The organism is Bacteroidales bacterium, assembly GCA_017521245.1.
GTDB lineage: Bacteria > Bacteroidota > Bacteroidia > Bacteroidales > G3-4614 > Caccoplasma_A.
The window spans coordinates 57,672-103,395 of the sequence record JAFXDI010000051.1 but is presented as its reverse complement, the minus strand read 5'-3'; the positions used below and the strand labels follow the sequence as shown (position 1 = coordinate 103,395).

The 45,724-nt window shown below is 39.1% G+C and carries 55 protein-coding genes and 2 tRNA genes (1 of these 57 running past the window's edge); 42 read left to right on the top strand and 15 right to left on the bottom strand.

The window, feature by feature from the left end; translation table 11 throughout:
• Positions 1-177: 177 nt before the first annotated feature.
• Positions 178-1,161 carry a virulence RhuM family protein gene (locus IKK64_08420; protein ID MBR4120081.1) on the top strand — a complete coding sequence of 328 codons (984 nt, stop codon included), beginning with the start codon at positions 178-180 and terminating at the stop codon, positions 1,159-1,161.
• 136 nt (positions 1,162-1,297) lie between these two features.
• Here the strand turns inward: IKK64_08420 and IKK64_08415 are convergent.
• Both IKK64_08415 and IKK64_08410 read right to left on the bottom strand, forming a co-directional pair.
• Positions 1,298-1,384: transfer RNA gene (locus tag IKK64_08415), tRNA-Leu, on the bottom strand.
• Between the two features lie 8 nt (positions 1,385-1,392).
• A tRNA-Gly gene (locus tag IKK64_08410) sits at positions 1,393-1,468 on the bottom strand.
• Between the two features lie 215 nt (positions 1,469-1,683).
• On the opposite strand from IKK64_08410, the gene IKK64_08405 reads away from it, so the two are divergent.
• Both IKK64_08405 and IKK64_08400 read left to right on the top strand, forming a co-directional pair.
• A complete protein-coding gene (locus IKK64_08405) occupies positions 1,684-3,951 on the top strand; it encodes a GH92 family glycosyl hydrolase (GenBank protein MBR4120080.1) in 2,268 nt (755 codons plus the stop codon).
• An 8-nt stretch (positions 3,952-3,959) separates the two neighbouring features.
• Entirely contained in the window at positions 3,960-4,676 is a 717-nt protein-coding gene (locus tag IKK64_08400; GenBank protein MBR4120079.1) for a glycoside hydrolase family 97 N-terminal domain-containing protein, read from the top strand.
• 61 nt (positions 4,677-4,737) lie between these two features.
• Here IKK64_08400 and IKK64_08395 read toward each other — a convergent pair whose 3' ends face one another.
• Together IKK64_08395 and IKK64_08390 are read right to left on the bottom strand one after the other, a co-directional pair.
• Positions 4,738-7,209 (bottom strand): bifunctional UDP-N-acetylmuramoyl-tripeptide:D-alanyl-D-alanine ligase/alanine racemase, encoded by a 2,472-nt coding sequence (locus IKK64_08395; GenBank protein ID MBR4120078.1) that lies wholly within the window; start codon positions 7,207-7,209, stop codon positions 4,738-4,740.
• Positions 7,210-7,214: 5 nt separating this feature from the next.
• The gene (locus IKK64_08390) at positions 7,215-8,207 is read right to left on the bottom strand and encodes a GSCFA domain-containing protein (protein MBR4120077.1); all 993 of its coding nucleotides are present in this window, start codon (positions 8,205-8,207) and stop codon (positions 7,215-7,217) included.
• Between the two features lie 85 nt (positions 8,208-8,292).
• Here IKK64_08390 and IKK64_08385 point away from each other — a divergent pair, with 85 nt between their 5' ends.
• From IKK64_08385 to rplQ, 35 genes are all read left to right on the top strand, one after another.
• The gene (locus IKK64_08385; GenBank protein MBR4120076.1) at positions 8,293-8,871 is read left to right on the top strand and encodes a hypothetical protein; all 579 of its coding nucleotides are present in this window, start codon (positions 8,293-8,295) and stop codon (positions 8,869-8,871) included.
• Positions 8,872-9,155: 284 nt separating this feature from the next.
• Positions 9,156-10,277 (top strand): LamG domain-containing protein, encoded by a 1,122-nt coding sequence (locus tag IKK64_08380; GenBank protein ID MBR4120075.1) that lies wholly within the window; start codon positions 9,156-9,158, stop codon positions 10,275-10,277.
• A gap of 334 nt (positions 10,278-10,611) precedes the next feature.
• Positions 10,612-10,995 (top strand): 30S ribosomal protein S12, encoded by a 384-nt coding sequence (gene rpsL / locus IKK64_08375; protein MBR4120074.1) that lies wholly within the window; start codon positions 10,612-10,614, stop codon positions 10,993-10,995.
• 168 nt (positions 10,996-11,163) lie between these two features.
• Complete coding sequence (gene rpsG / locus IKK64_08370) at positions 11,164-11,637, top strand: 30S ribosomal protein S7 (protein ID MBR4120073.1); 474 nt, start codon at positions 11,164-11,166, stop codon at positions 11,635-11,637.
• A 7-nt stretch (positions 11,638-11,644) separates the two neighbouring features.
• Positions 11,645-13,768 carry an elongation factor G gene (gene fusA / locus IKK64_08365; GenBank protein MBR4120072.1) on the top strand — a complete coding sequence of 708 codons (2,124 nt, stop codon included), beginning with the start codon at positions 11,645-11,647 and terminating at the stop codon, positions 13,766-13,768.
• 23 nt (positions 13,769-13,791) lie between these two features.
• Positions 13,792-14,103 (top strand): 30S ribosomal protein S10, encoded by a 312-nt coding sequence (gene rpsJ, locus IKK64_08360; protein MBR4120071.1) that lies wholly within the window; start codon positions 13,792-13,794, stop codon positions 14,101-14,103.
• 24 nt (positions 14,104-14,127) lie between these two features.
• Positions 14,128-14,745 (top strand): 50S ribosomal protein L3, encoded by a 618-nt coding sequence (gene rplC / locus IKK64_08355; protein ID MBR4120070.1) that lies wholly within the window; start codon positions 14,128-14,130, stop codon positions 14,743-14,745.
• 2 nt (positions 14,746-14,747) lie between these two features.
• Positions 14,748-15,368 carry a 50S ribosomal protein L4 gene (rplD, locus tag IKK64_08350; GenBank protein ID MBR4120069.1) on the top strand — a complete coding sequence of 207 codons (621 nt, stop codon included), beginning with the start codon at positions 14,748-14,750 and terminating at the stop codon, positions 15,366-15,368.
• 17 nt (positions 15,369-15,385) lie between these two features.
• A complete protein-coding gene (gene rplW, locus IKK64_08345; GenBank protein ID MBR4120068.1) occupies positions 15,386-15,676 on the top strand; it encodes a 50S ribosomal protein L23 in 291 nt (96 codons plus the stop codon).
• Between the two features lie 8 nt (positions 15,677-15,684).
• Complete coding sequence (gene rplB, locus IKK64_08340; protein ID MBR4120067.1) at positions 15,685-16,509, top strand: 50S ribosomal protein L2; 825 nt, start codon at positions 15,685-15,687, stop codon at positions 16,507-16,509.
• Between the two features lie 23 nt (positions 16,510-16,532).
• Positions 16,533-16,799, top strand: coding sequence for a 30S ribosomal protein S19 (gene rpsS / locus IKK64_08335; GenBank protein ID MBR4120066.1), 267 nt, complete (start codon positions 16,533-16,535; stop codon positions 16,797-16,799).
• A 52-nt stretch (positions 16,800-16,851) separates the two neighbouring features.
• Positions 16,852-17,262, top strand: a complete 411-nt coding sequence (gene rplV, locus IKK64_08330) for a 50S ribosomal protein L22 (protein MBR4120065.1) — start codon at positions 16,852-16,854, stop codon at positions 17,260-17,262.
• Between the two features lie 6 nt (positions 17,263-17,268).
• The gene (rpsC, locus tag IKK64_08325) at positions 17,269-18,003 is read left to right on the top strand and encodes a 30S ribosomal protein S3 (GenBank protein MBR4120064.1); all 735 of its coding nucleotides are present in this window, start codon (positions 17,269-17,271) and stop codon (positions 18,001-18,003) included.
• A 23-nt stretch (positions 18,004-18,026) separates the two neighbouring features.
• Positions 18,027-18,458, top strand: coding sequence for a 50S ribosomal protein L16 (gene rplP, locus IKK64_08320; protein MBR4120063.1), 432 nt, complete (start codon positions 18,027-18,029; stop codon positions 18,456-18,458).
• 12 nt (positions 18,459-18,470) lie between these two features.
• The gene (gene rpmC, locus IKK64_08315; GenBank protein MBR4120062.1) at positions 18,471-18,665 is read left to right on the top strand and encodes a 50S ribosomal protein L29; all 195 of its coding nucleotides are present in this window, start codon (positions 18,471-18,473) and stop codon (positions 18,663-18,665) included.
• Positions 18,666-18,678: 13 nt separating this feature from the next.
• The gene (gene rpsQ / locus IKK64_08310; protein ID MBR4120061.1) at positions 18,679-18,936 is read left to right on the top strand and encodes a 30S ribosomal protein S17; all 258 of its coding nucleotides are present in this window, start codon (positions 18,679-18,681) and stop codon (positions 18,934-18,936) included.
• Positions 18,937-18,940: 4 nt separating this feature from the next.
• Complete coding sequence (gene rplN / locus IKK64_08305; GenBank protein MBR4120060.1) at positions 18,941-19,306, top strand: 50S ribosomal protein L14; 366 nt, start codon at positions 18,941-18,943, stop codon at positions 19,304-19,306.
• A gap of 19 nt (positions 19,307-19,325) precedes the next feature.
• Complete coding sequence (gene rplX, locus IKK64_08300; GenBank protein MBR4120059.1) at positions 19,326-19,646, top strand: 50S ribosomal protein L24; 321 nt, start codon at positions 19,326-19,328, stop codon at positions 19,644-19,646.
• A 1-nt stretch (position 19,647) separates the two neighbouring features.
• The gene (rplE, locus tag IKK64_08295) at positions 19,648-20,199 is read left to right on the top strand and encodes a 50S ribosomal protein L5 (protein MBR4120058.1); all 552 of its coding nucleotides are present in this window, start codon (positions 19,648-19,650) and stop codon (positions 20,197-20,199) included.
• Between the two features lie 3 nt (positions 20,200-20,202).
• Positions 20,203-20,472: a 30S ribosomal protein S14 gene (gene rpsN / locus IKK64_08290; GenBank protein ID MBR4120057.1), complete on the top strand. Its 270-nt coding sequence runs from the start codon at positions 20,203-20,205 to the stop codon at positions 20,470-20,472.
• A gap of 75 nt (positions 20,473-20,547) precedes the next feature.
• A complete protein-coding gene (gene rpsH, locus IKK64_08285) occupies positions 20,548-20,943 on the top strand; it encodes a 30S ribosomal protein S8 (GenBank protein ID MBR4120056.1) in 396 nt (131 codons plus the stop codon).
• Positions 20,944-20,960: 17 nt separating this feature from the next.
• A complete protein-coding gene (gene rplF / locus IKK64_08280; protein ID MBR4120055.1) occupies positions 20,961-21,515 on the top strand; it encodes a 50S ribosomal protein L6 in 555 nt (184 codons plus the stop codon).
• Positions 21,516-21,537: 22 nt separating this feature from the next.
• The gene (locus IKK64_08275; GenBank protein MBR4120054.1) at positions 21,538-21,876 is read left to right on the top strand and encodes a 50S ribosomal protein L18; all 339 of its coding nucleotides are present in this window, start codon (positions 21,538-21,540) and stop codon (positions 21,874-21,876) included.
• Positions 21,877-21,882: 6 nt separating this feature from the next.
• Positions 21,883-22,401, top strand: a complete 519-nt coding sequence (gene rpsE / locus IKK64_08270) for a 30S ribosomal protein S5 (protein ID MBR4120053.1) — start codon at positions 21,883-21,885, stop codon at positions 22,399-22,401.
• A gap of 15 nt (positions 22,402-22,416) precedes the next feature.
• Positions 22,417-22,590: a 50S ribosomal protein L30 gene (rpmD, locus tag IKK64_08265; GenBank protein MBR4120052.1), complete on the top strand. Its 174-nt coding sequence runs from the start codon at positions 22,417-22,419 to the stop codon at positions 22,588-22,590.
• 31 nt (positions 22,591-22,621) lie between these two features.
• On the top strand, positions 22,622-23,068 hold the full coding sequence (gene rplO, locus IKK64_08260; protein ID MBR4120051.1) for a 50S ribosomal protein L15: 447 nt from the start codon (positions 22,622-22,624) through the stop codon (positions 23,066-23,068).
• Positions 23,069-23,073: 5 nt separating this feature from the next.
• The gene (gene secY, locus IKK64_08255) at positions 23,074-24,405 is read left to right on the top strand and encodes a preprotein translocase subunit SecY (GenBank protein ID MBR4120050.1); all 1,332 of its coding nucleotides are present in this window, start codon (positions 23,074-23,076) and stop codon (positions 24,403-24,405) included.
• A 16-nt stretch (positions 24,406-24,421) separates the two neighbouring features.
• Positions 24,422-25,204 carry a type I methionyl aminopeptidase gene (gene map / locus IKK64_08250; protein ID MBR4120049.1) on the top strand — a complete coding sequence of 261 codons (783 nt, stop codon included), beginning with the start codon at positions 24,422-24,424 and terminating at the stop codon, positions 25,202-25,204.
• Between the two features lie 15 nt (positions 25,205-25,219).
• Positions 25,220-25,438 (top strand): translation initiation factor IF-1, encoded by a 219-nt coding sequence (infA, locus tag IKK64_08245; protein ID MBR4120048.1) that lies wholly within the window; start codon positions 25,220-25,222, stop codon positions 25,436-25,438.
• A gap of 15 nt (positions 25,439-25,453) precedes the next feature.
• The gene (ykgO, locus tag IKK64_08240) at positions 25,454-25,570 is read left to right on the top strand and encodes a type B 50S ribosomal protein L36 (GenBank protein ID MBR4120047.1); all 117 of its coding nucleotides are present in this window, start codon (positions 25,454-25,456) and stop codon (positions 25,568-25,570) included.
• A 39-nt stretch (positions 25,571-25,609) separates the two neighbouring features.
• Positions 25,610-25,990: a 30S ribosomal protein S13 gene (gene rpsM / locus IKK64_08235; GenBank protein ID MBR4120046.1), complete on the top strand. Its 381-nt coding sequence runs from the start codon at positions 25,610-25,612 to the stop codon at positions 25,988-25,990.
• A 9-nt stretch (positions 25,991-25,999) separates the two neighbouring features.
• Positions 26,000-26,389: a 30S ribosomal protein S11 gene (gene rpsK / locus IKK64_08230; GenBank protein MBR4120045.1), complete on the top strand. Its 390-nt coding sequence runs from the start codon at positions 26,000-26,002 to the stop codon at positions 26,387-26,389.
• 136 nt (positions 26,390-26,525) lie between these two features.
• Positions 26,526-27,134 carry a 30S ribosomal protein S4 gene (rpsD, locus tag IKK64_08225; GenBank protein MBR4120044.1) on the top strand — a complete coding sequence of 203 codons (609 nt, stop codon included), beginning with the start codon at positions 26,526-26,528 and terminating at the stop codon, positions 27,132-27,134.
• Between the two features lie 8 nt (positions 27,135-27,142).
• Positions 27,143-28,132, top strand: a complete 990-nt coding sequence (locus IKK64_08220) for a DNA-directed RNA polymerase subunit alpha (protein ID MBR4120043.1) — start codon at positions 27,143-27,145, stop codon at positions 28,130-28,132.
• A gap of 5 nt (positions 28,133-28,137) precedes the next feature.
• Positions 28,138-28,623, top strand: coding sequence for a 50S ribosomal protein L17 (rplQ, locus tag IKK64_08215; protein MBR4120042.1), 486 nt, complete (start codon positions 28,138-28,140; stop codon positions 28,621-28,623).
• A 194-nt stretch (positions 28,624-28,817) separates the two neighbouring features.
• Here rplQ and IKK64_08210 read toward each other — a convergent pair whose 3' ends face one another.
• The 6 genes from IKK64_08210 to IKK64_08185 all read right to left on the bottom strand — a co-directional run bounded on the left by IKK64_08210 (position 28,818) and on the right by IKK64_08185 (position 35,859).
• A complete protein-coding gene (locus IKK64_08210) occupies positions 28,818-29,660 on the bottom strand; it encodes a DUF1460 domain-containing protein (GenBank protein MBR4120041.1) in 843 nt (280 codons plus the stop codon).
• 127 nt (positions 29,661-29,787) lie between these two features.
• Positions 29,788-31,554 (bottom strand): (E)-4-hydroxy-3-methylbut-2-enyl-diphosphate synthase, encoded by a 1,767-nt coding sequence (gene ispG / locus IKK64_08205; GenBank protein MBR4120040.1) that lies wholly within the window; start codon positions 31,552-31,554, stop codon positions 29,788-29,790.
• A gap of 9 nt (positions 31,555-31,563) precedes the next feature.
• Positions 31,564-32,070 carry a 5-(carboxyamino)imidazole ribonucleotide mutase gene (gene purE / locus IKK64_08200; protein MBR4120039.1) on the bottom strand — a complete coding sequence of 169 codons (507 nt, stop codon included), beginning with the start codon at positions 32,068-32,070 and terminating at the stop codon, positions 31,564-31,566.
• A gap of 15 nt (positions 32,071-32,085) precedes the next feature.
• Complete coding sequence (locus tag IKK64_08195) at positions 32,086-32,685, bottom strand: hypothetical protein (GenBank protein MBR4120038.1); 600 nt, start codon at positions 32,683-32,685, stop codon at positions 32,086-32,088.
• A 6-nt stretch (positions 32,686-32,691) separates the two neighbouring features.
• The gene (gene rpoN, locus IKK64_08190; protein ID MBR4120037.1) at positions 32,692-34,161 is read right to left on the bottom strand and encodes an RNA polymerase factor sigma-54; all 1,470 of its coding nucleotides are present in this window, start codon (positions 34,159-34,161) and stop codon (positions 32,692-32,694) included.
• Between the two features lie 30 nt (positions 34,162-34,191).
• The gene (locus tag IKK64_08185; protein MBR4120036.1) at positions 34,192-35,859 is read right to left on the bottom strand and encodes a nucleoside kinase; all 1,668 of its coding nucleotides are present in this window, start codon (positions 35,857-35,859) and stop codon (positions 34,192-34,194) included.
• Positions 35,860-36,001: 142 nt separating this feature from the next.
• Here IKK64_08185 and IKK64_08180 point away from each other — a divergent pair, with 142 nt between their 5' ends.
• Positions 36,002-37,792, top strand: a complete 1,791-nt coding sequence (locus IKK64_08180; GenBank protein ID MBR4120035.1) for a Na/Pi cotransporter family protein — start codon at positions 36,002-36,004, stop codon at positions 37,790-37,792.
• A gap of 131 nt (positions 37,793-37,923) precedes the next feature.
• Here IKK64_08180 and purT read toward each other — a convergent pair whose 3' ends face one another.
• The 5 genes from purT to IKK64_08155 form a co-directional block, all read right to left on the bottom strand.
• Positions 37,924-39,108 (bottom strand): formate-dependent phosphoribosylglycinamide formyltransferase, encoded by a 1,185-nt coding sequence (gene purT / locus IKK64_08175; protein ID MBR4120034.1) that lies wholly within the window; start codon positions 39,106-39,108, stop codon positions 37,924-37,926.
• Between the two features lie 42 nt (positions 39,109-39,150).
• Positions 39,151-40,590 carry a LysM peptidoglycan-binding domain-containing protein gene (locus IKK64_08170; GenBank protein MBR4120033.1) on the bottom strand — a complete coding sequence of 480 codons (1,440 nt, stop codon included), beginning with the start codon at positions 40,588-40,590 and terminating at the stop codon, positions 39,151-39,153.
• Between the two features lie 9 nt (positions 40,591-40,599).
• Positions 40,600-41,214 (bottom strand): hypothetical protein, encoded by a 615-nt coding sequence (locus IKK64_08165; GenBank protein MBR4120032.1) that lies wholly within the window; start codon positions 41,212-41,214, stop codon positions 40,600-40,602.
• Positions 41,215-41,342: 128 nt separating this feature from the next.
• Positions 41,343-42,221 (bottom strand): ParB/RepB/Spo0J family partition protein, encoded by an 879-nt coding sequence (locus IKK64_08160; protein MBR4120031.1) that lies wholly within the window; start codon positions 42,219-42,221, stop codon positions 41,343-41,345.
• A gap of 6 nt (positions 42,222-42,227) precedes the next feature.
• Positions 42,228-42,989, bottom strand: coding sequence for a ParA family protein (locus IKK64_08155; protein ID MBR4120030.1), 762 nt, complete (start codon positions 42,987-42,989; stop codon positions 42,228-42,230).
• A gap of 438 nt (positions 42,990-43,427) precedes the next feature.
• Here IKK64_08155 and IKK64_08150 point away from each other — a divergent pair, with 438 nt between their 5' ends.
• From IKK64_08150 to IKK64_08140, 3 genes are all read left to right on the top strand, one after another.
• The gene (locus IKK64_08150; protein MBR4120029.1) at positions 43,428-44,492 is read left to right on the top strand and encodes a DUF21 domain-containing protein; all 1,065 of its coding nucleotides are present in this window, start codon (positions 43,428-43,430) and stop codon (positions 44,490-44,492) included.
• A 52-nt stretch (positions 44,493-44,544) separates the two neighbouring features.
• On the top strand, positions 44,545-45,132 hold the full coding sequence (locus tag IKK64_08145) for a GNAT family N-acetyltransferase (protein ID MBR4120028.1): 588 nt from the start codon (positions 44,545-44,547) through the stop codon (positions 45,130-45,132).
• Between the two features lie 556 nt (positions 45,133-45,688).
• Positions 45,689-45,724, top strand: partial view of a hypothetical protein gene (locus IKK64_08140; GenBank protein ID MBR4120027.1) — the 5' portion only. It continues 135 nt past the right edge of the window; 36 of the gene's 171 nt are visible here — the first part of the coding sequence; it begins with the start codon at positions 45,689-45,691; its stop codon lies off the right edge, out of view.

Genomic DNA, 45,724 nt, shown 5'->3' with positions numbered 1-45,724 from the left:
CGGACTATGTGGCACGCTCTTTGTATTATAACAATATATGGGATAGAAGAAATGGATAAAGTTTTTTGTGGATTAACTTGACAAAATGAATGACCTTTATTATTTTTGAAACAGATTGAGATAAATACTACATGCTATTAAATTTCTATTGATCAAGCACTAATAAATATTAATGTAATGACTAAAGAGGAAAATAAAATAATCCTTTATCAAGACGATAACGAGATTACTCGTATATCGGTGCGTTTCGCTGATGAAGATTTGTGGTTAACGCAGAGTCAATTAGCGGAGATATATGATACTACCAAGCAGAATATTAGTCAGCATATAGAAAATATTCTAAACTATGGTGAGTTAGATATAAATCGAACTGTAAAGGAATTCTTGACAGTTCGACAAGAAGGAAATCGCCAAGTGCAGCGTAATATTGTTCATTATAATCTTGATATGATTATTGCTTTAGGTTATCGTGTGCAGTCACAAGTGGCTACACGCTTCCGCCGTTGGGCAACTCAGCGACTTCATGAGTATATCCAGAAGGGCTTTGCAATTGACGATGAACGCTTGAAACAAGGAGGTAATCGTTATTTTAGAGAGTTGCTACAACGCATCAGGGATATTCGTAGTAGTGAACGTAACTTTTATCAGCAGGTAACTGATATTTATGCGACAGCGACTGATTATGATCCTCGCAGTGAAATGACAAAGATGTTTTTTGCAACAGTGCAGAATAAACTTCATTATGCTGTTCATGAGAATACCGCTGCCGAGGTTATATACAATCGTGTGGATAATGAGAAACCATTTGTTGGCATGACAAACTTCAAAGGCAACTATGTTACCAAAGATGATGTGAAGATTGCAAAAAACTACCTTTCGGAGATTGAGTTGCAACGCTTAAATTTACTAGTTTCGGGTTTCTTGGATTTTGCTGAGTTTCAAGCATTGGAAATGAATCCAATGACAATGAAAGATTGGATAGATGCTCTTGACAACCAAATTATATCTCACAAGCGAAAAGTTTTGATTGGCAAAGGAAATGTTTCGCACCAACAAGCAATTGAGAAAGCAGAAAAGGAGTTTGAGATATATCGTAAACGAGAAATGGATTTGCTCGAAAGTGATTTTGATAAGGAAATAAAGAAACTTAAGAAGGAATAATTTTCTCTCAATATGAAGTATAGAATGTATAAATATGGAAATTTTATACTAATTGCAATAAATCCGATAAAAATCTAAATGTGAAGATAAGAAAAGAAAAAGAGTGGTAATCTTTCGATTATCACTCTTTTCTCGGTACCCGGAGCGGGACTTGAACCCGCACAGCCGTGTTATAGCCAAAGGATTTTAAGTCCTTCGTGTCTACCGATTCCACCATCCGGGCGAAACCATTGGAGCGAAAAACGGGACTCGAACCCGCGACCCTAACCTTGGCAAGGTTATGCTCTACCAACTGAGCTATTTTCGCATTTGCATTTGCGACTGCAAAGATACTCTTGTTTTTTGGATTTGCAAATAAAATGAGCAAGAATTTAATTAAAAAAATTTAATAGTCTTTTGGTTATTTATGTGCAATTGTCAGTAAATTAGTGTGTTAGTATGCTTTTGTTGTGTTCCTGTTTTTACTGCTTATTGCCGATAAAACTCTAATTTTATATATTTGCACGTGATAAATCATATATTATGAGAAGAGTCGTTGCCATAATTATACTATTGTTTGCACTAAACTTTTCGCCTAAAGCAGAGAGTTTGGTTGATTATGTTAACCCTCTTATGGGTACTGAATCTACTTTTAGTTTCTCGCATGGAAATACCTATCCTGCTGTTGCTCTGCCTTGGGGTGTTAACTTTTGGTCGCCACAAACGGGTGAAAATCGCAATGGTTGGATGTATGCTTATACTGATACCGTTATTAGAGGTTTTAAGCAGACGCATCAACCAAGCCCATGGATTAACGACTACGCTGTACTCTCTGTTATGCCTTTGAGCGGAGAACTGAAGATTAATCATAAGGAGAGGGGAGTGGGCTTCTCGCACCAAAATGAGGAGGCTCATCCATACCTCTACTCTGTAACGATGGATAATGGCGTTAAGGTTTCGCTTACTCCAACTCGCACCTCTTCTGTTATGGAGGTTGAGTATCCCTCTCTTGAAGGTCAATATTTTGTAATTGATGCTCAGCATGGTGGCTCAAAGGTTGAGATTGACCAGATGCGGCGCCGTGTTACTGGGTATGTAAAAAACCACAATGGCGGAGTGCCTGCAAACTTTACAAATTACTATGTAATGGAGTTCAGTCACCCGATAGCCGAAAAGGGGGTGATGATAAACGACTCTCTTTTTGCCGGTCGTAGCGTTGGTGAGCATGACAGGGTGTGTGGTTATCTTCGTTTTATAGTTCCCGAAGGCGAAAAACTTACCGTTAAAATATCATCATCGTTTATATCGGCAGAGCAGGCTCAACTCAACTTTAACAGAGAGGTAAGGGGTAAAACCTTTGAGGAGGTAAAGAGTGCTGCCATATCTGAATGGAACGCTATGCTTGGCAGAGCGGTGGTTGAGGATGATGACAGGGTGGCAAAAGAGACCTTTTATTCGTGCTTATATAGGGTGTTGCTATTCCCCAGAGAGTTTTATGAGTATGACAGCGAGGGTAATCCCTGCTATTATAGCCCCTACGATGGGGAGATTCACGATGGGTATATGTACACCGATAACGGTTTTTGGGATACTTTCAGGGCGGTTCATCCTCTCTTTACATTGCTATACCCCGAAGTGTCGGAGCGTGTTATGCAGTCGCTTGTAAACGTATATAATGAGAGTGGTTTCTTGCCCGAATGGGCATCGCCCGGTCATCGTGGTTGTATGATAGGTAATAACTCATTGTCGCTGATTGCTGATGCCTATATTAAGGGTATTAGGGGTTTTGATACAAAAAAGGCTCTTGAGGCAATGGTGCATCAAACCGAAGCACAAGGCGAGCCTTTGTCGGTTGGACGTAACGGATATAAGGAGTACTTTGAGCTGGGATATGTGCCTTACCCCAACTACTACGAGGCAACTGCCAAGACTCTTGAATATGCATACGCCGATTGGTGTCTTTCTATCTTTGCCTCTGCATTGGGAGAGGTAGATATTGCTTCGGACTACAAGGCTATGGCATATAACTATGAGAATGTCTTTGATAAATCTAACGGTTTTATGCGTGGCAGAACTAAAAGTGGCGACTGGGTATTTCCCTTTGCTCCCGAAGAGTGGGGAGGGGCTTTTACCGAAGGCTCTTCGTGGCACTACACATGGAGCGTTATGCACGATGTTGAGGGATTGTCGCAACTGATGGGAGGCCATGAGAATATGACCTTTATGCTCGACTCTATGTTTTCTGCCCCTCCTGTATATAACTACGGAACATATGGTTTTGTGATACACGAGATAGCCGAAATGGTTGCCCTGAATATGGGGCAATATGCTCACGGAAACCAGCCTGTGCAACACGCTGCCTATCTATATGACTATACCCTTTCGCCATGGAAAACTCAATACCATGTGCGTCAAATAATGGATAGGTTATATAAACCCACACCTGACGGATATTGTGGCGATGAGGATAACGGACAAACTTCGGCGTGGTATGTGTTCAGTGCTATGGGATTTTATCCCGTATGTCCGGGACGTGCCGAGTATGCTGTTGGCTCTCCTCTCTTTGATAAGGTAACACTAAATCTTCCTATGGGTAAAACATTTGTTATAGAGGCAACAAATAATGCCTCAGCAAACTGTTATATAAAGAGTGCATCGCTTAACGGAAAGAGATACTCAAAAAACTATATATCGCATTTTGATATTACCGGTGGTGGCGAACTGCTATTTAATATGGCAGATAAACCAAATGTAAAAAGAGGTGTCGAAACAGGTGATGCTCCTTCATCAATGACGCAAATAAAAAAATAGAAAAAGATATGAAAAGATTAACATTTTTGGCAATGCTACTATTGGCAGTGGCAATACAATCGGTAACAGCACAACGATTAAAAACAATTGCATCACCCAACGGAAGGGTTGAAGTGACAGTATTCTCATCTACTTGGGGTGTTCCCGGTTACTATATTAAGGTTGATGGCGATACACTTATATATGATTCGCAACTGGGATTGCGTTATAGTGGATCGGAGATAACCGGACACTCAATTGAGAGGGTAAACTATAAATGGGAACGCACCGACTCGCTTACTCAAACCAAGTATAACGAGATGACTGTATCTTTTAATCAACCCTATAAAGGTGTGGTTAAAGCGTGTGTCAGAGCCTATGATAATGGATTTGCTCTTAATCAGACATATAGTTTGGAGGGTGCCGAAAAGACTTTCTTGCAAGATGACAACTCAACTATCTATTTTGCTCCAAAAGCAGAGTTGATTAACGGGGAGTGTGTTATGCCGATTGACTCTGTAAAGTCGCAATCTTTACCTATTGACGTAAAACTTGAAGACGGAAGAGTGGTGACTGTCTCGGCAGATAGTTTAAAGGGGTATCCTCAAATTGAGGTTAGTGCCTACCCTGATGTGGCTAATATGTTACAAGTTGACCTTAAACCTATGTATGAGGGTAACGATGTAATAAAGGCTGTTCTGCCTGCAACTTTTTCTACGCCTTTTATTAGATTTGAAGTGAAATAAGATTTTTAGTTAACAAACAACAACCCGCAGGGCAACGAAGTTGACAACAAACAACTAAAATCTACTCTTTAAAATATACTCTCTTAACTCTTGCTGATACTGAGGTGAGGACTTCATAGGGGATAGTGCCTAATTTTTGGGCAATATCCTCAACTTTTATATTTTCGCCAAATACCTCAACAATATCGCCTTCGGCACACTCAATGTCGGTAACGTCAATCATAGTGACATCCATACATACGTTGCCGACAATGGGGGCAAGTTTGCCATTAACCCACATTGCTCCGGCTCCGTTGCCAAGGTGGCGGTTAAGTCCGTCGGCATATCCAATGGGAACTGCCGCTATTCGCGACTTCTTGTTCAGCACTCCACGCCTTCCGTAGCCTACTGTCTCTGCCGAAGTGAGTTCTTTAATTTGCAGTATTGTGGTTTTTAGTGCCGATACACTCCTTAGCCCTTTAACTGAGGGGTGAGGTGCTACTCCATACAATCCTATACCAAGTCTTACGCCTTCAAACTGGTATTGTGTATATCTTGATATTCCTGCTGTGTTAAGTATATGGCGGAATATGGGTTTGCCTATTCCCATCTGAAGCGACTCTGCACAACGGCTGAATGTCTCAATCTGCATTTCGGTATAGTAGTCAAGACTATCATCATCGCTACCTGCAAGATGTGAGAATACTGAGCGTGGGGTTAACTCCTTATTTATTGTAAGATTCTTAATAAGTTTAGGCATATCCTGAATGGTGAATCCTAAACGGTGCATACCGCTGTCAATCTTTATATGTATAGGAAAATCGGTTATGCCTTGCGAACTCGCTGCCTTTGTTAACGCCTCTAAAAGTCTGAAATTATATACTTCCGGTTCAAGGTTATATTTAAAGAGGGTGTCAAATGTCCCCATTTCGGGATTCATAACCATTATGGGCATTGTAATTCCGGCCTTGCGAAGTTCTGCTCCCTCATCGGCAACGGCAACTGCCACATAACTGCATCCTGCATCTTGTAGTGTTTTTGTCAGCTCGTACGAGCCTGCTCCATAGCCAAACGCCTTTACCATACATATAACTTTTGTGTTAGGTAGTAACTTTTGCTTATAGTAGTTGTAGTTGTGTCGTATGGCATCGAGGTTTACCTCCAATATGGTTTCGTGTTGTTTAAGCGAGAGGTCGTCGGTTATCTCATCAAAATTAAATCTTCTTGCTCCCTTAACCAGTATCAGCTCGTTGTTGAAGTGGTCTGTTACGCCCGATGATAGAAACTCGGCTGTTGTTCTGAAAAAACTGCTGCCTTCGGGAAACAACTCTCTGTTCTCTGTTAATCGCTCTCCAATACCAACAAATTTATCAACACCTTTCTCGGTTAGAAGTTTTGCAATTTTTGTGTATAACTCAACTTCGTTTGATGATGATTGTAGAATGTCTGAGAGTATTAGCCGTCTTGCACCTCCTTCTAATATTGAACGGCGTGAAAGAAAGTCGAGTGCAATCTCCAGTGAGTTTATATCGGAGTTGTATGTATCGTTTATTATTGTACAGTTGTTCTTGCCCTCTTTAACCTCTAATCGCATAGCAACCGGCTCAATGCTTATGAGTCGTTTTGCAGCCTCTTGTGGTGTGATATTGAAACAGAAGAGCATAGTGCAAAGAGTGTGAATAGCATTCTCTATTGAACCATCTTCAACAAACGGTATCTTAAAGTTCTCCTCTTTGCCTCTGTATATATATGTAACCGATGCTACATTGTCAGTCTTGGATATCTCTTTTATGAACAAGGGTGCAGAGGTGTCGCTGTTTGACCATCCAATTAACTCTCTGTCTGCATATAGGCTCTCAATAGCCTCTTTGATATTGTTTTGTGAGGCATTGTATATTATGGTTTTTGACTCTTTAAAGAGTTTTAGTTTCTCGTTTAACTTCTCGCTGACCGAGTTAAATCCCTCTTGGTGAGCATCGCCTATGCAGGTGAATATGCCTATGGATGGGGCAATAACCTCGCTTAGAGCCTCCATCTCGTGGGGTTGCGATATTCCTGCCTCAAAGATGGCAAGTGTTGTGCGTTGCTCTAACTCCCATACCGAGAGGGGTACTCCAATTTGTGAGTTGTAACTGCGTGGTGAGCGAGTTATAAAATAGTCGGGTTGCAGCAGTTGATTTAGCCACTCTTTGACAATGGTCTTGCCGTTGCTGCCGGTAATGCCTATCACTGGCACCTTAAATCTCTTTCGGTGAGCCGATGCTATCTTTTGCAGAGCCTTTATACTGTTTTTTACCCTGATGATATTTACTCCCTTGAATGTTGTGAATATTGGTAACTCTTGTTCGGTAACAAAGTTGCGAACACCCTTTTTATATAACTCTTCAATAAACTTGTGTCCGTCGTTAGTCTTGCTCTTTATGGCAAAAAAGAGCGTCTCCGAAGGTGTCTTTATTGAACGACTATCGGTTAGGAGTAACGATATGTTGAGTTCTTCAAAAGGTGCATTGTTGCAACCCAATAGGGCGGTAATATCTTTTATGGAGTATTCCATTGCTATTATACGTTGTTTATTTTATTCTTAATATCTTCAATCTCTTGCTCAATATTAATATGTTTATATTTGAGAGCAAAAGATGTGGCATTTCTCAAAAGAGTGTTTAAAAAGGTTTTATATCCTTCGGTGTCGGCACTCATAAGTCGGTGGCTGATACCTTGACGTATCTTGCTCCACTCCTTAATAATATTAACAGAGTTGGGGGTAATAACTTCATCCTCAATTTTTTCCCATATATATTCAACCGCCTTTTTAGAGGGGTGTGCCATGTCATCGGCATAGAAACGATAATCACGAAGTTCATCAAGGAGAACCTCGTAGGTTGGTAAATATGATACCCTTGTGTTGAATATCTTTTGCAACTCCTCACACGCAAGAAGTAGAGTGCTTTTGCTTAATGAGTTTTCGTGAATACCATCATTAAGGTGCCTGATGGGACTTACCGTTAGAACTATCTTTATGTTGGGATTGGTAGTAAAAAGAGTCTCAAGAGTTGCTGAGAGGCTCTCTACAATCTCCTTGACCGAAACTCTTCTCCTTGAGAAGTTGTTTGCAGGAAGTTTGTGACAATTGGCAACAACTTTGCCACTCTCAACCGCCTCATATACCCATGCGGTGCCAAAAGTGATGAAGAGGTAGTTTGCACTCTTTAGACGTTGAGAGCTCTCTGCCAAACTGCTATTTATGGTTTGTAACATATACTCCTTATTGGTATGAGAGAATGTTGAGTGGTGTGAGAAACTGTGATAAAGATTTCCGCTCTTAAACAACTCTCCCTCAACAAAAGGGGTGTTGGCTATTGCTCTGTTTATCGCCTCTGCTATTGATAGTGGATTGTAAAGAACTCCAAAAGGGTTTAAGAGTGTATCAAATTTACTCGCCTTAAATATGCCACCAATCTCATCGGCAAAACATGAGCCGATGAAAATTAGCGAATCGGAGTGGTCTATCCTCTCTCCCCTCCAGTCAAGAGAAACTATTGTTCTAAAATCCATATTGCAAAATTATAAAAATAATTTATTAAAAATTACACCAAAATAACTTTTTAAAGTAACTTTGCCGGCGTAAACGAATATATATATGAAAAATATAATTCTCATATCGTTGTTGGTCATATCTTTGGCTATATCGGTATCGTGCCAAAGGAGAAGTGACTATCAACCTCAGCCCGTTGAGCAACGCGACAGTACGCTTCTGTTTGATTTGGATAGTATGCTTATGATTGACGATTTTGAGAAAGGTTATATCTCGATATCTGATATGCCTCCCTTTTCAACATACTCTGTTGTGGGAAGTATGGCGTATGCTAATGATTATAATATAGATATCTTTATGATACCCGAGAGCGACTCGGCATACCTTGTGCTGTCTGAAATGTTTAACAAAGATGAAGATGGTAATCTGTTGTGGAGGTTGACAGACTCGGTTAAGATATATTACCCCATTGGTGCTTCAATTGGTTGGCCCGGCTCGGTTGTGAAAGATGGCGTTATTGATTACAACCTGATGGCTCTGATGCCCGATGACAAGGATTGGATTGATACCGAAGTTTACGATGCTCTTTTAGGTGTGTGGAGTTTAGATGTTCAGAAGAAAATCATTACCCCTCTGCCTGTTGAGAACATCTCGTGCATTAATGAGTCGTATGGGGTTTATTAGTTAACAAACATTCGTTTGTTGAACTTGCTCTCGCTCAACAATACACAAATAAATTTTGTATTGTGTTCGCTTACCCGCAGATTTGTTAGTTTTTAGCAAACTAAGATAACTAAGATAACTAAGATGACTAAGGTAACTAAGTAAAAATCTTAGCCACCCTATTCCCCCCCCCAGTTCCAACAACTAAAAAATCTTTAGCAAATTTCTTCTTGTTTTTTGCTTTTTCTTAAAAAATATGTATCTTGCAAACGAAATTATACTAACCTATAAAAAATGAGGCTGTTATGAAAAAGATTTTTACTCTATTAGTAATGCTAATATCTCTAATGCTTTCAATGTCATTGGTAAACGCCAACGAGGTTGAACCTCGAGGAATAGACTTAGGAGAATATGCCTTTGGAATCCCTGCCGAGCAATTAAACTTTAATAATCAAACTCCATTCACTTTTTCTTTTTGGGTAAATATAAAAGAGTTTAATCATAATACACAGGGAACGCAATTTCTTAATATAAGAAACCCCAACATTAATGATAATATGGATAAAGGAGGGGGTTACCCGCTATGTGATTGGGGGTATCTTTTTTCGACTATTCAAGAATATGGAGTAGATGATTATGGTGGGATTTGGAAAGATAATGAACTATTAGTTTCTGTGAGAGAGCAAACCGCATCTTCTTCATCGCCCTTTGTAAGAGAGAAAACTTTTAAATTTAGTTCAGGTAAGTGGTTTTTTGTTACATTTCAGCAGTACTATACCGATAAACCACAAATGAAACTTTATGTAAACGGAGATGAAATTTTGAAATTTACCTCGAAATCTATTCTGATGGATTGGTATAAAGAGTATATAATAATGATAGGAGGTCATGCAAAATATCGTTCTCCATTAAATGCATATATTGATAAAGTACAGTTTTATAATAGGGCGTTAACACAATCAGAGATAGGAGAGAGTATGTATGATCCTTTGTTAAGCGATGACTCATTACTTGGCTATTGGGATTTTGAAAATGGTTGTACAACCGATTCTGAGGGGTATATGATGGCAGATAATGGTACGATAAAAGCATCAATGTATAAAATTTTACAACAAAATAATATATCAATAGGTATAGAAATACAATCATTTACATTTGGAGAGGGAGTAACCCCCGAATCAGTTTTGCAGGGAGTAGAAGAGAGTACCACAGATGAGAGCAACACCAAAGCATACGTATCTGATGGGGTATTGTATATTGAGAGTGCCGAAGATATAAACTCGGTTACGGTTTATGATGCAATGGGAAGAATAATAACTTCAGGAACATACAGTAACGCTTCACTTCAAATTCCATTACCCACAACCCTTAAAGGAGTGGTAATGGTTAAGGTTGACAACTGTGTTGTGAAGGTTATTTGCAATTAGTCATCAATCCACCATATAAAAAATGAGGTAAGGCTTAAAAGGCTTTACCTCTTTTTTGTAAACTGAATCTTGATACATCTAAAAATAAGTTTTTTTATTTTTCATCTTGATTTTACACTTACTCTTTGAAATTGCCTCACTAAAAAACTTCCCGAAAAATTTGTGTAATTGCCAAAAAAATAGTACTTTTGCGAAGTTTTTAGCGCCAAAAAGTATGCGTATCTCATTATATGGTATTGAGTTACAAATAATTAGAACGTATATTTCGAGTAATGAAAACGAGAAGAATTAATTAATATAAGTATAAACAAAACTATTAAAAAAGTTCTAAAAAATGCCTACAATTCAACAATTAGTAAGAAAAGGAAGGGTAGTTTTGGAGGATAAAAGTAAATCTCCCGCATTGGATTCATGTCCTCAAAGACGTGGTGTATGTGTGAGAGTTTATACAACAACTCCTAAAAAACCTAACTCTGCTATGCGTAAAGTGGCTAGGGTTCGTTTAACTAACGGAAAAGAGGTTAACTCTTACATTCCAGGAGAAGGACACAACTTGCAAGAGCACTCTATCGTAATGGTACGTGGTGGTCGTGTTAAAGACCTTCCCGGTGTACGTTATCACATTGTTCGCGGTACATTAGATACTGCCGGTGTAGCAAACCGTACCCAACGTCGCTCGAAATACGGAGCAAAACGTCCTAAAGCAGGTAAAAAGTAATTAGTTGCACACCTGTAAAAATATTGATGCAACGCCAGAGAAATTAAAACTTAGTTGTAAAACTATTTTCTAGTTTCTTGGATAGGCTGATTCGGTTGAGTAAACGGTATTAGAGAATACTGTTGAAGATGTGAAAAGCAACCAAGAACAAGAACAAAAAGAATTAAGATGAGAAAAGCAAAACCAAAGAAAAGGATTGTATTACCCGATCCTATCTTCAGTGATGTAAAGGTTTCAAAATTTGTAAACCACTTGATGTATGACGGAAAGAAGAATACCGCATACACTATTTTCTATTCCGCTCTTGATATGGTTAAATCTAAAATGACCACAGAAGAGACAGCCCTCGAAATATGGAAGAAGGCTTTGGAGAACATTACACCTCAAGTAGAGGTTAAGTCACGTCGCGTGGGAGGAGCAACATTCCAAGTACCTACGGAGATCCGCCCAGACCGCAAAGAGTCAATCTCGATGAAAAATTTAATATTGTACGCACGTAAACGTGGTGGCAAAACTATGGCAGACAAATTGGCTGCTGAGATAATGGATGCTTATAATAACCAAGGTGGTGCGTTTAAACGTAAAGAGGATATGCACAAAATGGCTGAGGCTAACCGTGCGTTTGCTCACTTTAGATTTTAATTGAAAGATGGCAAAAGGAGACGAATTATTAAAATATACCAGAAACTTAGGTATTATGGCGCACATCGATGCTGGAAAAACAACCACATCGGAGCGTATTCTATTTTACACCGGTTTAACACACAAAATTGGTGAGGTACACGATGGTGCAGCCACAATGGACTGGATGGAGCAAGAGCAAGAGCGTGGTATCACTATCACATCTGCAGCTACTACAACTTGGTGGAACTACAATAACGAGAAGTATAAAATCAATTTGATTGACACTCCGGGACACGTGGATTTCACAGCAGAGGTAGAGCGTTCACTTCGTATTTTGGACGGTGCAGTTGCAACATTCTGTGCAGTAGGAGGAGTAGAACCTCAATCTGAGACAGTATGGCGTCAAGCAGACAAATATAACGTTCCTCGCGTAGGTTACGTTAATAAAATGGACCGTTCAGGTGCTAACTTCTTTGAGGTTGTACGTCAACTTAAAGAGGTATTAGGTGCAAATCCTTGTCCAATCCAAATTCCTATCGGTGCAGAGGAGAACTTCAAAGGAGTTATCGACTTGGTGCGTATGAAAGCCCTATACTGGCCAAACGAGGCTATGGGTGCTGATTACACAGCAGAGGAGATACCTGCAGAGTTACAAGCAGAGGCTGAGGAGTGGAGAGAGAAACTATTAGAGTGCGTTGCAGACTTTGATGACGCTCTAATGGAGAAATTCTTCGATGATCCCTCAACAATCACTGAGGAGGAGATTAAAGTAGCAGTAAGAAAAGGAACTCTTGCAATGAAGATGGTTCCTATGACTTGCGGTTCATCATTCAAAAACAAAGGAGTACAAACATTACTTGATGCAGTATGTGCTTACTTGCCAAGTCCAATAGATACTCCATCAGTAGTTGGACACGAGGTAGATAACAAAGAGGTGGAGATTTCACGTAAGCCTTCTTCAGGCGAGCCACTATCTGCATTGATATTCAAAATTGCAGTTGACCCATATGTAGGTCGTTTGTGTTTCTTCCGCGTTTATTCAGGTGACCTTGTAGCAGGTTCATACGTATTGAATACACGTTCAGGTAAAAAAGAGCGTATATCACGTCTATTCCAAATGCACTCAAGCAAACAAAACCCAAAAGAGGTTATCGGTTGTGGTGATATAGGTGCAGCAGTAGGTTTGAAAGATGTTCGTACAGGAGATACAATCTGTGCAGAGAACGCTCCAATCGTATTGGAGTCAATGGACTTCCCAGAACCAGTTATCGGAATTGCAGTTGAGCCAAAAACTCAAAAAGACTTGGATAAACTTGGTCTTGGACTACAAAAACTTGCTGAGGAGGATCCAACATTTACAGTTAAATCAGATGAGGATACAGGTCAAACAATCATCAGCGGAATGGGTGAGCTTCACCTTGAGATTATTATCGACCGTCTTCGCCGTGAGTTCAACGTAGAGTGTAACCAAGGACGTCCTCAAGTATCATACAAAGAGGCAATCACACAATCAGTTGAGTTGCGTGAGACTTACAAGAAACAAACAGGAGGTCGCGGTAAATATGCTGACATGATTGTTCGCGTTGAGCCGGTTGACGCTGATTTTGAAGGAAGTTTGCAATTTGTTGATGAGGTTAAAGGTGGTAACATTCCAAAAGAGTATATCCCTTCAATTCAAAAAGGTTTCACAACCGCTATGAAGAACGGTGTACTTGCAGGATACCAAGTTGACCAATTAAAAGTAACAGTAATAGACGGATCATATCACCCCGTAGACTCGGATCAATTATCATTCGAGGTTTGTGCAATCCAAGCATTCAAAAAAGCTTGTGAGAAAGCAGGACCAACACTTCTTGAGCCAATCATGAAGATCGAGGTGGTAACACCCGAGGAGAGCATGGGAGATGTAATCTCAGACCTTAACAAACGTCGTGGACAAGTAGAGGGAATGGAGTCAAGCCGTAGCGGTGCTCGCATCGTAAAAGCAAAAGCACCCCTTGCAGAGATGTTCGGATATGTAACATCATTGCGTACTATCACTTCAGGACGTGCAACATCAACCATGACATTCTCACACTATGCCGAGGTTAGTTCATCAATTGCCAAGAATGTACTAACAGAGGTTAAGGGAAGAGTAGATTTATTGTAGTATTCAAAAATCATAAACGCGATATGAGTTCAAAAATAAGAATTAAATTAAAATCTTACGATCACACTTTAGTTGATAAATCAGCTGAGAAGATTGTAAAAACAGTAAAAGCAACAGGTGCAGTTGTAAAAGGTCCTATACCTCTACCAACACGCAAACGTATCTTTACTGTAAACCGTTCAACATTCGTAAATAAAAAATCGCGCGAGCAATTCGAACTTTCATTCTACCGTCGTTTGATAGAGATCGAAATTTTGGATGGTTCGTCAAAAGCAGTAGAGGCACTAATGAAATTAGAGTTGCCTAGCGGAGTTGACGTAGAAATAAAATTGTAATAAACCAATTAATAACAAAAAGAAATGCCAGGATTATTAGGAAAAAAAATCGGAATGACATCCGTATTCAGTGCTGAGGGCGTAAATATGCCATGCACTGTTATCGAAGTAGGTCCTTGCGTAGTTACACAAATCAAAACCGTTGAAAAAGACGGTTATGCTGCAGTGCAAGTAGGTTTCGAAGACAAAAAAGAGAAACACACTACAAAAGCAGAGATGGGACACTTTAACAAAAGTGGTGTAACACCCAAGAGACACTTGGCCGAGTTCAAAGGTTTTGAAACAGAGTACAACTTAGGAGATGTAATCTCTGTAGACTTCTTCGCAGAGGACGATTATGTTGACGTAATCGGAACATCAAAAGGTAAAGGTTACCAAGGTGTAGTAAAACGCCACGGATTTGGTGGAGTTGGACAAACAACACACGGTCAACACAACCGCCTACGTGCTCCCGGATCAATAGGTGCATGTTCATACCCTGCACGTGTATTCAAAGGAACTCGCATGGCCGGACAAACAGGTAACGCAAGAGTAACTGTACAAAACTTGCAAGTGATTAAAGTTATACCCGAGCATAACCTTTTATTAGTAAAAGGATCTATCCCCGGAAGTAAAGGTTCAATCGTAATAATAGAGAAGTAATCATGGAACTTAGTGTATTAAACATCAAAGGCGAGGATACCGGTAAAAAAGTTACGTTGAACGATACAGTATTCGGTATAGAGCCAAACGAGCACGCAATCTATCTTGATGTAAAACAATTCATGGCAAACAACCGCCAAGGAACACACAAATCAAAAGAGAGAAGCGAAGTATCAGGAAGTACTCGTAAACTAAAAAGACAAAAAGGAACAGGTGGAGCACGTAGTGGAGATATCAACTCACCAGTTATGGTAGGTGGAGGACGCGTATTTGGTCCGGTACCTCGCGACTACAGCTTCAAACTAAACAAAAAAGTTAAAGCATTAGCACGCAAATCTGCGTTAAGTTGCAAATTGGCAGAAAACGCTATACTTGTAGTTGAGGATTTCTCATTTGAGGCACCAAAAACTAAAGAATTTATAGATTTCACAAAAAATTTGCAAGTTGCTGATAAAAAGTTACTTTTAGTTTTATCAGATCAAAATAAAAACGTATATTTGTCAGCTAGAAATCTTCCAAAAGCGAAAGTTATAACTGTTTCTGAATTAAACACTTACAAAATTCTCGATTGCGAGACTTTAGTAATGTTTGAGAGTTCAGTGGCATTAATTAATGAATTTTAATAGAAGGAGGCACGAAAATGGCAATAATAATTAAACCGATAGTAACGGAAAAAATGACCAGCATTTCGGAGAAATACAACCGTTTTGGATTTCGTGTAAGTCCCGATGCTAACAAATCACAGATTAAAAAAGCTGTGGAAGAGATGTACAATGTAACAGTAGTTTCGGTAAACACAATGAACTATAAAGGTAAAAACAAAAGCCGTTATACAAAATCAGGTCTTATCGAAGGTAAAACTGCTTCATACAAAAAAGCATTAGTTACATTGAAAGAAGGAGATACAATAGATTTTTTTAGCAATATTTAATTAAACAAATGGCAGTACGTAAATTGAAGCCCACAACACCGGGGCAAAGACACAAGATTATTGGTGCGTTTGATAAAATCACTGCTACCGCACCAGAAAAATCACTTGTAGTCGGTAAAAAAAGTACTGGTGGACGCAACAACGAAGGACATCTAACGATGCGTTACATCGGAGGCGGACACAAACGTAAGTACAGACTTATCGATTTCAAGAGAAATAAAGACGGTGTACCCGCAACAGTAAAGACAATCGAGTATGACCCAAACCGTTCATCTCGCATTGCACTTCTTTATTATGTTGATGGAGAGAAGCGCTACATAATTGCGCCCAATGGTCTTGAAGTAGGAATGACAGTAATGTCAGGAGAGAAAGCAGCACCTGAAGTAGGAAATGCACTATTCCTTTCTGATATACCAGTCGGAACAGTAATTCACAACATTGAGTTGCGTCCTGGACAAGGAGCAGCGTTGGTACGTTCGGCAGGAGTATTTGCACAATTAACTTCGAGAGAAGGAAAATATGCAATTATCAAATTGCCTTCAGGAGAGACACGTAAGATACTTTCAGCATGTAAAGCAACTATCGGTACAGTAGGAAACTCAGACCACGCACTTGAGCAATCAGGAAAAGCAGGTCGTTCACGCTGGTTAGGACGTCGTCCACGCAACCGTGGTGTTGTTATGAACCCCGTTGATCACCCCATGGGTGGAGGTGAAGGACGTGCATCAGGAGGACATCCTCGTTCACGTAAAGGTCTTTACGCAAAAGGTCTTAAAACAAGAGCTCCTAAAAAGGCTTCTTCACAATATATTATAGAAAGAAGAAAGAAATAATTTGATTTGAATAATTAATAACTATGAGTCGTTCATTAAAAAAAGGACCATTTATCAGTGTGAAACTTCAAAAGAAAGTTGACGCAATGGAGGCTACCGGAAAAAAATCGGTAATCAAAACTTGGTCACGTGCATCTATGATTTCTCCCGATTTCGTAGGACACACTTTCGCCGTTCACAATGGTAATAAGTTTATTCCCGTATATGTAACAGAGAACATGGTAGGACACAAACTTGGAGAATTTGCTCCAACTCGTATCTTCCGTGGACACGGAGGTAACAAAAAATAATTAAACCTCCTTGGGAATTTTAAAAACTAATAAAGTAAAAAAGAAAAATAACATGGGTGCAAGAAAAAGAGAATCAGCCGAAAAAAGAAAAGAGGCCTTGAAAGAGAAGAGCTTCGCTAAGCTGAACAATGTACCAACCTCACCCCGTAAAATGCGTTTAGTTGCTGATATGGTAAGAGGAATGGAAGTGTTCAGAGCACTTGGCGTACTTAAATTCTCTACAAAAGAGGCATCGGCAAGATTAGAAAAATTGTTGCGTTCAGCAATTGCCAACTGGGAACAGAAAAACGAACGCAAAGCCGAGAGCGGCGAACTATACATATCAGAGATCTTTGTTGATGGAGCTGCTATGTTGAAACGCCTACGTCCGGCACCACAAGGTCGCGGATACAGAATCCGTAAACGTTCAAACCACGTAACCTTGTTTGTTGATACAATAACTAAAAACGAAAATCAAGATTAATAAGAGATGGGACAAAAAGTAAATCCGATAAGCAACCGATTAGGAATCATCAGAGGCTGGGATTCTAACTGGTACGGCGGCGATAAGTACGGAGACAAGTTATTAGAAGACAGCAATATCCGTAAATATCTAAATGCCCGTCTTTCAAAAGCAAGTGGAGTATCACGCATCATCATTGAGCGTACTCTAAAACTTATAATTATAACTATTTGCACATCACGTCCCGGTATGGTTATCGGAAAAGGTGGACAAGAGGTTGATAAACTCAAAGAGGAGTTAAAGAAAATCACCGACAAGTCTGACAAAGATATCCAAATCAATATCTACGAGATAAAGAAACCGGAACTTGACGCCGTTATTGTTGCTAATAGCATTGCTCGTCAGCTTGAAGGAAAGATGGCTTACCGTCGTGCAATCAAAACTGCGATATCAAACACTATGCGTGCCGGAGCAGAGGGAATCAAAATCCAAATTTCAGGACGTCTAAACGGAGCAGAGATGGCACGTTCAGAAATGTACAAAGAAGGACGTACACCTCTACACACATTACGCGCAGACATTGATTACTCTTTAGCAGAGGCACTAACAAAAGTTGGTTTGTTAGGAATCAAAGTATGGATTTGTCGTGGTGAAGTTTATGGTAAGAGAGATCTTGCTCCTTCATTTACAGCACAAAAAGAGACTCGTGGCGGTGCCGCTGGTCAAGGAGCTAAAAAAGGCTTCAAGAGAAACAAAAAGTAATTAACACAAAGAACTGACAGAAAATGTTACAACCGAGAAAAACAAAATTCAGAAGGCAGCAAAAGGGTCGCATGAAAGGTGTGGCTCAACGCGGCAACGAGTTGGCATTTGGCTCTTTTGGTATTAAGTGTTTGCAATCAAAGTGGATTACAGGTCGCCAAATTGAGGCTGCCCGTATTGCCGTTACCCGCTATATGCAACGTCAAGGACAAGTTTGGATCAGAATTTTCCCTGACAAACCAATTACTAAAAAGCCTGCCGAAGTACGTATGGGTAAAGGAAAAGGATCACCCGAAGGATTCGTAGCACCTGTAACACCGGGAAGAATCTTGATAGAGATAGATGGCGTATCTTTAGAGGTGGCAAAAGAAGCATTGCGTTTAGGTGCGCAAAAACTTCCCGTTACCACAAAGTTAATAATCCGTCGTGATTACGACGAAACTCAAAACGCATAAGGAGGATAAAAAATGAAGATAGCAGAAATAAAAGAACTTCAAACTAAGGAGTTGGTTGAGAGAATTGAAGCTCAAGAAGTAGCTCTTAACCGTATGGTTATCAATCACAGTATCTCTCCTCTTGACAATCCTTCGCAAATTAAACAATTGCGTCGTGAGATTGCGCGTATGAAGGGTGAATTAAATCAAAGAGATCTTAACGCTTAATCAATAACGCCGAATGGAAACAAGAAACTTTAGAAAAGAGAGAGTAGGGGTTGTTACTAGCAACAAGATGGACAAAACCATCACAGTAGCTGTAAAATGGAAAGAGAAACACCCCATTTATGGTAAATTCGTAAACAAAACGAAAAAATACCATGCTCACGATGAGAAAAACGAGTGCGGTATTGGTGATACCGTTAGATTGATGGAAACTCGTCCTTTGAGCAAAATGAAAAGATGGAGAGTAGTTGAAATCGTAGAAAAAGCAAAATAATATTATGATACAACAAGAGTCAAGACTAACAGTCGCTGATAATAGCGGCGCAAAAGAGGCACTTTGTATCCGTGTACTTGGTGGAACCGGAAGACGCTATGCAAGCGTAGGCGATATTATCGTTGTTGCTGTAAAAGGCGTGGTTCCTTCAAGTGATATGAAAAAAGGTGCAGTGTCAAAAGCTGTTGTCGTACGCACTAAAAAAGAGATACGTCGTGCTGACGGATCTTACATACGTTTCGACGACAACGCATGTGTATTATTAAACGGAGCAGGTGAAATTAGAGGTAGCCGTATATTCGGTCCTGTTGCTCGTGAATTGCGTGCAACTAATATGAAAATAGTTTCACTAGCACCTGAAGTACTTTAATAAATAAAAAAGTAGATTAATGAGTAAGTTACACATTAAAAAAGGAGATACCGTTTACGTTAACGCCGGAGAGGACAAAGGAAAAACCGGTCGTGTGCTTAAAGTCTTGGTAAAAGACAACAAAGCAATCGTAGAGGGTGTAAATATGGTGTCAAAACACACCAAACCCAATGCAAAAGCACCACAAGGCGGCATTGTGAAGAAAGAGGCTCCAATACATTTATCAAACCTTAACGTGTTAGATCCTAAAACTAAAACTCCAACACGTATCGGTCGTAAAATGAATGAAGAGGGCAAATTAGTACGTTATTCTAAAAAATCAGGAGAGGAGATTAAATAAAATGGCAGCAAATCTCAAAAAAGAATACCAAGAGAGAATCGTCCCCGCTTTGATGAAAGAGTTTGGCTACACAACAGTGATGCAAGTACCAGTTTTGAAAAAAATTGTACTTAATCAAGGTTTAGGAGATGCAACTCAAGACAAAAAAATCATCGACACAGCGTTGGCAGAGCTAACAGCAATTGCAGGACAACAAGCTGTAGCAACACTCTCACGTAAAGACATTTCAAACTTCAAGGTACGTAAAAAAATGCCTATCGGAGTTTCAGTAACTTTACGTCGTGAGAAAATGTATGAGTTCCTTGAGCGTTTGGTACGCGTAGCATTACCCCGTATCCGCGACTTCAAAGGAATCGAAAGCAAATTAGATGGTAGAGGAAACTACACACTCGGAATCCAAGAGCAAATCATCTTCCCCGAGATTAACATCGACTCTATCAACAAAATCAACGGAATGAATATCACATTCGTTACAAGTGCAAATACTGACGAAGAGGGATATGCATTATTAAAAGAGTTTGGATTACCTTTTAAAAACATCAAAAAGAGCTAAACTATGGCAAAAGAATCAATGAAAGCTCGTGAGGTAAAAAGAGCAAAATTAGTTGCAAAATACGCTGCAAAAAAAGCACAACTTAAAGCAGAAGGCAACTATGAGGCTCTTCAATTAATCCCTCGTAATGCCTCAAGTGTAAGACTACACAACCGTTGCAAATTGACAGGACGTCCAAAAGGATATATGCGTCAATTCGGTATTTCACGTATTCAATTCCGTGAAATGGCATCTCAAGGATTAATCCCCGGAGTAAAAAAAGCAAGTTGGTAGAAACTTGAAAAAAGAAAAAAAAGAGTGAGTTAAATATTGTTCGGGTAGTCCGAATCAATTTAAAATTTATTTAATATGACAGATCCAATAGCAGATTATCTTACAAGGTTAAGAAATGCAATCAAAGCACAACACAACGTAGTTGAAGTGCCTGCATCAAACCTTAAAAAAGAGATCACAAAAATCCTTTTTGACAAAGGTTACATACTTAACTATAAGTTTGTAGAAGAGGGTCCTCAAGGAACAATCAAAATTGCCTTGAAATACGATCCCGTGAATAAAGTAAATGCAATCAAAAAGTTGGAGAGAGTATCTTCACCCGGTTTGCGTAAATACGCTGGACACAAAGAGTTACCACGCGTTCTTAACGGTTTAGGAATAGCAATTATTTCAACTTCAAAAGGAGTTATGACCGATAAAGAGGCACGTAACTTAAATGTTGGCGGAGAAGTGTTGTGTTACGTATATTAAAAAAGAGGAGGTAAATTATGTCAAGAATTGGAAAATTGCCTATCGCTATCCCCGCAGGCGTAACAGTAACAGTTAAAGATAACGAAGTATCGGTAAAAGGACCAAAAGGGGAAATGGTTCAAACCATAACTGGAGGAATAGCAGTAAACGTAGAGGACGGACAATTAACAGTAACACGTCCAGATGATACAAAAGCATCACGTTCATTGCATGGATTATATCGTGCCCTTATCAACAACATGGTAACAGGTGTATCGGTAGGATATAAAAAAGAGTTGGAACTAGTAGGTGTAGGATACCGTGCAGAGAATAATGGTCAAGTACTAAAATTATCACTCGGTTTCTCACACGATATATATGTAAAATTACCCAAAGAGGTAAAACTCGAAACAAAAAGTGAGAGAAATAAAAACCCACTTATTCTGTTAGAGTCATGCGACAAAGAGTTACTCGGTCTGATTTGTGCTAAAATCCGCACATTCCGTAAACCAGAGCCTTACAAAGGAAAAGGTATCAAGTTTGTTGGCGAGTATATTCGTAGAAAATCAGGTAAATCGGCTGGTGCCAAATAATTCACGTTAAAAGGTAAACATCATGAATAAGATAGAAAGAAGAATAAAGATCAAAACCCGCATACGTGGTAAAATTTCAGGAACAGCAGAAACACCTCGTATGACAGTGTTCCGTAGCAACAAACAAATCTACGTTCAAATCATCGATGACTTAGCTGGTAAAACATTAGCAAGTGCATCATCAAAAGGATTAGCAGACGGAGATAACAAAGCTGCAGCAGCACAAGTAGGAGAGTTAATAGCAAAAAAGGCACAAGAGGCAGGAATTACAACAGTAGTATTCGACCGTAACGGTTACCTCTATCATGGCCGAGTAAAAGAGCTTGCAGAAGCAGCTCGTAAGGGTGGACTTAAATTTTAAACGACAATGGCAGTAAAATATAACAGAGTAAAGTCAACTAACGACTTGGAATTAAAAGACAGATTGGTACACATCAATCGTGTAACAAAAGTTACAAAAGGAGGTCGTACATTCAGCTTTTCAGCCATCGTAGTAGTAGGTGACGGCAAAGGAATCGTTGGTTACGGATTAGGAAAAGCCAGCGAGGTTACAGCTGCTATTGCAAAAGGCGTAGAGTCTGCAAAGAAAAACCTTATCAAAGTACCAGTATATAAAGGAACTATTCCTCACGAGCAATTTGCAAAATTCGGAGGAGCGCAAGTACTAATCAAACCAGCATCACACGGTACCGGAGTTAAAGCAGGAGGTGCGATGCGTGCGGTATTAGAGAGCGTTGGAGTAACTGACGTATTGGCAAAATCAAAAGGTTCTTCAAACCCTCACAACTTGGTAAAAGCTACATTTGCAGCATTAGCAGAGTTGCGTGACGCAGCAATGGTAGCACGTAACCGTGGAGTATCAGTAGAAAAAGTATTTAAAGGTTAATAAAGGAACAAAGCGATGAAGACAATTAAAATCACACAAGTAAAAAGTAAAATCAAATGTCCCGCTGTCCAAAAGAAAACCCTTGAAGCTTTAGGATTGCGTAAACTAAACCAAACAGTTGAGCATACAGCCACTCCTCAAATCTTAGGAATGGTAGAGAAAGTAAAACACTTGGTAGTAGTTGAATAATTTGTTTTTTGAACAAGAAAAAATTTAAGATATGAATTTAAGTAATTTAAAACCTGCTGCAGGTTCTACAAAAAGCCGTAAAAGAATTGGTCGCGGACCCGGTTCAGGAATGGGTGGAACTTCAACAAGAGGACACAAAGGAGCAAAACAACGCTCTGGATACAGCAGAAAATTAGGATTTGAGGGAGGTCAAATGCCACTTCAACGTCGTTTGCCTAAATTTGGATTTAAAAATCCTAACCACGTAGAGTACAAAGCAATCAATCTATCTACAATCCAAACATTAGCTGAGGCTAAAGGATTGGAGAAAATTGATGTAAACACTCTAATCGAGGCTGGATTCGTTGCCAAAAACCAAATGGTTAAAATCTTAGGTGGCGGAACAATCACTGCTAAACTTGAAGTAACAGCAAACGCATTCTCAAAATCAGCAGAAGCAGCAATCACTGCAGTTGGAGGCACAATCGTTAAACTCTAATCAATATGAGAGCGATAGAGACAATTAAAAATATTTGGAAGATAGAGGATCTAAGATATAGAATCATCACTACCCTATTGCTAATAATGGTGTACCGCGTAGGATCATACGTGGTACTACCAGGTATTGATGTTGAAACACTCGCAAACCTACAAGAGCAAACACGAGGTGGTTTGATGGCGTTGTTAGATATGTTCTCAGGAGGAGCATTCTCAAATGCATCAATATTTGCATTAGGAATTATGCCCTATATCTCAGCATCTATCGTGATCCAACTTTTGGGAATGGCATTGCCATACTTCCAAAAATTGCAACGCGAAGGCGAAAGCGGACGTCGCAAGTTGAATCAATATACTCGCTATCTAACAGTAGCAATCCTATTAATACAAGCACCCTCATATTTGGTGAACCTTAAAACCCAAATCGGTGCAGCAGCATTCCCCGAAGGAGTAATGTTTATGGTAACATCAACAATCATCCTTGCAGCAGGAAGTATGTTTGTATTATGGTTAGGAGAGCGTATAACAGATAAAGGTATAGGAAACGGAATCTCATTCATAATCTTGATAGGTATCATAGCACGCCTACCACAAGCATTAGGATTTGAGTTCATTAACCGTGCAACAACAGCAACAGGAGGATTAGTAATGTTCTTGGCAGAGATCGTATTCCTATTGTTTGTAGTAGCAGCATCTATTCTATTAGTACAAGGAACACGCAAAGTACCCGTACAATATGCAAAAAGAATAGTAGGCAACAAACAATACGGAGGTGCAAGACAATACATCCCCTTAAAAGTAAACAGTGCAGGAGTAATGCCAATCATCTTTGCACAAGCGTTGATGTTCATACCTATTACAATAGTAGGATTCTCAACAACATCATCAAGTGCATTTGTACAAGCATTCACTGATAACACAGGATTCTGGTATAACTTTGTATATGCAATATTGATCATTGTATTCACATACTTCTATACAGCAATCACTATCCAACCCAATCAAATGGCAGAGGATATGAAACGCAACAATGGATTCATTCCCGGAATCAAACCCGGAAAGAAAACAGCAGAGTACATCGATTCAATAATGTCACGAATCACACTACCAGGTTCAATCTTTTTGGCATTGGTGGCAATTATGCCAGCATTCGCACAAATAGCAGGAATCAGTGCAGAGTTTGCACAATTCTTCGGAGGAACATCACTATTGATTCTTGTAGGAGTAATCCTTGACACACTACAACAAGTAGAGAGTCACTTAATGATGCACCACTACGATGGATTGTTGAAATCAGGCAGAATAAAAGGCCGTCAAGGTTCTGTTTCAGCATATTAGTCTAAAGTAGATAAAAATGATTTATCTTAAAACAGACGAAGAGATAGAGTTAATCAGGGAAAGTAACCTGTTGTTGGCAAAAACCATGGGCGAGATAGCCAAATGGGTGGCACCGGGAGTTACTACCCTAAAACTCGACTCAATAGCCGAACAGTATATTCGCGACAACGGAGGAGTACCAAGTTGTTTAGGATATAGCGGTTATCCAAACTCGATATGTGCATCCGTAAACGAACAAGTTGTACACGGAATACCATCAAGCAAAGAGTTGCAAGAGGGAGACATAGTATCGATAGACTTTTGCGTATTGAAGAACGGATTTCATTCCGACTCGACATACACCTTCCCGGTAGGAGAAGTGAGTTACGAAGTAAAACGACTATTGAAAACAACCAAAGAGTCGTTATACGTAGGAATCGAAAAAGCAGTAGAAGGCAATCGCGTAGGCGATATAAGCAATGCCATTCAAACCTATTGCGAGAAGAGAGGATACTCACTTGTCAGAGAGATGTGTGGACACGGAATAGGACGCCAAATGCACGAAGCACCCGAAGTTCCCAATTACGGACGCCGAGGATGCGGACCGGTATTACGAAGTGGTATGGTATTAGCCATAGAGCCTATGGTAAATATGGGTTCACGTAATATAGTAATAGAACGCGATGGTTGGACAGCACGCACAAAAGATCGCAAACCGGCAGCACACTATGAATTATGTGTAGCCGTACGCGAAGGAAAGGCCGACATACTATCAACATTCAAATACGTAGAAGAAGTTTTAGGAGATAAATACATTTAAAAAATAAGATAACTTATGGCAAAACAAGCAGCGATAGAACAAGACGGAACAATAGTAGAGGCACTGTCTAATGCTATGTTCAGGGTTGAGTTAGAGAATGGACACGAAATAACAGCCCATATCTCAGGCAAGATGCGCATGCATTATATAAGAATACTACCTGGCGACAAAGTAAGAGTAGAAATGTCACCTTATGACTTGTCAAAAGGACGTATAGCGTTTAGATATAAATAAAAAAACTAAATAAAAATGAAAGTAAGAGCATCATTAAAAAAGCGCACACCGGAGTGTAAAATAGTTAGACGCAACGGAAAGTTGTATGTAATTAACAAGAAAAATCCAAAGTATAAACAACGTCAAGGATAATTTTATTATCTTTGCAAAATATTTATCAGTAATTAATATATGGCAGTAAGAATTGTCGGTGTTGACCTACCGCAAAATAAAAGAGGTGAAATCGCTTTGACCTACATATTCGGTATCGGTCGAAGTGCGTCAAAAACCATCTTAGAGAAAGCTGGAATTGACAAAAACATTAAAGTAAAAGATTGGACAGACGACCAAGCAGCAAAAGTTCGTGAGATCATCGGAGCAGAGTACAAAGTAGAGGGAGATCTTCGTACAGAAGTACAACTCAACATCAAACGATTAATGGATATTGGTTGTTATCGTGGTGTACGTCACCGTAATGGACTTCCCGTTCGTGGACAAAGTACAAAAAACAATGCCCGCACACGTAAGGGTAAAAAGAAAACCGTTGCAAATAAGAAAAAAGCTACTAAATAATAAGTAAGTATGGCAAAAAAAACAGTCGCAGTAAAGAAGAGAAAAGTACATGTAGGCGTTGTGGGACAAGCTCACATCCACTCTTCATTTAACAACATCATCGTCTCAATCGCCAACGAAGACGGACAAGTTATCTCTTGGTCTTCAGCAGGTAAAATGGGATTTAGAGGATCAAAGAAAAATACTCCTTATGCAGCACAAATGGCAGCACAAGACTGCGGAAAAGTTGCATTTGATTTAGGTCTACGTAAAGTAAAAGCATACGTTAAAGGCCCGGGTAATGGTCGTGAATCAGCAATCCGTACAATTGCACAATTAGGCATTGACGTAATAGAGATTATAGACGTTACTCCATTGCCACACAATGGATGTCGTCCTCCAAAAAGAAGAAGAGTATAAGAGTATTATTAACATTAACAGTTTTTTTGAGCCACCATCACAAGATGAAATAAAGATTGCCTTTTATAATCCTCTCGCAATCGCGGCTGCATCTTAATGGACAAGATCAAGAAAACAAAAATTAAACAAGTTAAAAATGGCAAGATATACAGGACCTAAATCAAGAATTGCACGTAAATTCGGAGAGGCAATTTTTGGAGCAGATAAAGTGTTGTCAAAGAAGAACTATCCTCCTGGACAACACGGACAAAACAAAAGAAGAAAAACATCTGAGTACGGAACACAACTTGCAGAGAAGCAAAAAGCAAAATACACTTACGGAGTATTAGAGCGTCAGTTCCGCATACTATTTGAGAAAGCATCACGCACAAAAGGTATTACAGGTGAGGTATTACTACAACTATTGGAGTCACGTCTTGACAACGTAGTATATCGCTTAGGTATAGCACCAACACGTGCAGCTGCTCGTCAATTAGTATCACACCGTCACATTGTTGTTGATGGAAAAGTAGTAAACATTCCTTCATACCAATTGAAACCCGGTCAAGTAGTAGGAGTACGTGAGAAATCAAAATCATTGGAGAATATCACAGACTCACTTGCAGGATTCAATCACAGCAAATATCCTTGGATTGAGTGGGATGAAGCAACAAAAAGCGGAAAATATCTACACATTCCAGAAAGAGCAGATATTCCTGAGAATATCAAAGAGCAATTAATCGTTGAGTTGTACTCTAAACAATAATAAGAATTATGGCGATATTAGCATTTCAAAAACCCGAAGAGGTAGTCATGGTAGAGGCTACACAGTTCTTTGGAAAATTCGAATTCCGTCCTTTGGAGCCTGGCTACGGTGTTACAGTAGGCAATGCGTTACGCCGTATTCTCCTCTCTTCATTAGAGGGATTTGCAATTACCTCAATACGTATTGAGGGAGTTGATCACGAGTTTGCTACCATACCCGGAGTATTAGAAGACGTATCAAACATTATCTTGAACTTAAAGAAAGTACGTCTAAAAAGAATTGTTGAAGATGTAGAGACAGAGAAAGTTTCTCTAACATGTTCAGGATCTGAATTTAAAGCCGGAGATATAAGCAAAGCACTATCAAGCTTTGAGGTATTGAACCCTGAGTTGGTAATATGTCACCTTGATTCAAGTGCAAAATTCAACATTGAGTTGAACATTAACAAAGGACGTGGATATGTACCCGCTGAGGAGAACGCACAACCCACAGATGCTGTTGATGTAATAGCAATAGACTCAATTTACACACCAATCGTAAATGTAAAATACTACTACGATCCATATCGTGTAGAGCAAAAAACTGACTACGAGAAGTTGACAATTGAGGTAACAACCGATGGATCAATTCACCCAAAAGATGCTTTAAAAGAGGCAGCAAAAATATTGATGTATCACTTTATGATGTTCTCTGATGAGAAGATAACATTAGAGTCGTCAGACGGTGATGGCAATGAAGAATTTGATGAAGAGGTATTACATATGCGTCAATTGTTGAAGAGCCGTTTAACTGACATGGATCTTTCAGTTCGTGCATTAAACTGCTTGAAATCAGCCGATGTTGAAACATTAGCAGAGTTGGTAGTATTCAACAAAAACGATCTATTGAAATTCCGAAACTTCGGTAAAAAATCACTAAACGAGTTAGATGACCTTTTGGCAGGATTGAACCTATCTTTCGGAATGGACATCTCTAAATATAAATTAGATAAAGAATAACAACGATGAGACATAATAAAAAATTCAACCACTTGAGCAGAACAGCTTCACACAGAGCAGCCATGTTGTCAAACATGACTTGTTCATTGATAATGCACAAGCGTATATTCACAACTTTAGCAAAAGCAAAAGCATTAAGAGTATATGCTGAGCCTATCATCAACAAGGCAAAAGAAGACACAACAGCATCTCGCCGTGTAGTATTTAGCTATTTGCAAGACAAAAAAGCAGTAAAAGAGCTTTTCGGAGATATAGCAACTAAAATTGCAGAGCGTAACGGAGGATACACTCGTATCATCAAAACAGGAACACGTCTTGGAGACGGAGCAAAAACTTGTTTTATTGAGTTAGTAGATTACAACGAGAATATGCTTAAAGAGAAAACAGCTAAAAAAGCAACTCGTACACGTCGCTCAAAAAAAGCAGCAGCACCAGTTGCTGAGGCTCCAGTTGCAGAGGCACCAGTTGCTGAAACTCCAGCAGCAGAGTAATATAGAATCTAAACAATCTATATAGAGAAAAGAGAACGATTTAATCGTTCTCTTTTTCTTTTTAATAGATAATGATTAAAAGAGTTGTTCTAAATTACACTACATCTTTCATATCCATTGTGACGAGTATAAATAATGCCTTGTCCTATACTCTCCATAAAATTTACAAACTTTTGTTGTAAGTAGTGGAGATACTAAAGTATCCTCACAACCTTAACCCCTGCGTGGTGTTTTTGTTTTGCGAGGTATTCACTTAGAGGAAGAGGGTCGGTGATGACCTCCTTTTTTGCTGAAGAGGCGTGTAGAAGATGAATTTTGCCCTCAACAAATGTGGCAAAACCAACGTGCGATATATCCAACCCTTTAATATCTGTTACGATAGCAATAATATCGCCCTCTTTAACGCTCTCTTTTGTCAGTAGAGCAACTTTCTCTTTGGGTATATAAGAGAATGGCTGAGCAGATAAAAACGCTTCAGTGGTCTTTATTTCGCTTAGGATAGTGTCCGAAGTGATGCCTTTGTACCTGTCGGCATTAAGGCTCATAAAATTTATTGAGCGTTGCTCTGTTTCAATTAGGGTGTCAGGTAAAATCTCCTCAACAATACCCATTGTTTGGTTATTATATATCCACTCGCTGAAGTAGTGCAAACGGCTCTCATAACCATTGCACTTGCCATTGCGGTAGCGAATTATCTCCAACTCTTTTACAAATTGCTTATAATCGGTTACTCCCTTGTTTATGCAACGAGTAAGAGTGGTAACCGTCTCAACAAAGGTGGTGCAGTCGAGCGAGTCAAACCTCACAACAATACCCTCTGTTTGCTCTCTATCCAAAGTCCCCCCTTGATAAGGGGTTGCCAAAAATATTTTTGCAACTTCTGTTGTGCTTACTGGCTTAGAGTCAAACGTGTGGGTTAATATCTCCTCACACTTTACAGAGTCTTTTGCGGTATAATAAACAATATTCTCACTCTCTACTGCGTTTCTGCAAGAGAGTGAGAATAATAGTAGAGATATTAGTATAAGGGATTTCATAATTTATGAAATTAGTAATTATTTCTAACAACTAACAAAGTTGCTAGTAAGCGAATACAATGATAAACATGTTTAATCATTGTTGCGCGTGAGCAAGTTCAACAAGCAAATGCTTGTTAACTAACAACTAAGAACGGTCCTCCTCAATAAACTTCAATAGGCGTTCAACAGCCTCATCTTCGGGGATGTTCTTCTCAATACAAACTTTTCCCTTATATAGGCTTATCTTGCCACGAGCTGCACCAACATAGCCATAGTCGGCATCTGCCATCTCGCCGGGACCATTAACAATACAGCCCATAATACCAATCTTCAATCCCACAAGATGAGCTGTAGCCTCTTTAATACGGGCAACTGTTTTTTGTAAATCAAATTGAGTTCTGCCACAACCCGGACATGAGATATACTCGGTTTTGGTTGTTCTTAACCTTGCGGCTTGAAGTGCCGAGAATGAAATGGTAGTTATAGTGTTGTTATCAATGCAACCATTGTTTACAATCATCACGCCATTCCCAACTCCATCAAGAAGCAGAGCTCCCAAGTCGGCACCACACTTAATTTGTAGAGCCTCTTTCTCGTTCTCTGCATATTGCAACATCAATACAACAGGGTTATTGCACCCTTTGCGTGTAAGAGTGTGAGCCGTTGCTCTTAACTCGCCCACCATATTTGCGTGGTTGCTGTATGCCATTACAATAACACTCTTATGACTTGCAATAAAGGCAATAACACTATCGGTTAGTTGTGGGTAGTGTAGTTTTAAAATAAGAGGTTCAGAGTAGTTTTCGTAATGCTCAATATCTTCAACCCCAATAACTTTGATTGAGATATTCTCTCCAACACATAAACTCTCTTTTAAAATGTAGTCGGGTTTAAGAGTGCCGGTAAGCGAACAATCTCCGTTGCAGATAACAATAGGAGCATTATCTCCGCCTACGTTGGCAACTGAAAACGATGGTCTGCGTTCCATATTCAGGTATGAGTACCCTTCGTAAGGAGTGGCAATAATCTCTTTGTGCCCCTCTCGCTCCTGAACGTAGTTTACCAATTGCGATGCAACAGGAACTTCGTTTTGTGGAGGCTCACTGAGTGAAACTCTAATAGTGTCTCCAATGCCATCGCAAAGCAAAGCACCAATACCCACAGCCGATTTAATACGACCATCCTCGCCATCGCCTGCCTCGGTAACCCCAAGATGAAGAGGGTAGTTCATACCTTCACGCTCCATGGCGTCAATAAGCAACCTTACCGATTTTACCATTACAACGGTGTTTGATGCTTTTATTGAGAGAGCCACATTGTTGAAGTTTTCACGTTTACAAACACGAAGGAACTCCATGCACGACTCGGCAATACCCTCTGGGGTGTCGCCATATCGGCTCATAATTCTATCCGACAACGAGCCATGATTAACACCAATCCTCAAAGCGGTGTTATGCTCTTTGCAAATATCAAGCAGTTGAATAAACCTCTCTTCAAGACGCTTAATCTCCTCTCTGTAACTCTCATCGGTATATTCAATAATTTTGAACACTCTTGCACTATCGGTAAAATTACCGGGGTTGATTCTTATCTTATCGGTGATCTTAGCGGCGGCATCAGCCACGTTAGGGTTAAAATGAATATCCGCAATAAGGGGTGTGGTGTTGCCTTTTGCTCTTAATGTTTTACGTATAACGGCAAGAGCATCAACCTCCAATACACCTTGAGTGGTTAAACGAACATAGTCGGCACCTGCATCGGCAATCTCCAGAACCTGTTTCACACTCGCCTCAACATCGCGAGTAGAGGTGTCGGTCATCGATTGAATTCGTATGGGGTTATCTCCACCCAAAGGAATACCCCCAATGTTTGTTACCGAACTAACCCTTCTGCGGTAGTTAAAAATATCCATTTTCTATTATTAGTTTGTTTTGTATTTATACTCTATTTTAGCAAGTTCCTCGTTAGCCTTTACAATTTTTTGAGCCAACGCTGCTTTATAGGTTTTAAATTTAGATGCAATATTCTCATCGCTTAGCGAGAGCATCTGTATTGCTAAAATTGCAGCATTCAAAGCCCCGTTTATTCCTACGGTTGCAACAGGTATTCCCGGAGGCATTTGCACAATGGCAAGAAGAGCATCCATACCATCAAGAGTTGAGTTGATGGGAACACCAATAACGGGTAGTGGAGTGCTTGCTGCAATAACACCAGGAAGATGTGCTGCCATACCTGCGGCAGCAATAATAACTTTAATACCACGCCCTTCAGCGTTTTTTGCAAACTCTTCAACTTCAACGGGAGTGCGGTGAGCCGATAGAGCATTCATCTCAAAAGGTATTTCAAACTCGTCAAGCAATTTAGCCGCTTTCTCCATAATGGGCAAATCAGATGTACTGCCCATGATAATACTGACAATAGGTTTCATATCTTATAATATAGTTTAAAATAATATTTTCGTAAAAACAGCACCGGAGTAACTCCAGAAAAAGCCGAGTATGGCACCGATAATAACCTCTCTCGGAGTATGATCTTTTAGATATACTCTTGCACTTCCCAGAATACCCCCTAATAAAATTATAAGGCAAATAATCTCCAAAGAAACAAAACTTTGAAACTTTGCAATTATAAACATTGCTCCAATCAATACTCCATACATGGTTGTGTGGAACGATATATTATATTTTTTATTAAACAGGAATAGTGTAATTATTGCCAATACTGCACTAATTAAAAAACTAATTCTCCATACAGGAATACCTCTACTTAAAAGATAATATGCCAATGTAAAATTACCAATCCCAAAAGCCATATATAAAGGGCCTCTTTCACTGCTTTTATCGTTAAGATTTACTCTATTTATTCTTGATACAAGAAAGGGTATAAGTGTTGTGAATAGTGCAACAACTCCTAACAATACTCCAAAAGAGTAGAGCGAAACAGTGCTGAAATATGCCGAGAGAAAGATAAGGGCATATAAGTATATGAATATAAAATATGGAGATAATAGACCCGAAATAAATTTGGATAATACTCTTAACATAAACAACTACAACTCCTTTCTTAGTCTTGCAATAGGGATATTATTCTGTTCTCTGTATTTGGCAACAGTACGTCTTGCAATTTTGTATCCCTTTTCGCAAAGGATAGCGCAAATTTCATTATCAGACAGTGGTTGTTTTTTATCTTCGTTCTCAATAATATCTACCAGAATTTTCTTAACCTCTTTTGAAGATACTTCTTCGCCATCATTGGTTTGCAAACTCTCCGAGAAGAGATGTTTAAGAGAATATACTCCATATCGGGTTTGCATATATTTTCCGTTAAGTACGCGCGAAACGGTAGAGATGTCGTAATTGGTAACCTCCGCAATATCCTTCAGAATCATAGGACGGAGGTCGCGATCATCGCCCGTGATAAGGAAATCTTTTTGTATCGACAGAATAACCGCCATAATATTCGACAAAGTAATTTGTCTCTGTTTTACCGACTCTATGAACCATTGGGCTGAATCTAATTTCTGCCTTACAAACAAAAGAGTCTCTCTTGTCTCTTTAGTCTGGTTTGCCTTATTGCTGGTGTAATCTTTATACATATCAATATATTTCTGATTAACTCTCAGCTCAGGAATATTACAATCGTTTAATGAGAATGTAACTTCGCCGTTGTTCTCCTCAATAAATATATCGGGGCTTATTTGGTTATAAGTATCGCCAAACGATGAGTTCCAAGTATTTCCGGGACGAGGATTGAGTTGGGTAAGAGTTTTTATAACTTTTTTAAGTAGCTCTTTGTCCAGCCCAAGAGCCTTGCCAATTCTGTCGTAGTGTTTTTTGCTAAAGTCGTCAAAATGGTTTGTTATGATCTCTTTGGCTATAATTACATTCTCTTCGCTGCTCTCAAGTCTGTTGAGTTGAAGCATAAGACACTCCTGAAGGGATGTTGCCGCAACACCGGCAGGATCAAACTCTTTTATCTTGTCAAGAACTTTCTCAATGGTATAAACATCAATATCAAGACCTGCCTGAAAAATCAAATCATCTGAGATCATTTGTAAAGGTCTTCTCAGATAACCGTCATCATCAATATTGCCTATAATATACTCGGCAATCTTCTCTTCAATATCTGACAGTTCAAGAAATGCAAGTTGATCAAACAGATGCCCTTGAATAGAACTATCGCTAAGAAAAGGAATATCTCCTTTGTAGCCCTCGCTATGATCGTTTTCGTATTGTGAGATTTTATAATCAGGAATGTCGTCCTCTGAGAAGTAGTCGCCTAACGAAATATCCTCATTGCTTCCGTCTTCATCATTTGTGGCAATATCTTCTTTCGATGGAGAATCATCCTCCCCATCGTTTCTTTTAATAACCTCGTCAAGAGCAGGGTTATCAATAATCTCTTGTTTAATTCTCTCCTCCAGTTCCAAATTATTAAGTTCCATAAGGCGAATAAATTGAACCTGTTGGGGAGCAAGACGTTGTTGAAGCCTTAACTCTAACTGCTGTTTTAATGCCATAAAAACTACAATAGAAATTATAGTGCGAAGTTAATATATAAAACTGCTTCCACCAAGAAACTCCCTTGCCAAAGATGTTGGAGGAATCTCTTTTTCTGGAGTAGGTATAAACATACTTAGGAAATTTAGCAGACGTTTGGCCTCGTTGTACTCTTTTTGGTTTTTGCCCACTTGAGCAAGAATGGGAATAGCCTCTCGGCAAATCACCGAAAGTTCGTAAAGTAACGAGGTGTTAAACATTGCATCGGCATTCTCTTGATATGGGAAGATCCACTTCTCTTCGCCACATCTAACGCTTGGCCAACGAGCAATGGTGCCTTGAGCCGAAGTGCCACGATATTTGGCATCGCGAATAATTCTGCGCAACAGACGGTTGTCTGTTGTAGGTATTCTGTTGTGGTCGTCAATTGAAATGGATGTTAATGCCGAAACGTAAACTCTATATTTCAATCTATCATCAATTTGAGCGGTAAGTTGAGGATTTAGAGCGTGAATACCCTCTAATATCAAAATGCTTTGAGGAGTAAGTTTTAGTCTTTTACCGGTATAACTTCTTGTGCCGGTCTCAAAGTTGTAGGTTGGAATATCAATCTCCTTGCCGTCAAGTAAATCGTTAAGGTCTCTATTGAACGCCTCAAGGTCAAGAGCATAGAGCGACTCATAATCATAATCGCCACTCTCATCGCGAGGTGTATCTTTTCTGTCAACAAAGTAATCATCTAACGAGATAGCCACAGGGAGTAGCAGGTTTGTTAAGAGTTGTACCGACAACCTCTTTGAGAAGGTTGTCTTACCCGATGATGAAGGTCCTGCAATAAGAACAACCCTACCGCTGCCGTTAAGTTTAAATCTCTCGGCAATATCATCGGCAATATGGGCAATCTGTTTCTCGTGCAATGCCTCCATAACCTTTATAAGAGTGGGGGCGTGTCCCGAAGCGATAGCCTCATTCAAATCTCCTACGTTGCTCAATTGTGCAATATTATTAAATCTGTATTGCTCCTCAAAGGCGGCAAGAAGTTTATCTTGTCGCGAAATCTCGTTTAGTTCATTGGGATTTGCTTTTGATGGCGGAACAAGAAGGTATCCGTAACTATACTTGACAAAGTCAAAAACAGGAACGTATCCTGTTGAGGGTGTAAGTTCGTATGGGTAGGTGTCAATAACATTATCCAATTTATAATATACTGTATATGGGGCAGAGATATATGATAGAAGTTTTATCTTATCTGTCATACCGGCATCTTTAAATTTCTGTAATACCTCTTTTGTAGGCTCTTCAAATCTGCCGATAGGCATATCCTTAGAAACAATCTCACGCATACGCTCATTAATCATCATAAGAGTGTTCTCGCCACATTTCTCTGATAAGCGACAGAACAACCCTTTTGAAATTGAGTGTTCAATATCGAGTTTTGCATTAGGCATAACATCGTGGACTGCTTTGTATAGAATAAAGCAAAGGGTATGGATATATACTCTCTCGCCATGAGGAGAGGTATAGTCAAAGAACTCAATATCTTTAGGTTTGTATACTCTAAAGTTTAAACTCTGTGTTCGGTTATTTACCAAAGCGCCCATAATACGAGAATTCAACACAATCCCCGACTTGTTGAATATCTCCAACACTGAAGAACCCTTCTCAACTTCAATCTCTTTTCCGTTATTAACACAGAAAATTTTAATAGTGTCGTTCATCATAAATCTATTTTTTATGACAAAACTGTTAAAAGTTTTGCCTAATTGTATTTTTATTTTAATTTTGTGTCGGTAAAATGCCTAACTGTTTTTGCATTTGTGATGCTAAAATAAGAAAATTATTATAAAAATCAAATAGTAAATGGAATATTCATTTTTTGACTTTCTGCAACTAATAGGTTCATTAGGTCTGTTTTTGTACGGAATGAAGATGATGAGTGAGGGGTTGCAAAAAATTGCAGGTGACCGTATGCGTTCAATCCTCTCGGCAATGACCTCAAATCGCTTCATGGGGGTTTTTACAGGATTGTTGATTACAGCACTAATCCAATCTTCATCGGCAACCACAGTAATGGTTGTAAGTTTTGTAAATGCAGGACTCCTCTCGTTGGTGCAATCAATCTCAGTTATTATGGGTGCCAACATTGGAACAACACTTACAGCATGGATAATCTCGTTCTTTGGATTTGCCGTTGATATTAGTGTTTTTGCAATACCATTAATTGGTTTGGCAATTCCATTCTTCTTCTCAAGTAAGAGTAACAGACGCTCAATTGGAGAGTTGATTCTTGGATTCTCATTCCTGTTTATGGGACTATCTTACTTGAAAAACTCAGTGCCTGACATTCAAAGCAGTCCTGAGATTCTGGCATTCTTGCAAAACTATTCCGATATGGGATATTGGTCAGTACTGATATTCTTCTTTGCAGGAGCAATAATAACTCTTATAGTGCAGTCGTCAAGTGCAACTGTGGCCATCACTTTAATTATGTGCAGTAAAGGCTGGATTCCTTTTGAGTTGGCTGCCGCAATGGTGTTGGGTGAAAACATTGGTACTACAATTACTGCAAATATTGCCGCTATATCGGGTAATGTTCAAGCAAAACGAGCTGCATTCTCACACTTTATATTTAATACTTTTGGTGTGGTTTGGATGCTTATAGTATTCTTCCCCTTTGTTAGGATGGTAAATTCGTTAGCCACAGGTATGACTGGTTATTCTCCAAATGAGTTGCAACCATTCATTCATGCCCACCCTGAACTTATTTCGGCTGCAGGAGATGATTCTCCTCTTTCAGAAGCCTATATGACGTATCAAACATCGGTATCATACGGATTATCTCTATTCCACACCATTTACAATATCATTAACGTAGGTATAATGATTTGGTTTGTGAAGGTATATGAGAAGATTGTATGTGCTGTAATAAAACAGAAAAAGAACGGAGAGGAGGAGGAGTTCCAGCTCAAATATATCTCAGCAGGTATGTTGTCAACATCTGAGTTGTCGCTATTACAGGCAAAGAAAGAGATTGAACTTTATAGCGTAAGAACAACTCGTATGTACGGAATGGCTCGTGACCTGTTGTCGGAGAAACCCGATAGTGAAGCATTCAATAAACTATTTAGCCGTATCCAAAAATATGAGCAGATCAGCGATAATATGGAGTTGGAGATTGCTCGTTATCTAAACAATGTTTCTGACGGACGTTTGAGTTTTGATGGTAAGATGAAGGTAAATGCTATGATGACTGAAACTACCGAGATTGAGAGCATTGGTGATAGTTGTTATAGTATTGCACGTGCTATTCAACGTAAAAACAATGAGAATATAGTGTTTAACGAATACATTACTGAACGTATAACTAATATGTTTACATTGGTATGTAATGCTCTTGAGAATATGAATACCATTCTCTCAAAAACAGATATAAGTGATGTTGATATAAACAAAACTTACAATATTGAGATGGAGATAAACAACTATCGCAATATGCTACGTAATGCAAATATGGAGAATATTAACAATAAGGTATATGAGTATCGAGCAGGAATTCACTTTATGGATATTATATTGGAGTGTGAGAAACTTGCCGACTATGTTGTTAATGTTATTGATGCAGTACGCGAGAAACGTTCTATAAAACAATAGACCGGTTTTAGCCGTTAGATAAAACAAGAGGTTGCATTTGCAACCTCTTGTTTTTTTATTAGTCTAATTAGTCCTATTAGACAAATTAGCTCTATTAGTTTAATTAGCTCTATTGGGCTAATAACTGAAAACTAATTAACAATTACTTTTAGTTTTGAGTATGCTCGTTCTGCTTTTGCAAGAGCCTTTTCTACTGTCTCGTCAAGAGCAAGGATTACTCCAAAACGGCGGTGTCCTTTAACCTCTTGTTTCCCGAATATTCTGATTTGAACGTCTGGCTCAGCGAGTACCTCTTCTAAGTTGTCAAATACAACGTCTGTTGAGTTACCCTCAACAACTATTGCTTTTGATGCTGATGCTCCGTAGAAACGGATGCCCGGGATGGGTAATCCAAGAATTGCACGTGCGTGAAGTGAGAACTCCGACATATCTTGCGAAATCATTGTTACCATACCTGTGTCGTGTGGGCGAGGTGATACTTCGCTAAACAATACTTCATCTCCTTTGATAAACAACTCTACTCCAAAGATTCCTCTGCCTCCAAGTGCGGCAGTAACTTTACCTGCTATATCTTTTGCAGCCTCAATTGCTTTGTCGCTCATTGGTTGTGGTTGCCAACTCTCGCGATAGTCTCCACTAACTTGGTGGTGTCCGATTGGATTTAGGAATGTTGTTCCTCCTACGTGGCGAACAGTGAGTAGTGTAATCTCATAGTCAAACTCAACAAATCCCTCAACAATAACGCGTCCTGCTCCTGCACGACCACCCTCTTGTGCCTCTTTCCAAGCTGGTTCAATATCTGCCTCGCATTTGATGGTGCTTTGTCCGTGTCCCGATGAACTCATAATAGGTTTAACAACACAAGGGATTCCAATCTCCTTTATGGCTGCCTCATACTCCTCTTTTGTTCCTGCAAAACGATAAGGAGAGGTCTTTATTCCCAACTCTTCGGCTGCAAGACGTCTAATACCCTCTCTGTTCATTGTTAGTAGAGTGGCATTGGCTGTGGGTATAACATTGTAACCCTCTTTCTCCAACTCAACAAGAGTAGATGTGGCAATGGCCTCAACTTCGGGGATAATAAAATCGGGTTTCTCTTTTTCGATTATCTCACGAAGTTTTGCTCCGTCTAACATTGAGAGTGTGTAAGAGCGATGTGCAATTTGCATAGCAGGAGCATTGTCGTAGCGGTCTAAAGCAACCACTTCAACTCCATAGCGTTGCAACTCTATTGCAACCTCTTTGCCTAATTCTCCTGAACCGCAGAGAAGAGCCTTGCACCCTTTCTCTGAAAAAATAGTTCCTAATTTAGCCATAATGTAAATTTATTAAATAAAGTTTATATTGTATTTAATTATTTATCTTGGAATCTTTAATACTTGCCCAACACGAATAAGATTTGAGTTAAGTCCGTTTGCGCTCTTTAGCTTTGATACGCTAACTCCATATCTCGAAGCAATAGAGCCTAACGTGTCGCCCGATTTAACCTTGTGCGATTTTGCAGTGCTTGTTCCGCTTGATGAATAACTCATTCCTGCACCGGGTACTTTAATGCTCTTTCCTGCACGAATATTGCTATTTTTTAATCCGTTCAACTCTTTAAGTTTGCTGACTGTTGTGTGGTATTTGCGTGCAATGGTTGAGAGTGACTCCCCGTTACGAATCTTATGATAACCATACTCTAACTTTGCCGGTTCAATTGTTTTTTGTCTTGCAAAATACTCTTGACGGTATTTGCTTATTGAGTCTTGCGAGTTTATATATGCGTATGTTAATTGAATGGGAAGCCTTAAATGGTATGGCTTTATATTGCCGGGAATAATATCGTTGCGATATTGAGGATTGAGTTCCCGCAACATCTCAATAGGGGTGTTTAATACCGCAGATATCTGTTGCAGGTTAATCCTCTCGTTTATAATAATTGTGTCGGTTGCCAATGGTATTTCGGCAGCAACAGGGCAGATATTATGCTCCTCGTAGTAGTTCATAATATAGTTGGCTGCAATGAATGCCGGAACATAGCCTCTTGTCTCGCGTGGCAGATGATGATATATTCCCCAAAAGTCGCGTTTGCCTCCTGAGCGAACAATTGCCTTATTTACATTTCCCGGTCCGCAGTTGTAGGCTGCAATGGCAAGACTCCAGTCGTTGTAAATATTGTATAGCTCTTTTAAATATTTAACTGCTGCTTCTGATGATTTTATTGGCGAGCGTCTCTCATCAACCAATGAGTTTACCTCTAACCCCAATGATTTAGCGGTCTTAGGCATTATTTGCCATAGTCCTGCCGCTCCAACACGTGATACGGCATTTGGTCGTAGTGCCGACTCTATAACTGGCATATATTTTAGTTCAAGAGGTAGCTCTTCTTTCTCTAATGCCTCTTCAAAAATAGGGAAGTAGTAATTGCCAAAGCCTAACATCGACTCTACAAGTTTTCTCCTATTTTCGGCATATAACGAGATGTACTGCTTTACAATACTGTTATATGGCATATCAATGAGGGTGGGTAGTTTTGATAGTCGGTCAATATATACCGAGTCGGGGAAATCGACATTCTGAGAACTTGTTATGCAAGAACTGTCAATGTTGGTAAATTTCTGTAAGTACCAATTTGAAAGAATAGAGTCATTTTCGCTCTCAAGACTCTCGATGATAACCAAGTTGTTGTCACTTATGGTATCTTTCAGTGTTACCACACTTAATGAATCAACACTCAACGAATCAATACTTTGTGCAAGTGCCGAGTTGAGCATTGTTGAAATAAATATTAATGTGATGAATATTATTTTTCTCATACTATATAGTTAAAAAACAAGTGAACATTGAAACCCTAAAACTGCTGGAGTTTTAACCGTAGGCTCCAAAACAGCAGGGGAGAGTTTCATCGACACATCGGGCGAAATATCAAAGGTATATAGCTGGGCATCAACATAAGCGTCAATCATTGCAAGACCATACACCGCCAACATACCTACAATACATAAATCCCTATTTCTTCTGTAAAAATCTTTCTTATTTTTTAGCGAGTTGCGAATCCAGTCTATATTGTTCTCAATCCACTCTTTGTTATCTCTGTAAGAGTAGGGTAGAAAATTTATATAACTATTGGCGTTGGGATCGTTGCTATAAGCATCGCGGTAGGCGTTAGAGTAGTCGGTGTAGTATCTGTTGTTAAACGATATACCGTAAGCCAATCCCATAAAACCTCCAATAACGATGGGTAGTTTCCAATACTTCCTATTATATATCTGTCCTGCTCCCGGCATTAAGGCTGAGTACCATACTGCCTTTGTGGGGTTTGGAATGAATACTTTGCTTGAGTCAACTGCAATTACTTCAATATCAGAGGTGTCAACCTCCATGATAATGTCGTTTGCATCCAAAAACAGAGTGTCGTTCTCAATTGAGGGACCTTTGATAAACTCTAACCCTTTGTCACTCTCCTGAGCATACGTATTACACACAAAAAGCATCAGCAACATTATGGTTGCAGTTGGAAACACTCTTTTTATGTTAATACTCTTAAACACTTCTAATGGTAAATGATTTAACTCTCGCTTACAATTTTACTGAGTAACTCTTTGATTCTCTCAAACTCCTTTTCATCTTTAAATGGGATTGAGATTTTTCCTTTGCCTGAGTCGTCGCAAACAATCTTAACCCGAGTTTTAAAGATAGAGATAAGCTCTCTTTTGTATGCGTCATACTCTGAGTTGTTCTTCTTTGCAGGTTTTGAAATTACCTCTTTTTCAGATGTAATCTCTTTTGCTCTCTCCTCAACCTTTCTGACCGAGTAACCATTAAGTTTTATCTCCTCATAGAGTTTGAGTTGAAGCGAAGCGTTATCAACCGCAAGTAAGGCACGAGCGTGCCCCATATCAATAACCTTGTTCTTCAATCCCAATTGAATTTCGGCAGGGAGTTTTAGCAGTCGTAAGTAGTTTGCTATTGTTGTCCTCTTCTTTCCAATCCTCTCGCTCAGTTTCTCTTGGGTAAGATTGTATTGCTCAATAAGTTTTTGGAAGGTTAGAGCAATCTCCACCGCATTTAAATCCTCGCGTTGTATGTTCTCAATAAGAGCCATCTCCATAACGGTCTCATCCTCAACGGTGCGAACGTATGCAGGCATACTCTTCAGCCCTGCAAGTTTGGCGGCACGATACCTGCGCTCTCCGGCAATAATCTGGTATGAATCATTGCCCATTTTGCGTAGCGATATAGGTTGTATAATACCCAACTCCTTAATTGAGGTTGCAAGTTCGTTGAGTGCCTCCTCATCAAACTCGGTACGAGGTTGGTCGGGGTTTGGTTTTATAAGGTCAATGTTAATCTCGTTGATTGATGAAGAGCCGGATGTCTTAATCTCATCCATTGTGATAAGAGCATCCAATCCTCTTCCGAGTGCATTACGTTTTATCATAACAATCGTATATTATTCTTTGTCAATAATCTCTTTGGCAAGTTGCATATAGTTTAATGCTCCACGCGAATCAGGATCGTAAAGCAAAACAGGCAATCCGTGACTTGGAGCCTCGCTTAATCTGATGTTGCGTTGAATGGCTGTCTTAAATACCATATCGCCAAAGTGTTGTTTTAGTTCATCAAAAATTTGATTAGCCAAGCGGAGGCGAGAGTCGTACATAGTCAATAAGAATCCCTCTACCTCTAACTGAGGATTAAGTTTTGATTTAATAATCTTAATCGTATTCAAAAGTTTGCTGATACCTTCAAGTGCAAAATACTCTGCCTGTACAGGAATTATAACACTATCGGCTGCGGTGAGCGAGTTGACGGTTATAAGTCCCAACGAGGGAGAACAGTCAATCAAGATGTAGTCATAATCATCTTTGACTTCGGTAAGCTGTTTCTCGAGCATACGCTCGCGATTCTCCATATTCAAGAGCTCCAACTCAGCACCAACAAGGTCGATGCGAGAAGGGATAACGTGCATATTCCTGACACAACTCTCCAGAATGGCATCCGAAGCATCTTGAGTTCCAATTAAACATTCGTATGTTGATATTTCACACTCCTTTGCGTTGATACCCACTCCCGAAGTTGCATTTGCTTGTGGGTCGGCATCAATCATTAATACTCGTTTATCAAGTGCGGCAAGCGAAGTTGCCAAATTTATAGAGGTGGTGGTCTTTCCAACTCCTCCCTTTTGATTTGCTATTGCAATTATTTTTCCCATAGTTCGGTTATTACGATTTACAAAATAAGCAAATTTTATCAAAACCTGCCATCTCAAATTTGAATAATCTGCCTAAATTGTTGATAAGTTTTTAAATACAGCGGTAAATAGGTCTTAAAATAGGAGTTTTTAACAATATAGAGGGCAAAAAATAGCATATAAACATCAATGAAAACCTCCCAATTGGTACTAAAAAAAATAATGGGATATGAAAACTAAAAACTTTTTATTACCTTTGCAAAACAGAAAATGAAGTTTTGGATTTTAAAATATCCAACAACTAACACTAAAAACTAATAACTTAAAATGTATCGATCCATATTCTTTGTGTATCGTGAATGACAAAGGCACCATATAAGTCATACACGAGTTTTTTATAAGTCTGGTCAATTAAACCCAAATTTGACATAGATGATTGTTTAATTTAAATTTAAATTTATGGGTCTGATTTTTTTATATCTATTTGGTGCATTATCAATATCATTTCTTTGTTCAATATTAGAGGCAGTTTTGTTGTCAACTCCTATGTCGTATATATCAATGAAAGAGGAGGAGGGAAGCAAAACAGCAAAACTTCTTAAAAAGTATAAAACCGAAATTGACGGTCCGGTAGCCGCCATTCTCTCATTAAACACAATAGCCCACACAATAGGTGCGGCAGGTGTAGGTGCCGAAGCAGGAAAGGTGTTTGGTGAAGAGTATTTTGGTGTAATATCTGCAATTCTTACAATACTTATTTTGGTATTCTCCGAAATTATACCAAAAACCATTGGTGCAAATAGTTGGAGAGTGTTGGCAATACCAGCAACCAAAATAATTAAAGTGTTGATTGTAATTACATATCCCTTTGTGAAATTATCAGAGTTTATAACAAAAATATTTGATAGAGGCGAACAAACCACTGTTAGTCGCGAGGAGGTATCTGCTATGGTTAACGTTGGTGTAGAGGAGGGAGTATTCCAAGTAAAGGAGAAAAAAATAATCCAAAACTTCATAAAACTCGACAGCGTTTTGGCAGAGGATATTATGACACCCAATCTGGTGGTGGAGAGTGTTCCTGAAACAATGACTGTAAAAGAGTTTTATGCTCTAAAAGATTTGTCGCACTCACGTATTCCTGTGTATAAAGATAATCGCGACTATATAACAGGTTATATATTACGTGCAACCGTATTGGAACGTTTGGCTGAGGATAAGTTTAATATTAAACTCTCTGATATAATGCGTCCAATGCTATCGTTTGGAGAAGAGACCTCAGTGTCGGAGATATGGGAAAAGATGCTTGAGAGTAAAGAACATATCTCAGTAATTACCGATGAATACGGATGTATGCGTGGATTGGTAACAATGGAGGATGTAATTGAGACAATGCTCGGTGTTGAGATTGTTGATGAATATGACAAGACTGAGGATATGCAAGAACTTGCTCGGGAACGTTGGCAAAAGATGAGTCAGCAACGAGCAGCGAAAATAGCAACGAAAACTAAGAAGAAAACTGAATAAAAAAGACTTCCGAGTAATCGGAAGTCTTTTTTACCAATAGAGATAAATTGCTATGAACAAAATAATACGTGAGGCAACAAAACAAGATTCTGACATTATTGCTAAAGTGGTGCTACTTGCCATAGGGGTAGATATAGAGAGGTTATCGGAACATACCTCTCCCTTTAATTATGAGTTGGTTAAAGCATTGGCCGAGCGAGAAGATAGTCAATACTCTTACAAAAACTGCTATGTGTGCGAGGTTGACGGTAAGGTGGCAGGAGCAATATGCAGTTACGATGGTGCAAGACTCTATGAGTTGCGTGAGGCACTCTTTCAGGAACTTGAAAAACGAGGCACTCAACTTGGTAAAAAGATAACTGATGAGTGCGAAAGTGGAGAGTTATATATCGACTCCCTTGCCGTATTTAAAGAGTTCAGAGGGTGTGGTATAGCCAAAGCATTAATTGCAAAGGTAGAGGAGAAATCTCGTGAACTCAACATCTCCATATTAGGACTATTGGTAGATAACGAAAACCCCAATGCTAAAAAACTCTACACCTCATTAGGCTTTACCTCTGTAAACATTCGTGAGTTTCTAGGAATGCCTATGACTCATATGCAAAAAGAGGTGCTGTTTTATGATGACAAATTAAATTAGTATCACAAAAGATGATGCTTACTTCTTCGCTCTTGTTGGTTTATGTCTCAATTAAGGCATATATATAATAGGTACAAATATATCTGTATAATTAATATGTTAAAATCAGCAAACCTAATAGCAAGTATGAGGTGACGATGTGTCATAATTAACAAACTACTGTGTTGTTTTCAATATTAGGGCTCAGTCATGTACTTCTTGTACACTTCTTTCGCCCTAAATTTCAACGCCTTGTATTTTATCAATTCTTACACACCTAAAAGAGACTGGGCCAAAATTTACATTTTGACACAGCCTCTTATTATTCGTAAAATATTAAGTTTATTTTCTCATCAATGTATTTAATATATATATATATTGCAAACTCACAAACTATCCTTTATATTTATTAATCCCCAAAAAATATTTATCGGTTGACAAACTGATAGAGAGCTTCTTTATGAAGGAGATTTCATAAAAAGCACTATACCTTTGCTCCGTAAAACTTACCTGAATAGAGTTATTCTCTCTCATACTTTATTCACTATTAACGAACCTCAATTAACAATAAAATTTTATGTCAAAAATTGAAATTATTAATAATATAAAATCT

Bases quoted from the DNA above. Each gene is read 5' to 3' on its own strand.
- IKK64_08390 (MBR4120077.1), bottom strand. From the start codon at position 8,207: ATGGATTTTAGAACAATAGTTTCTCTTGACTGGAGGGGAGAGAGGATA.
- rpsL (MBR4120074.1), top strand. From the start codon at position 10,612: ATGCCTACAATTCAACAATTAGTAAGAAAAGGAAGGGTAGTTTTGGAG.
- IKK64_08395 (MBR4120078.1), bottom strand. From the start codon at position 7,209: ATGGAATACTCCATAAAAGATATTACCGCCCTATTGGGTTGCAACAAT.
- rpsK (MBR4120045.1), top strand. From the start codon at position 26,000: ATGGCAAAAAAAACAGTCGCAGTAAAGAAGAGAAAAGTACATGTAGGC.
- rpsS (MBR4120066.1), top strand. From the start codon at position 16,533: ATGAGTCGTTCATTAAAAAAAGGACCATTTATCAGTGTGAAACTTCAA.
- rpsM (MBR4120046.1), top strand. From the start codon at position 25,610: ATGGCAGTAAGAATTGTCGGTGTTGACCTACCGCAAAATAAAAGAGGT.
- rplX (MBR4120059.1), top strand. From the start codon at position 19,326: ATGAGTAAGTTACACATTAAAAAAGGAGATACCGTTTACGTTAACGCC.
- rpsE (MBR4120053.1), top strand. From the start codon at position 21,883: ATGGCAGTAAAATATAACAGAGTAAAGTCAACTAACGACTTGGAATTA.
- rpsD (MBR4120044.1), top strand. From the start codon at position 26,526: ATGGCAAGATATACAGGACCTAAATCAAGAATTGCACGTAAATTCGGA.
- secY (MBR4120050.1), top strand. From the start codon at position 23,074: ATGAGAGCGATAGAGACAATTAAAAATATTTGGAAGATAGAGGATCTA.
- rplC (MBR4120070.1), top strand. From the start codon at position 14,128: ATGCCAGGATTATTAGGAAAAAAAATCGGAATGACATCCGTATTCAGT.
- rpsC (MBR4120064.1), top strand. From the start codon at position 17,269: ATGGGACAAAAAGTAAATCCGATAAGCAACCGATTAGGAATCATCAGA.
- rplQ (MBR4120042.1), top strand. From the start codon at position 28,138: ATGAGACATAATAAAAAATTCAACCACTTGAGCAGAACAGCTTCACAC.
- IKK64_08405 (MBR4120080.1), top strand. From the start codon at position 1,684: ATGAGAAGAGTCGTTGCCATAATTATACTATTGTTTGCACTAAACTTT.
- IKK64_08145 (MBR4120028.1), top strand. From the start codon at position 44,545: ATGAACAAAATAATACGTGAGGCAACAAAACAAGATTCTGACATTATT.
- rplB (MBR4120067.1), top strand. From the start codon at position 15,685: ATGGCAGTACGTAAATTGAAGCCCACAACACCGGGGCAAAGACACAAG.
- rpsQ (MBR4120061.1), top strand. From the start codon at position 18,679: ATGGAAACAAGAAACTTTAGAAAAGAGAGAGTAGGGGTTGTTACTAGC.
- rpmD (MBR4120052.1), top strand. From the start codon at position 22,417: ATGAAGACAATTAAAATCACACAAGTAAAAAGTAAAATCAAATGTCCC.
- purE (MBR4120039.1), bottom strand. From the start codon at position 32,070: ATGAAACCTATTGTCAGTATTATCATGGGCAGTACATCTGATTTGCCC.
- IKK64_08400 (MBR4120079.1), top strand. From the start codon at position 3,960: ATGAAAAGATTAACATTTTTGGCAATGCTACTATTGGCAGTGGCAATA.
- purT (MBR4120034.1), bottom strand. From the start codon at position 39,108: ATGGCTAAATTAGGAACTATTTTTTCAGAGAAAGGGTGCAAGGCTCTT.
- IKK64_08195 (MBR4120038.1), bottom strand. From the start codon at position 32,685: ATGTTAAGAGTATTATCCAAATTTATTTCGGGTCTATTATCTCCATAT.
- rpoN (MBR4120037.1), bottom strand. From the start codon at position 34,161: ATGGCATTAAAACAGCAGTTAGAGTTAAGGCTTCAACAACGTCTTGCT.
- rplV (MBR4120065.1), top strand. From the start codon at position 16,852: ATGGGTGCAAGAAAAAGAGAATCAGCCGAAAAAAGAAAAGAGGCCTTG.
- IKK64_08420 (MBR4120081.1), top strand. From the start codon at position 178: ATGACTAAAGAGGAAAATAAAATAATCCTTTATCAAGACGATAACGAG.
- rpsN (MBR4120057.1), top strand. From the start codon at position 20,203: ATGGCAAAAGAATCAATGAAAGCTCGTGAGGTAAAAAGAGCAAAATTA.
- IKK64_08180 (MBR4120035.1), top strand. From the start codon at position 36,002: ATGGAATATTCATTTTTTGACTTTCTGCAACTAATAGGTTCATTAGGT.
- IKK64_08210 (MBR4120041.1), bottom strand. From the start codon at position 29,660: ATGAAATCCCTTATACTAATATCTCTACTATTATTCTCACTCTCTTGC.
- IKK64_08385 (MBR4120076.1), top strand. From the start codon at position 8,293: ATGAAAAATATAATTCTCATATCGTTGTTGGTCATATCTTTGGCTATA.
- IKK64_08150 (MBR4120029.1), top strand. From the start codon at position 43,428: ATGGGTCTGATTTTTTTATATCTATTTGGTGCATTATCAATATCATTT.
- IKK64_08155 (MBR4120030.1), bottom strand. From the start codon at position 42,989: ATGGGAAAAATAATTGCAATAGCAAATCAAAAGGGAGGAGTTGGAAAG.
- rplD (MBR4120069.1), top strand. From the start codon at position 14,748: ATGGAACTTAGTGTATTAAACATCAAAGGCGAGGATACCGGTAAAAAA.
- rpsH (MBR4120056.1), top strand. From the start codon at position 20,548: ATGACAGATCCAATAGCAGATTATCTTACAAGGTTAAGAAATGCAATC.
- rplF (MBR4120055.1), top strand. From the start codon at position 20,961: ATGTCAAGAATTGGAAAATTGCCTATCGCTATCCCCGCAGGCGTAACA.
- rplE (MBR4120058.1), top strand. From the start codon at position 19,648: ATGGCAGCAAATCTCAAAAAAGAATACCAAGAGAGAATCGTCCCCGCT.
- infA (MBR4120048.1), top strand. From the start codon at position 25,220: ATGGCAAAACAAGCAGCGATAGAACAAGACGGAACAATAGTAGAGGCA.
- rplN (MBR4120060.1), top strand. From the start codon at position 18,941: ATGATACAACAAGAGTCAAGACTAACAGTCGCTGATAATAGCGGCGCA.
- map (MBR4120049.1), top strand. From the start codon at position 24,422: ATGATTTATCTTAAAACAGACGAAGAGATAGAGTTAATCAGGGAAAGT.
- IKK64_08220 (MBR4120043.1), top strand. From the start codon at position 27,143: ATGGCGATATTAGCATTTCAAAAACCCGAAGAGGTAGTCATGGTAGAG.
- rpmC (MBR4120062.1), top strand. From the start codon at position 18,471: ATGAAGATAGCAGAAATAAAAGAACTTCAAACTAAGGAGTTGGTTGAG.
- rplO (MBR4120051.1), top strand. From the start codon at position 22,622: ATGAATTTAAGTAATTTAAAACCTGCTGCAGGTTCTACAAAAAGCCGT.
- ykgO (MBR4120047.1), top strand. From the start codon at position 25,454: ATGAAAGTAAGAGCATCATTAAAAAAGCGCACACCGGAGTGTAAAATA.
- IKK64_08380 (MBR4120075.1), top strand. From the start codon at position 9,156: ATGAAAAAGATTTTTACTCTATTAGTAATGCTAATATCTCTAATGCTT.
- IKK64_08275 (MBR4120054.1), top strand. From the start codon at position 21,538: ATGAATAAGATAGAAAGAAGAATAAAGATCAAAACCCGCATACGTGGT.
- rpsJ (MBR4120071.1), top strand. From the start codon at position 13,792: ATGAGTTCAAAAATAAGAATTAAATTAAAATCTTACGATCACACTTTA.
- fusA (MBR4120072.1), top strand. From the start codon at position 11,645: ATGGCAAAAGGAGACGAATTATTAAAATATACCAGAAACTTAGGTATT.
- rpsG (MBR4120073.1), top strand. From the start codon at position 11,164: ATGAGAAAAGCAAAACCAAAGAAAAGGATTGTATTACCCGATCCTATC.
- rplP (MBR4120063.1), top strand. From the start codon at position 18,027: ATGTTACAACCGAGAAAAACAAAATTCAGAAGGCAGCAAAAGGGTCGC.
- rplW (MBR4120068.1), top strand. From the start codon at position 15,386: ATGGCAATAATAATTAAACCGATAGTAACGGAAAAAATGACCAGCATT.
- ispG (MBR4120040.1), bottom strand. From the start codon at position 31,554: ATGGATATTTTTAACTACCGCAGAAGGGTTAGTTCGGTAACAAACATT.
- IKK64_08170 (MBR4120033.1), bottom strand. From the start codon at position 40,590: ATGAGAAAAATAATATTCATCACATTAATATTTATTTCAACAATGCTC.
- IKK64_08185 (MBR4120036.1), bottom strand. From the start codon at position 35,859: ATGAACGACACTATTAAAATTTTCTGTGTTAATAACGGAAAAGAGATT.